Origin of the sequence: Burkholderia sp. AU16482 (genome assembly GCF_002223285.1) — a bacterium.
Lineage (GTDB): Bacteria > Pseudomonadota > Gammaproteobacteria > Burkholderiales > Burkholderiaceae > Burkholderia > Burkholderia semiarida.
In genome coordinates this window covers 173015-228194 of the sequence record NZ_NKEY01000009.1, presented here as the reverse complement: position 1 = coordinate 228194, position 55180 = coordinate 173015, and the positions used below count along the sequence as shown (strand labels likewise).

Annotated in this window: 55 protein-coding genes and 1 pseudogene (1 of these 56 only partly in view); 20 read left to right on the top strand and 36 right to left on the bottom strand. The window is 67.9% G+C overall.

Annotated elements, in window-relative coordinates; translation table 11 throughout:
- Nucleotides 1–201: 201 nt before the first annotated feature.
- The 4 genes from CFB35_RS31515 to CFB35_RS31500 all read right to left on the bottom strand — a co-directional run bounded on the left by CFB35_RS31515 (nt 202) and on the right by CFB35_RS31500 (nt 2459).
- Nucleotides 202–648, bottom strand: coding sequence for a hypothetical protein (locus tag CFB35_RS31515; protein WP_059574959.1), 447 nt, complete (start codon nt 646–648; stop codon nt 202–204).
- 204 nt (nt 649–852) lie between these two features.
- Complete coding sequence (locus CFB35_RS31510; protein ID WP_230951133.1) at nt 853–1458, bottom strand: hypothetical protein; 606 nt, start codon at nt 1456–1458, stop codon at nt 853–855.
- A 35-nt stretch (nt 1459–1493) separates the two neighbouring features.
- Entirely contained in the window at nt 1494–1787 is a 294-nt protein-coding gene (locus CFB35_RS31505; protein ID WP_059574955.1) for a RebB family R body protein, read from the bottom strand.
- Between the two features lie 114 nt (nt 1788–1901).
- Nucleotides 1902–2459, bottom strand: coding sequence for an RNA polymerase sigma factor (locus tag CFB35_RS31500; protein WP_059574953.1), 558 nt, complete (start codon nt 2457–2459; stop codon nt 1902–1904).
- Nucleotides 2460–2703: 244 nt separating this feature from the next.
- Here CFB35_RS31500 and CFB35_RS31495 point away from each other — a divergent pair, with 244 nt between their 5' ends.
- Complete coding sequence (locus CFB35_RS31495) at nt 2704–3543, top strand: Crp/Fnr family transcriptional regulator (RefSeq protein WP_256940251.1); 840 nt, start codon at nt 2704–2706, stop codon at nt 3541–3543.
- Between the two features lie 78 nt (nt 3544–3621).
- Here CFB35_RS31495 and CFB35_RS31490 read toward each other — a convergent pair whose 3' ends face one another.
- The 5 genes from CFB35_RS31490 to CFB35_RS31470 form a co-directional block, all read right to left on the bottom strand.
- Nucleotides 3622–3921 carry a RebB family R body protein gene (locus CFB35_RS31490; protein ID WP_226093981.1) on the bottom strand — a complete coding sequence of 100 codons (300 nt, stop codon included), beginning with the start codon at nt 3919–3921 and terminating at the stop codon, nt 3622–3624.
- A gap of 220 nt (nt 3922–4141) precedes the next feature.
- Nucleotides 4142–4498, bottom strand: a complete 357-nt coding sequence (locus CFB35_RS31485) for a RebB family R body protein (RefSeq protein WP_059574947.1) — start codon at nt 4496–4498, stop codon at nt 4142–4144.
- Nucleotides 4499–4688: 190 nt separating this feature from the next.
- On the bottom strand, nt 4689–5021 hold the full coding sequence (locus CFB35_RS31480; protein ID WP_059574945.1) for a RebB family R body protein: 333 nt from the start codon (nt 5019–5021) through the stop codon (nt 4689–4691).
- A gap of 80 nt (nt 5022–5101) precedes the next feature.
- Complete coding sequence (locus tag CFB35_RS31475) at nt 5102–5752, bottom strand: hypothetical protein (protein ID WP_089466104.1); 651 nt, start codon at nt 5750–5752, stop codon at nt 5102–5104.
- 224 nt (nt 5753–5976) lie between these two features.
- Complete coding sequence (locus tag CFB35_RS31470; protein WP_226093980.1) at nt 5977–7143, bottom strand: DUF6396 domain-containing protein; 1167 nt, start codon at nt 7141–7143, stop codon at nt 5977–5979.
- Between the two features lie 420 nt (nt 7144–7563).
- Between CFB35_RS31470 and CFB35_RS35175 the strand changes: the two genes are divergently transcribed.
- Nucleotides 7564–7719, top strand: a complete 156-nt coding sequence (locus CFB35_RS35175; protein WP_179231821.1) for a hypothetical protein — start codon at nt 7564–7566, stop codon at nt 7717–7719.
- Between the two features lie 209 nt (nt 7720–7928).
- Nucleotides 7929–8942 carry a tryptophan--tRNA ligase gene (gene trpS / locus CFB35_RS31465; protein WP_059575188.1) on the top strand — a complete coding sequence of 338 codons (1014 nt, stop codon included), beginning with the start codon at nt 7929–7931 and terminating at the stop codon, nt 8940–8942.
- Between the two features lie 110 nt (nt 8943–9052).
- Here the strand turns inward: trpS and CFB35_RS31460 are convergent, their stop codons facing one another.
- From CFB35_RS31460 to CFB35_RS31445, 4 genes are all read right to left on the bottom strand, one after another.
- The gene (locus tag CFB35_RS31460) at nt 9053–9466 is read right to left on the bottom strand and encodes a VOC family protein (protein WP_089466103.1); all 414 of its coding nucleotides are present in this window, start codon (nt 9464–9466) and stop codon (nt 9053–9055) included.
- Between the two features lie 93 nt (nt 9467–9559).
- Entirely contained in the window at nt 9560–10480 is a 921-nt protein-coding gene (locus CFB35_RS31455) for a bestrophin family protein (protein ID WP_089466102.1), read from the bottom strand.
- A gap of 165 nt (nt 10481–10645) precedes the next feature.
- Nucleotides 10646–11653: a cytochrome d ubiquinol oxidase subunit II gene (gene cydB / locus CFB35_RS31450; RefSeq protein ID WP_059574936.1), complete on the bottom strand. Its 1008-nt coding sequence runs from the start codon at nt 11651–11653 to the stop codon at nt 10646–10648.
- 2 nt (nt 11654–11655) lie between these two features.
- A complete protein-coding gene (locus CFB35_RS31445) occupies nt 11656–13056 on the bottom strand; it encodes a cytochrome ubiquinol oxidase subunit I (RefSeq protein WP_059574934.1) in 1401 nt (466 codons plus the stop codon).
- 424 nt (nt 13057–13480) lie between these two features.
- Between CFB35_RS31445 and fdhD the strand changes: the two genes are divergently transcribed.
- The 5 genes from fdhD to moaD all read left to right on the top strand — a co-directional run bounded on the left by fdhD (nt 13481) and on the right by moaD (nt 17835).
- Entirely contained in the window at nt 13481–14353 is an 873-nt protein-coding gene (fdhD, locus tag CFB35_RS31440; protein WP_059574932.1) for a formate dehydrogenase accessory sulfurtransferase FdhD, read from the top strand.
- Nucleotides 14350–15564, top strand: a complete 1215-nt coding sequence (gene glp, locus CFB35_RS31435) for a gephyrin-like molybdotransferase Glp (RefSeq protein ID WP_059574930.1) — start codon at nt 14350–14352, stop codon at nt 15562–15564. The genes fdhD and glp overlap by 4 nt, the downstream gene beginning before the upstream one ends.
- Nucleotides 15565–15781: 217 nt before the next feature.
- Nucleotides 15782–16906, top strand: a complete 1125-nt coding sequence (moaA, locus tag CFB35_RS31430; RefSeq protein WP_059574928.1) for a GTP 3',8-cyclase MoaA — start codon at nt 15782–15784, stop codon at nt 16904–16906.
- A gap of 47 nt (nt 16907–16953) precedes the next feature.
- Nucleotides 16954–17526 (top strand): molybdenum cofactor biosynthesis protein MoaE, encoded by a 573-nt coding sequence (locus CFB35_RS31425; protein ID WP_059574926.1) that lies wholly within the window; start codon nt 16954–16956, stop codon nt 17524–17526.
- Between the two features lie 51 nt (nt 17527–17577).
- Entirely contained in the window at nt 17578–17835 is a 258-nt protein-coding gene (moaD, locus tag CFB35_RS31420; protein ID WP_059574924.1) for a molybdopterin converting factor subunit 1, read from the top strand.
- 141 nt (nt 17836–17976) lie between these two features.
- On the opposite strand, the gene CFB35_RS31415 is transcribed toward moaD, so the two are convergent.
- The 10 genes from CFB35_RS31415 to CFB35_RS31365 form a co-directional block, all read right to left on the bottom strand.
- Entirely contained in the window at nt 17977–19401 is a 1425-nt protein-coding gene (locus CFB35_RS31415) for a PLP-dependent aminotransferase family protein (protein WP_059574922.1), read from the bottom strand.
- A 312-nt stretch (nt 19402–19713) separates the two neighbouring features.
- Nucleotides 19714–20151, bottom strand: coding sequence for a hypothetical protein (locus CFB35_RS34790; RefSeq protein ID WP_143328777.1), 438 nt, complete (start codon nt 20149–20151; stop codon nt 19714–19716).
- Between the two features lie 75 nt (nt 20152–20226).
- Complete coding sequence (locus CFB35_RS31405; RefSeq protein ID WP_060009258.1) at nt 20227–21147, bottom strand: hypothetical protein; 921 nt, start codon at nt 21145–21147, stop codon at nt 20227–20229.
- A 312-nt stretch (nt 21148–21459) separates the two neighbouring features.
- The gene (locus CFB35_RS31395) at nt 21460–23196 is read right to left on the bottom strand and encodes a site-specific integrase (RefSeq protein WP_089466101.1); all 1737 of its coding nucleotides are present in this window, start codon (nt 23194–23196) and stop codon (nt 21460–21462) included.
- A gap of 133 nt (nt 23197–23329) precedes the next feature.
- Nucleotides 23330–24598, bottom strand: coding sequence for a nitrate/nitrite transporter (locus CFB35_RS31390; protein ID WP_059574912.1), 1269 nt, complete (start codon nt 24596–24598; stop codon nt 23330–23332).
- A gap of 15 nt (nt 24599–24613) precedes the next feature.
- Nucleotides 24614–25402, bottom strand: coding sequence for a peptidylprolyl isomerase (locus CFB35_RS31385; protein ID WP_089466100.1), 789 nt, complete (start codon nt 25400–25402; stop codon nt 24614–24616).
- A gap of 9 nt (nt 25403–25411) precedes the next feature.
- Nucleotides 25412–26095, bottom strand: coding sequence for a respiratory nitrate reductase subunit gamma (gene narI, locus CFB35_RS31380; protein ID WP_089466099.1), 684 nt, complete (start codon nt 26093–26095; stop codon nt 25412–25414).
- A gap of 24 nt (nt 26096–26119) precedes the next feature.
- Nucleotides 26120–26824: a nitrate reductase molybdenum cofactor assembly chaperone gene (narJ, locus tag CFB35_RS31375; protein ID WP_089466098.1), complete on the bottom strand. Its 705-nt coding sequence runs from the start codon at nt 26822–26824 to the stop codon at nt 26120–26122.
- The gene (gene narH / locus CFB35_RS31370; RefSeq protein WP_059574905.1) at nt 26821–28350 is read right to left on the bottom strand and encodes a nitrate reductase subunit beta; all 1530 of its coding nucleotides are present in this window, start codon (nt 28348–28350) and stop codon (nt 26821–26823) included. Before narH ends, narJ begins: the two co-directional genes overlap by 4 nt.
- Nucleotides 28347–32126, bottom strand: a complete 3780-nt coding sequence (locus CFB35_RS31365; RefSeq protein ID WP_059574902.1) for a nitrate reductase subunit alpha — start codon at nt 32124–32126, stop codon at nt 28347–28349. Before CFB35_RS31365 ends, narH begins: the two co-directional genes overlap by 4 nt.
- Before the next feature lie 250 nt (nt 32127–32376).
- On the opposite strand from CFB35_RS31365, the gene CFB35_RS35555 reads away from it, so the two are divergent.
- Complete coding sequence (locus CFB35_RS35555; RefSeq protein ID WP_059574900.1) at nt 32377–32745, top strand: hypothetical protein; 369 nt, start codon at nt 32377–32379, stop codon at nt 32743–32745.
- The gene (locus tag CFB35_RS35550) at nt 32649–33146 is read left to right on the top strand and encodes a tetratricopeptide repeat protein (RefSeq protein WP_226093979.1); all 498 of its coding nucleotides are present in this window, start codon (nt 32649–32651) and stop codon (nt 33144–33146) included. Before CFB35_RS35555 ends, CFB35_RS35550 begins: the two co-directional genes overlap by 97 nt.
- A gap of 118 nt (nt 33147–33264) precedes the next feature.
- Here CFB35_RS35550 and CFB35_RS31355 read toward each other — a convergent pair whose 3' ends face one another.
- Both CFB35_RS31355 and CFB35_RS31350 read right to left on the bottom strand, forming a co-directional pair.
- The gene (locus tag CFB35_RS31355) at nt 33265–33456 is read right to left on the bottom strand and encodes a DUF2964 family protein (RefSeq protein WP_089466097.1); all 192 of its coding nucleotides are present in this window, start codon (nt 33454–33456) and stop codon (nt 33265–33267) included.
- Between the two features lie 13 nt (nt 33457–33469).
- Entirely contained in the window at nt 33470–33949 is a 480-nt protein-coding gene (locus tag CFB35_RS31350) for a universal stress protein (protein WP_089466096.1), read from the bottom strand.
- Between the two features lie 364 nt (nt 33950–34313).
- Here CFB35_RS31350 and CFB35_RS31345 point away from each other — a divergent pair, with 364 nt between their 5' ends.
- The 4 genes from CFB35_RS31345 to CFB35_RS31330 all read left to right on the top strand — a co-directional run bounded on the left by CFB35_RS31345 (nt 34314) and on the right by CFB35_RS31330 (nt 39548).
- The gene (locus CFB35_RS31345; protein ID WP_089466095.1) at nt 34314–35075 is read left to right on the top strand and encodes a 2-keto-4-pentenoate hydratase; all 762 of its coding nucleotides are present in this window, start codon (nt 34314–34316) and stop codon (nt 35073–35075) included.
- Between the two features lie 31 nt (nt 35076–35106).
- Nucleotides 35107–36519, top strand: coding sequence for a 3-deoxy-D-arabino-heptulosonate 7-phosphate synthase (locus tag CFB35_RS31340; RefSeq protein ID WP_089466094.1), 1413 nt, complete (start codon nt 35107–35109; stop codon nt 36517–36519).
- Between the two features lie 147 nt (nt 36520–36666).
- A complete protein-coding gene (locus tag CFB35_RS31335) occupies nt 36667–38835 on the top strand; it encodes a hypothetical protein (protein ID WP_089466093.1) in 2169 nt (722 codons plus the stop codon).
- 5 nt (nt 38836–38840) lie between these two features.
- Nucleotides 38841–39548, top strand: coding sequence for a DUF3142 domain-containing protein (locus CFB35_RS31330; protein WP_060967369.1), 708 nt, complete (start codon nt 38841–38843; stop codon nt 39546–39548).
- A gap of 81 nt (nt 39549–39629) precedes the next feature.
- On the opposite strand, the gene CFB35_RS31325 is transcribed toward CFB35_RS31330, so the two are convergent.
- Nucleotides 39630–40466, bottom strand: a complete 837-nt coding sequence (locus tag CFB35_RS31325; protein WP_089466092.1) for an alpha/beta fold hydrolase — start codon at nt 40464–40466, stop codon at nt 39630–39632.
- 135 nt (nt 40467–40601) lie between these two features.
- Entirely contained in the window at nt 40602–41435 is an 834-nt protein-coding gene (locus tag CFB35_RS31320; RefSeq protein WP_089466091.1) for an oxidoreductase, read from the bottom strand.
- A gap of 94 nt (nt 41436–41529) precedes the next feature.
- On the opposite strand from CFB35_RS31320, the gene CFB35_RS31315 reads away from it, so the two are divergent.
- The 3 genes and pseudogenes from CFB35_RS31315 (at nt 41530) to CFB35_RS31305 (ending at nt 43765) form a co-directional block, all read left to right on the top strand.
- The gene (locus CFB35_RS31315) at nt 41530–42501 is read left to right on the top strand and encodes an AraC family transcriptional regulator (RefSeq protein WP_089466090.1); all 972 of its coding nucleotides are present in this window, start codon (nt 41530–41532) and stop codon (nt 42499–42501) included.
- A 111-nt stretch (nt 42502–42612) separates the two neighbouring features.
- Nucleotides 42613–42888, top strand: a pseudogene (locus tag CFB35_RS31310) (TrmB family transcriptional regulator); the annotation flags it as partial.
- A gap of 16 nt (nt 42889–42904) precedes the next feature.
- Nucleotides 42905–43765 carry a PhzF family phenazine biosynthesis protein gene (locus CFB35_RS31305; protein WP_059574872.1) on the top strand — a complete coding sequence of 287 codons (861 nt, stop codon included), beginning with the start codon at nt 42905–42907 and terminating at the stop codon, nt 43763–43765.
- Nucleotides 43766–43798: 33 nt separating this feature from the next.
- Here the strand turns inward: CFB35_RS31305 and CFB35_RS31300 are convergent, their stop codons facing one another.
- A complete protein-coding gene (locus CFB35_RS31300) occupies nt 43799–44962 on the bottom strand; it encodes an aldose epimerase family protein (RefSeq protein ID WP_059575186.1) in 1164 nt (387 codons plus the stop codon).
- On the opposite strand from CFB35_RS31300, the gene CFB35_RS34785 reads away from it, so the two are divergent.
- Nucleotides 44897–45604: a hypothetical protein gene (locus tag CFB35_RS34785; protein ID WP_179231817.1), complete on the top strand. Its 708-nt coding sequence runs from the start codon at nt 44897–44899 to the stop codon at nt 45602–45604. The genes CFB35_RS31300 and CFB35_RS34785 overlap by 66 nt on opposite strands.
- On the opposite strand, the gene CFB35_RS31295 is transcribed toward CFB35_RS34785, so the two are convergent.
- On the bottom strand, nt 45529–46434 hold the full coding sequence (locus CFB35_RS31295; protein WP_059574870.1) for an AraC family transcriptional regulator: 906 nt from the start codon (nt 46432–46434) through the stop codon (nt 45529–45531). The two genes, CFB35_RS34785 and CFB35_RS31295, sit on opposite strands and share 76 nt — an antisense overlap.
- Nucleotides 46435–46554: 120 nt before the next feature.
- Here CFB35_RS31295 and CFB35_RS31290 point away from each other — a divergent pair, with 120 nt between their 5' ends.
- Nucleotides 46555–47463: a LysR family transcriptional regulator gene (locus CFB35_RS31290; protein WP_059574869.1), complete on the top strand. Its 909-nt coding sequence runs from the start codon at nt 46555–46557 to the stop codon at nt 47461–47463.
- 182 nt (nt 47464–47645) lie between these two features.
- On the opposite strand, the gene CFB35_RS31285 is transcribed toward CFB35_RS31290, so the two are convergent.
- From CFB35_RS31285 to CFB35_RS31265, 6 genes are all read right to left on the bottom strand, one after another.
- Complete coding sequence (locus tag CFB35_RS31285) at nt 47646–49133, bottom strand: mechanosensitive ion channel family protein (protein ID WP_089466089.1); 1488 nt, start codon at nt 49131–49133, stop codon at nt 47646–47648.
- A 111-nt stretch (nt 49134–49244) separates the two neighbouring features.
- A complete protein-coding gene (locus CFB35_RS31280) occupies nt 49245–49664 on the bottom strand; it encodes a DoxX family protein (RefSeq protein ID WP_059574865.1) in 420 nt (139 codons plus the stop codon).
- A gap of 192 nt (nt 49665–49856) precedes the next feature.
- The gene (locus tag CFB35_RS31275) at nt 49857–51662 is read right to left on the bottom strand and encodes a winged helix-turn-helix domain-containing protein (protein ID WP_089466088.1); all 1806 of its coding nucleotides are present in this window, start codon (nt 51660–51662) and stop codon (nt 49857–49859) included.
- Nucleotides 51663–51754: 92 nt separating this feature from the next.
- A complete protein-coding gene (locus tag CFB35_RS35170) occupies nt 51755–52003 on the bottom strand; it encodes a hypothetical protein (RefSeq protein ID WP_179231820.1) in 249 nt (82 codons plus the stop codon).
- A gap of 70 nt (nt 52004–52073) precedes the next feature.
- The gene (locus CFB35_RS31270; RefSeq protein WP_089466087.1) at nt 52074–52895 is read right to left on the bottom strand and encodes an alpha/beta fold hydrolase; all 822 of its coding nucleotides are present in this window, start codon (nt 52893–52895) and stop codon (nt 52074–52076) included.
- 70 nt (nt 52896–52965) lie between these two features.
- Nucleotides 52966–53391: a DUF3331 domain-containing protein gene (locus CFB35_RS31265; RefSeq protein WP_059574860.1), complete on the bottom strand. Its 426-nt coding sequence runs from the start codon at nt 53389–53391 to the stop codon at nt 52966–52968.
- A 366-nt stretch (nt 53392–53757) separates the two neighbouring features.
- On the opposite strand from CFB35_RS31265, the gene CFB35_RS31260 reads away from it, so the two are divergent.
- Entirely contained in the window at nt 53758–54738 is a 981-nt protein-coding gene (locus tag CFB35_RS31260; RefSeq protein ID WP_089466086.1) for an alpha/beta fold hydrolase, read from the top strand.
- 98 nt (nt 54739–54836) lie between these two features.
- On the opposite strand, the gene CFB35_RS31255 is transcribed toward CFB35_RS31260, so the two are convergent.
- Nucleotides 54837–55180: the 3' portion of an MFS transporter gene (locus CFB35_RS31255; RefSeq protein ID WP_089466237.1), read on the bottom strand. It continues 1237 nt past the right edge of the window; the window shows 344 of its 1581 coding nt (coding positions 1238–1581); its start codon lies beyond the right edge, outside the window; its stop codon occupies nt 54837–54839.

Genomic DNA, 55180 nt, shown 5'->3' with positions numbered 1-55180 from the left:
GCTGTCGCGTGAGCTGGAATGGAGACATTCTGCTGACACGCCGCCGGGGGCGAAATGATGATTTTTGTTGGTGTTGACGAGAAAAAAGCTGGGGACGGCCTGGACGGCCGGCCGTACCGGCGCGCAGCGCCGATACCGTCGAACGACACTGCACCGGCGCCTACCTGCATGGCGGGCGCCGGCTTCAGCCGATCGTTTCGGCTACACGTTGGTCCATGCGCCAGTGCCGTGCTGATACTGCATCACGCCGCCGTGGAGCCGCACCCGCAGGTTGCCGTCCGGCACCTGCACCCATTCGGTCATGTCGAGACTCATCATCAACGCGACGAAGAAATCCTGCAGCTCTTGCGACGTGCTGGCCTGCCAGAGATCGATGCGCCCGAGGCACGCGCGCATGTTGCCCTGCTGCTGCATGATTGTCTCGACCTGTCCGGCAACGTCCGCCGCCGGATCGTAGACATTCGTGCCGTCGGGGCTCACGATCGACAGATGAATGCCGCGCACCAACGTCGGTTGACCCGGCGTTTGCTCGACGAGCGCGATGCAGCTCGTCATCGCGCCGAAATCGATTTCCGCCGCATCTCCCCATTTGCGCTCGCCAACCCCCAGCGGCGCGGGACCGTTTACGTTCTGAATGATGTAGGACATGGATTCCTCGCATGACTGGACAACACTGCCGGTAGCAGGCCGCGACGTATTCGACGAAGAACGCGCGTCGCGCCTGCCGCTCACATCCCGTCCGGCCCGACGGCCCGGCGGGTCGTGTCGATCGATGCCGGTCGAGCACGCCGCACCGTCGTCGGCGTGCTGGGCGCGGCCTGCGATGGCATCGTCATGCGCCGCTGGCGCGCCCTACGTGCCCTTCTTGTCCAGCAGCGCCTGATACCTCTGCAGGCTCTCGTCGATCTTGTCGAGCGCGACGCTCGCGGCTTCTCCTTCGATCGCCTCCGCGGCGCCGGCGACGATCGCCGCGGTCGCGACGAACAAGTCCGTCAACAGCAGGCCCACCGCATCCATCGCCATGCCTTTCACGTTCTCGTCGATGGTCTTCTGCGCCAGGTCCTTCATCAACACGCTCTTGCCCGCGATCGCCAGCGACGTCGTCGCCTCGAAGTAGTTGGCCGCCGCCTGCGCGACCATGCCGCCCGCCTGCGTGATCATCATGTTCGGGCCGACGGCGATCTGCGTCGTCGCGTAGGACGCCGCCTCCGCGTTGATCGCCTGCACGGTCTGCAGCGCCGACGAGGCGGCCCCGGTGGCCCCCGCGATCTGGTCCGGCGCCTTCAGCGCGTCGGTGAACCTGCGCTGCCGGTTGACCGGCCACGTGCGCGTGCCGGCTGTCGAAGCCGTGGCTTGCGATGCGACATCGGCCGCCGTCGTTGCTTCGGCCGCGGCGGCCGCGCCATCGTCCGGCGCCGGCGTCGCGCCGTCGCCGCGTCCGCCCAAAAGACCTTTCATGTTCATGATTCAGGTATCCCGAGAGTCATCGCGTACTAATGCGTGGAACCCGTCTTCGGCGCGCCCGCCTCCGGCTGCGACGCGCCGCCCGAGGCCGGCTTCGGCGACGCTTCGACGGACAGGATCATGGCCACGGCCTTCGACACCACGGCGTTCGAAATCTGGTTCAGCGCGGCCTGCTGCTGCGTCATGTTCTGCGCCGAGATGCCGACGGCCTGGCTGAACATCTGGTAAAGCATGCCCAGCGCCTGGGCCGGCGATCCCGCCACGACGTTGACGTTGGTCTGCGTCACCGCGTCGGTAATCTGCTCATTGACTGTGTCTGCCACGAGGCCTCCTCGGATCTCGGCTCCGGCATGCGGTTGAAGGAACGGGCGGGCCGGCAGGCCATCGACGCCGCGCATGCCGTTAGGAACGCTGCGTGCCGGCATTCGTGAACGCGCTCACGCGAGTTCCTCGCGCAACTTCTTGCGCAGCAGCTCGACGCGTTTTCTGGCGAGCGGCTCGTTGATCCCGAGCGTCGCGGCGATGTGCAGATAGGGCCGGTCCTCCTCGAACTTCAGCGTGAACAGCATCTGCTGCTGCGGGGAAAGCATCGACAGCGCCTGTTCGAGACGCAGCAGCTGTTGCCGCAGCAGCAGTTGCTGCTCCACCGACGGCGCGTGGCCGGCGAGCTCGACGGCGTGATCGTCGTCCCAGCCCGAGTCGAATTCGAGCATGCCGCTTTCGCGCACACGGCGGCGCGCGCCATCGAGGAACGCGTGATTCAGCGCCAGAAAGAGAAAGCCCGTCAGATTCCGCACGCGCTCGGGCGAGCGCTGCAGGTAAATGTGGACCTTGAGCGCGGTATCGGAAAGCAGTTCGTCGGCGCGGTGAATATCACCCTTGCACAACAGGCGCGCACGGCGCCGCAATTTCCCCTGCATTTCCCGCCATGCGCGGTCGAGCTGCTGCGCCGGAGACTCGGGCGCCGAGGCAGCGTGCTGGTTCGAGGTTGTCATCCCGTGTCTTCCTTTTTTTATGGAAAACACAGAATCGATTCGACGCCGGGAATGGCGCTGTTACCCGCGTAACACCGATATAACGATAATCGGGCGCAGTAAATTATCTTGATTATTATGAACGGAAATTTTAATTAGCCGGCATAGCCCGATCCGTCGTTTCAGGTGCGCCGCCGGACCTGACTGAATAACGGCATTGCGATGAACAAGAACGACTACCGCCGCGATGCGTCCTTGCGTCGGCATGCTGCTTCCCGTGTCGGTCGATCGAGCGCGCTTGCCGCCGGAGCGCCGCCCTGTCCGGACTGCTTGCCGATTATTTCAATACTTTCATTATTCATTTTTCACGCAATGCCGAAGGCAGCGTTTTTCGCTAGGTGGCCGCATCGTCAAACAACCTCGCGCGGAAACCATGCCTGCCCTTGCTAACGCTCAAACGCGCAATATACCGATACTCGCCGGCCTCCCGGAAAGCCTGATCGCCCACATCGAGCGGCACGTGACGCCCTGGCCCGAACACGGCAATCGCCTGTTGTTCTTCAAGGGCGATCCGGGGGATTTCGTCGCGTTCGTGCACAGCGGCCGCGTCTACAAGACACTGCACGAACCCGGCGGGCGCGAGATCATTCTCGGCCACTCGATGCCCGGCGAACTCATCGGCGAAAACACGTTGATTCGCGCGCACCGGCGCAGTTTCACCGCCCAGTTGAGCGCCGACTGCCGCATTTCGCTGCTGTATCGCCAGTACTTCGCGCCGCTGCTGGCGAACGCGGAATTCATGGGGCGCATCCATGAGCAGCTGTGCCGGCACCTTCACCAGTTGAGCGACTTCGTCGAGTCGGCATGCCTGTACCGGGTCGAAGCACGGCTCGCGCGCCATCTGCTGAACCGCATGCAAGGGAACGATCTCGAGGTGCCGCTGCCGGAGAACCAGAGCATCCTCGCCGCGATGCTCAACGTCAGCCGGCCGCGACTGAACAGCAGCCTGCGGAAGATGCAGCGCGACGGCCTGATCCGGCTACACGAACACGGCGTGACGATTCAGAAACCGGAGCAGCTCCGGACCATCGTCGACGCCAATTGATGCCGCGGCAAGCGCGTGCGTCGGGCAGCGCCGCCGGGCGGGCGGATGCGCGCCGGGTCATGCGGCGCGCGGTGAAGGTCAGCCGCGCCCGTGACCGAGGGCGTTCATCAACTGCGCGACGGCGGCGAGTTGCGATACGAAGCTGTCGTTCGCCGAGCGCGCCGCGCCGGCCGCCGCCGCCGGCGACCCGGCATAGAGCTGCATGACGCCGACGGTCGTGGCGGCAAGGTTGGACATCGCCTGGTTCGCCTGCATCTGCACCGCGTTGTGAAGCAGGATCGCGGACGCATGGCTGTTCGACTGCATGAGCGTGCCCAACGCCACGGCGGGCGCTTCGCCCACCACCTTCACGTTGGCTTGCGTGACCGCATCGGTCATCGCGGGAGAAACCTGTTCCGGCATGTCGTTGCTCCTGGTTGGTTCGCCGCTGACGCGCTGTCACGGCGAAAGCATGAGTGGGTCGGTCGCTGCCGCGCGCGGCACGGCGCCGCCGATGCGCCCGCTGGGGCCCGCGTGCGCGGGCGTGTCGACACGGCGTCCGACGCCGGGCGGCAGCACCCGATGGGAGCCGCCGCCCGGCGTCCGCGCCAGCGATGCGTCAGGCAAGCGCCTTGCCGAGCGCGAGCACGTCGGCCAGCACGGAAAGCACGCCGTTCGAGCCGATTTCCGTCGCGGATGCGCCGGCGCTCGCCGGCCCGAGCGTGTACAGCTGCATCGTGCCCACGTTCGTCGAGGTCGGCAGTTGCACCGCGGACTGCGACTGCTGCTGCACCGCGTTCTCGAACAACACGCTCAGCGAGTGGCTCTGCGCCTGGTACAGCGAGCCCGTTGCCATCGCGGGCGCTTCGCCGACCACCTTGACGTTGGTCTGCGTGACCGCGTCGGTGATCGCGGCGTTGACCGCGCACGTCGTGCAGTTGCAGGGGTCTTTCGGATCGTCTACGTCGTTTGCCATCGTATTTCTCCTGATTGGCGAACGGGCGCCGCATCGAATCGGTGCTGCCCGTTCTGTCGATTGCTCCGGAACATCGCGCGGCACCGCTGTTCAGGCGCCGGCGGCCATGCTGCCGACTCGCGGCACGGCGGTGGCATGGGCGGCTCACGCCGCTTGCGCCGCCGCTCGACCACGGCGTTGCGATGGCGCGTCAGCCCTTGACTGCCTTCCCGATCGCGATCACGTCGGCCAGAATCGAAATGATCCCGTTCGCGCCGATTTCGGTGGCGGCCGCGCCCGCGCTTTCCGGCCCGATCGTGTAGAGCTGCATCGTCCCCACGTTCGTCGACGTTTGCGACTGGATCGCGGCCTGCGACTGCTGCTGCACCGCGTTCTCGAACAGGATGCTGAGCGAATGGCTCTGGGCCTGGTACAGCGAGCCCATCGCCATTGCCGGCGCTTCCGCGACCACCTTGACGTTGACCTGTGTGACCGCATCGGTAATCGCGGGATTGACCTGGCACACTTGACACGTATCAGCCATTTGTTGCTCCTTGGTTCACGTAGTTGAGAGGTCGCACTTCGGGGCCGGCCGGTTTCGCGTTCGGCCGCATGACCCGCGTGCTACTCCATGGACGCTGCGCCGGGCGTATCGTGAACGGCAGCGGTGGGTTCGGCCGGGCCGGCCGGGCCGGCGCCGATGCTCCGCAACCGGTCCTCCATCGCGTCGAGCCTGACGGCGAGCCCTCCGGCGAGCCGTTCGGCGAGCCGTTCCGCGAGCGCATCGCCGTATTGCCGGAAGCATGCTTCGATTTCCTGCCGGATCAGCCCCGTCAGTTGTTCCCCGATCATCGTCAGCGCCTCGCGGGTGCTGTCCTGAATCTCGACCGCGCCGGACGCCTGCGCGTCGGCCGCCGGCTCGTGCGCGTCGAGTACGCCCGATACTTTCCGCTGCTCCGACGCGAGCATGCCGAGGGTCGTCTCGTTCTGCGTATCGATCGTCTGCAGGATCCCGCGCATCTTCTCGTACGCCTTTTGCTGGTTGAGCTGCAGGAAATGCTTGATCTGTTCGCGCGCCTCTTGCCGCGTTTTGAATTGCGGCAATGGCGGCTTCGCGGCGCCCGCCTGCACGGCCGGGCCGCCGGCGGGCGGCGGCGGGTTCCCCTGCCGGCTCGGCAGCCGCTCGAGCAACGCCTGTTCTTCGGGCTCGAGAGGCCGTCCGAGTCGCTTCTCCGCAAGCTGCCGCAGCAGCGGGGTCAGTGCTTCAGTGCTCATGGCTTACCCCTCCTCGCCGGTCGCTCGCGGCGCGAGTACGTGCGGTTCGGGTTCGGATGGGCGCCGCGTCACGGCGGCCTGGTCGGCGTGCTGCAATGGATATCGCATGGTGTTCTCCGGGAAAGGGACGTGCGACGGCCTTGCCGGAAATGTCGGCAGGACTGTTGCAAGGACGAACCGTGCGACGGGGATGTGAAGTCGGGAGGCGGGGCGGGCGGTGTGTGTCAGGTGAGCCGGTAACCACCGACAGGAGCGGCCGTCGTTTCCGCTCGGGGAGGATCGGCGGCTTGCGGCTTCTCCGGCGGCATGTAGCCATCGGGCACATGCACGCGGCCCGTACGCGACGACGCGGGATGCGCCGCGGGCTTGACCGGCGACACCGGCGCGGACGTCTCCGTCTCCGCCTTCGCCGCGTCGATCAACGTCTCCTTCTTTCCGTCCCACCTGGGCAGCTTGGCGGGCGGCAGCGGCACGACCTTGTCCAGATTCGGCAGACGCAGGCCGGGGTCGCGCTCGAGGCGATCGGCAAGGACACTGTAGCGCTCGGCGCGGGCTTCATCCTTGACATGGCCGACCAGAGCGTCCCCCTTGCCAAACGACGCACTCAACCACCCCGCACTCTCGGCATTACCGAATTTCACACCCGTATGCAGCGTCTGGAGTGCGCGTTCGTTGTTCTCGCTCAACTCGGCTCGATCGCCGGCAATCGTCGTTCCCAATTCATATGCGGCAAGTCCGTTGCCCTGCGCAACCGCACATTCAAGCATCTGGAGTGCGATCTTGCGGTTCCCCCAGAAGCCCGCCTTCGGGTCGTCATAGAGCGCGTCCATCTTGCCGCCCAGATACGCCATCGCACTCGGGCTGCCCATATCGGCGGCCAGTTGCCAGAATGCATAGGCGCGGCTGGCATCCTGCCTAACGCCCATCCCGTTCATGTGGTACGTGCCCATCAGGTCGTAGGCTGCCGGAATGCCGAGTTTCATCGCCTGTTCGGTGATCTGAACGGCATGTTCCGCATCACGTTCCACACCCTGGCCCTGAGCGTAGGCATTCGCCAGATTCAACATGGCTTTCCAGTGCTTGCGCTCGGCCGCCTTCGTCCACAAGTCGACAGCGCCCTTGTAATCGCGCTGGTTCGGCCACAACAGCGAACTGGTCAGCGCCATTGCTTCCTGATTCCAGCGATCGGCCTCTGGCTCGACAGGCGGCGCGACGGAAGATTCGTGCTTGCACGCAAATGCCCCGCGATGCGGATTGAAGGCAGTCAGCGACATATTCCGAGGGAGAACATCGTTCCTCGAACAGGCTGTACACGCGAAGAACAGGAAAACAGAAACCAATTGCATGAAGCCAATACGGTTGGCAGCAGTCGGACGTAATTGATTTCGCACGATTTCGAATACCCACGCAAGAAAAGCGAACCCATTATCGCCCCGCTCATTATGGTGCCCACGCGCGCGACCAGCGGGTCCATCCGGTTTTTTCCGGGTGATATCATTGGCCCCCGGCAGTCGCACCCGACCGAGAAATACCGCGGCCTCGGCTTGGCTCGCCGACCGAACGCGACGCGATCCATTCGGGCCATTGCCCTACAATTCCTGACTGTGCGTACCGCCCCGAACTGGTAGCATGCGCACCGCTTCGCACGAAACGATGCGTTCGCGGAACACATGATCGTTCCCCTTTAAATGCCCGCGCGTGCCCCGCCGCACGGGAAGCCAGATTGAGCCCCATTTCCCCGCAACACCCCGGCCTCGCCCCGCGCGACCCGTTGCAGTAACGTTGGAGTGGCGCACCTCGCGCCTGCAAGCATGAAGAAATCGAAGCAGCCCATCCATTCCCCACGCGACAAGGACCGCACGGCGCTCGTACGCGCCGGCGCGTGGCTGCTGATGGCCGGCCTGCTGTATCTGCTGTGGCCGTCCGCCGAAACCGCCTACCTCGCGATGGAGTCGGTGATCCGCTGACGCGCACGTCCCCCGACGCACTACGCTATACTGCCGCGATGGAAACCCGACCCGCCTCGCCGATCGTGCATTGCTGGTGGCGCGCCTGACCCAGGCGGCCCGTTTCCTTTTGCATGTCCCAAACGTGATGCCGCCAGCGATGGCGGCATTCGCGTTTCTGCGCCGACATCATGGCTGGCGGCCTCGACAACCCGGAGCCAACGACGACCATGACTCACCCCGCCCGCCCGACCATTCTCACCGGCGACCGCACGACCGGCCCGCTGCATCTCGGCCACTACATCGGCTCGCTACGCGCACGCGTGCAGATGCAGCACGAAGCGCGGCAATTCCTGCTGCTCGCCGACACGCAGGCGCTGACCGACAACATGGGCCGCCGCCAGCGCGTCACCGAGAACGTGATCGAGGTCGCGCTCGACTACCTCGCCGTCGGCATCGATCCGGCGATCTCGACGATCGTCGTGCAATCGCAGGTGCCCGAACTCGCCGAGCTGTCGCAATACCTGCTCAATCTCGTCACGGTCGCGCGCCTCGAACGCAATCCGACCATCAAGGAAGAAATCCGCCTGCGCGGGTTCGAGCGCGACATCCCGGCCGGCTTCCTCACCTATCCGGTGAGCCAGGCGGCCGACATCACCGCGTTCAAGGCGACCCACGTGCCGGTCGGCGACGATCAACTGCCGATGATCGAGCAAACCAACGAACTCGTGCGCCGCTTCAACGCGACCGTCGAGCAGCCGGTGCTGGTCGAATGCGAGGCCGTGCTGTCGTCGGTCACGCGGCTGCCGGGCATCGACGGCAAGGCGAAGATGAGCAAGTCGCTCGGCAACGCGATCACGCTCGGCTCGACGCCGGACGAGATCGCGCAAGCCGTGAAGGACATGTACACGGACCCCAACCACCTGCGCGTGAGCGACCCGGGCCAGGTCGAGGGTAACGTCGTGTTCACGTTCCTCGATGCGTTCGAGCCCGACGTCGCGAAGGTCGACGAACTGAAGGCCCACTATCGCCGCGGCGGCCTCGGCGATAGCGTGGTCAAGCGCGTGCTCAACGAGCGGCTGCAGGCGCTGATCGAGCCGATCCGCGCGCGCCGCCGCGAATTCGAGGCCGACAAGGCGGAAGTGATGGCGATCCTGAAGCGCGGCACGCTGCATGCACGGGAAGTGGCAGGCGCGACGCTCGCGGAGGTGAAGGGTGCGATGGGGTTGACGTATTTCGACTGATACGTTCCGGCGGCATGCGTTGACCGTCGGCATGCCGAGTAAAGCGATATCGCTCGGGACGTGGGACTCCCACGCAGTCGAAAACTAGCGGCCGCCGGGCCTCACCTCCGTCACGTCCGCTCGCGCCCCGCCCCCGCCGCATGACACACGGCCTCGATCCGGTTGCCGGCCGGATCGACCAGGAAAGCCGCGTAGTAGTCGCCGTGGTACTGCGGCCGCAAGCCGGGGGCGCCGTCGGACTGGCCGCCCGTCGCGAGTCCTGCGTCGAAGAACGCATGCACCTGCTCGCGGGAAGCAGCCTTGAAACACCAGTGCCGCTTGCTCGCCCCGATTTCGGCGGGGTCCAGATACACCGCCAGAAAAGTCGACTCCGGGTCATTCGCGCTGCAACGTTCGCCATAGCCGAGCGCGTTGGGCCGGTCATAGACCTTGGTCGCGCCCAGCGCAGCCATGACGGCATCGTAGAAGGGGCGTGCCAGGTCGATGTCCGGAACACTGATCGACACGTGATCGAGAAGTTGCATGGTATGGGCTCCATTGAACGAGCCAGAGTCTACACAACCGTTCCCGGCCCGGCCGATCAACCTTACCGACGACTGCACTACCGACCGCGCCGCCTACGTGATCTGATACGTCGACGCCGGCACGAACTCCTCCGGCATCGGCCGATCGCCGAGTTCGAGCACCGACCGCTCGATCGTGCGCGTGATCGCATCGAGCGCGAGCGCATTCGGCGCGAGCCCGAACGGTTCGGCCACTTCGTTCGCGATCGCTTCGAGCGCGATCAGCGTGTACGAGATGAACACGCAGATCAGCGGCGTGAAGAACTCCGTCGAATCGACGAGCCCGAACGGCAGCAGCACGCAATACGCATACACGGTGCGATGGAGCAGCACGCTGTACGAAAACGGGATCGGCGTCGACAGGATGCGCTCGCAACCACCGATCGACTTGCCGAGCTCGTCGAGTTGCGTCTCGAACATCCAGCAGGCCGTGTCGCTGCCGGGCGCGCGGCCTAGCGCACGGACGATCCCGCCGCGCAGTTCGTCGAGGATCGCGACCGGCTTGTAGCATTTGCCGCCAAGCGCCGCCGCGCGTTCCGCCCCGAGAATGCGCTGCAGATCCGCGGTCGGATCGGTATGACGCAACTGATGCTTCAACGCATACGCGAGCGCGATCAGCAGATCGGTGAGCCGGTTGCGCTCGGCGTCGCTCACGCTGTCGGGCAGGTAGCGATGCAGTTGCGACGTCACCGCGCGTGCGACGATCAGCAGGTTGCCCCACAGATGCCGCGCTTCCTTGAAGCGCTCGAAGCTCGCGTTGTTGCGAAACCCGAGGAAGATCGCGAGCGCGAGCCCGAACAGCGTGAACGGCGCGGTGTTGAGCGGAATCTTCTCGCCGAAGATGCGCCCGTTCGTGAAGACCGCCAGCGTGCTGACGATCGCCATGAACACGAGCTGCGGAATGATCGATTGCAGCACGGAGCCGTTCCATACGAACAGCATCCTGAGCCAGTTCTGTCGCGGTCTGACGATCATGATGTTTTCTCGACTGCCAAAGGAATGCGCAACGCAGCCCGTTGCGCCCGCACCCGATGCGCAACGGCCCGCGCGTGGCGGGCCGCTTTCTGTCGGGCACCGTGCCGGGCACCGCGCCGCGCGTGATGATACGCGAGCGCCGCGCCCTGTCACCTCGCGTGCCGCTCAGTGATAGCCGATGTCGCCCTCGCGCACCTTGCCGCGAAACACGCGATACTGCATCGCGTTGTACACGAGGATGATCGGCAGCACGATGACGGTGCCGACCAGCGCGAACAACTGGCTCGAATGGCTCGACGACGCGTCCCAGATCGTCAGCGACGGCGGCACGATGTTCGGCCAGATGCTGATCACGAGCCCCGTGTAGCCGAGGAACACGAGCGCGAGCGTCAGCAGGAACGGCGTGGCCTCGTGCGCACGCTTCACCGCGTGGAAGATGCCCCACACGCATGCGACGACGAGGACCGGCACCGGCAGGAACCAGCCGAGGTTGCCGCTGCCGAACCAGCGGTGCGCGACGGCCGGCAGCCCGATCACGGTCCACAGGCTCACGACGCCCATCACCGCGAGCAGCACGCCCGTGAGCGGCTTCATCAGCAACCGCATCTTGCGCTGGAGTTCGCCGTCGACCTTCAGGATCAGCCAGCCGCAGCCGAGCGTCGCATAGGTGACGAGCACGCCGATCCCGCACAGCATGCTGAACGGCGACAGCCAGTCGAACGGCCCGCCCACGAAATGGTTGTTCTCGATCTTGATGCCCTGCAGCAGCGAACCGAGCACGATCCCCTGGCAGAACGCGGCGAGCGCCGAGCCGCCGATGAACGCCAGATCCCACATGTGCTGCGTGCGGGTGGCTTTCGCGCGCAGCTCGAACGCCGCGCCGCGGAAGATCAGCCCGACCAGCATCAGCACCAGCGGCAGGTAGTTGGCCGGCAGCAGCGTCGAATACACGACCGGAAACGCGCCATAGAGGCCCGCGCCGCCGAGCACGAGGAACGTCTCGTTGCCGTCCCACACCGGCGCGACGGTGTCGAGCATCACCTGGCGCTCGGCCTTCGCATCGAAAAACGGAAACAGCAGCCCGATGCCGAGGTCGAAGCCGTCCAGCATCACGTAGATGAACACGCCGAGGCCGATGATCGCGGCCCAGACGACAGGAAGATCGATGTGCATGGTTACTCCGCCTCGGTGACGTTCAGCGGCGTGGACAGCGCGCTCTTGCGCAGCCCCGGATGCCGGTGCAGCTCGATGTACCCGGCCTGGGCGGCCGGCCCGCGCTTCATCAGTTTCATCATGTAGTAGATACCCGTTCCGAATACCAGGAAGTACACGACCACGAAAATCAGCAGCGATACGCCGACCTGCTGCGCGGTGAGCGGCGCGACCGAATCGATGGTGCGCAGCACGCCGTACACGGTCCACGGCTGGCGCCCGACCTCGGTCGTGATCCAGCCGGCCAGCAGCGCGACGATGCCCGACGGCCCCATGCACACGACGAGCCACTGGAACCAGCGCGTCTCGTACAGGCGCCCGCCCTTTCTCAGCAGCAGCCCGAGCAGCGCGGTCAGCAGCATCAGCATCCCCAGGCCGGCCATGATCCGGAACGTCCAGAAGATGATCGGAGAATACGGGCGATCCTGCGGCGCGAATTCCTTCAGCCCGCGGATCTCGCCGTCCCAGCTGTGCGTGAGGATCAGGCTGCCGAGGTGCGGCACCTGGATCGCATAGCGCGTGGTTTCGGCCTGCATGTCGGGCAGCCCGACGAGGTTCAGCGCGGTGCCGCCCTTCTCGGTTTCCCACAGCCCCTCGATCGCCGCGATCTTCGCCGGCTGGTATTCGCGCGTGTTCAGCCCGTGCGCGTCGCCGACGAAGATCTGGATCGGCGCGAGCACCAGCAGCATCCACAGCGCCATCGAGAAGCTGCGCTTCACCGGCTCGTCGCGGCGGCCCTTCAGCAGGTGCCACGCGCCGCACGCGGCGACGATGAAGCCCGCGACGATGAACGCCGCGATCGTCATGTGCGCGAGCCGGTACGGAAACGACGGGTTGAAGATCACCTTGAACCAGTCGACCGGCACGACGAGGCCGTTTTCGATCTTGTAGCCTTGCGGCGTCTGCATGAAGCTGTTCGACGCGAGAATCCAGAACGTCGAGATCAGCGTGCCGACCGCGACCATCAGCGTCGCGAAGAAGTGCGCGCGCGGGCTGACGCGCTGCCAGCCGAACAGCATCACGCCGAGGAAGCCGGCTTCGAGGAAGAACGCCGTCAGCACTTCGTACGTGAGCAGCGGCCCCGTGATGTTGCCCGCGACGCGCGAGAACCCGGACCAGTTGGTGCCGAACTCGTACGCCATCACGACGCCGGAGACCACGCCCATCCCGAAGCCGATCGCGAAGATCTTCGACCAGAACTGAAACATGGATTTGTAGGCGGCGTCGCCGGTGACGAGATAGCGCCATTCCAGCACTGCCAGAAAGCTCGCCATGCCGATGCTGATCGCGGGGAACACGATGTGGAACGACACCGTGAATGCGAATTGCAATCGGGCGAGATGGAACGCATCGAAGATTTCCATGACCGTAATTTGCTCGTGGTTTGTGAGGACGTACGCTCGAAGCAGGAAATCGCGCGACGGCTTGGCGGCGACACATGCGAACGCAACCGGTCGCTCGCACGGCATCGAAGCGTGAATGACGATATCGCGTTTGCAACGATACTCGCAATCATTCGGACGTGCGCTGAAACTGTGATGCCCGCTCCGCCAAAGATGTGTGCACGGAAAACACTTTCCGTGCCGGCGGGACGCTCAGCTGTACTGCTTTCCCCGTTGCGGCGCTGTACCTGCGGTGCGCTGTTCGCTCCACTTAACATGTGATGCAACGCCAGCCCGCGGCGGTCGCGCGCCCTTCGGCGCCCCGCCCGGCGGCATCGATTCCCGTCGTTCGGCGCATGCGCCGAGCCCGGCCGGCCCGCCGGCCGCCCCGCCTGGAGAAACCTGCATGGAGTCCTGCATCCGCCGCGACGATCCGACCGGCAGTACCGCGTGTCGGGTGACGCGCCATCGTGCCGGCGACGCGCGCGACACCGTCGATCGCGTCGTCGACGAGACGCCGGTTGCACTCGTGTTCAACGGCATCTCGCACACGGTCATGATGGCGACGCCGATCGACCTCGACGCGTTCGGCCTCGGCTTCGCACTGAGCGAAGGCATCGTCGAGCGCGCGTCGGACGTCTTCGATATCGAGAGCGAATGCCGGCCCGGTGGCGCCGAAGTGCGGCTGACCGTGTCGCAGCAGGCGTTCATGGCGCTGAAGGCGCACCGCCGCGCGCTGGCCGGCCGCACGGGCTGCGGCGTGTGCGGCATCGAAAGCATCGCGCAACTCGACCTGCAGCCGCCGCGCATCGCCGCCGCCGGCGCGGCCGCGGGCATCGGCGCCGACGCGATCGCACGCGCCGCTCGTGCATTGCCGGCCCGGCAGACGCTGATGCGCGAGACGGGCGGCATCCACGCGGCCGCGTGGTGCGACCGCGACGGCGCCGTGCTCGACGTGTTCGAGGACGTCGGTCGCCACAACGCGCTCGACAAGCTGATCGGGCAGCTCGCGCGCCGCCGCGCCGACTGGAGCGCGGGCTTCGTGTTCCTGTCAAGCCGCGCAAGCTACGAACTGGTGCGCAAGGCCGCGCGGGTCGGCATCCCGATGGTCGCGACGATCTCGGCGCCGACGTCGCTCGCGATCGACGTCGCCCGCGAAGCCGGCGTGCGGCTGCTCGGCTTTTGCCGCAACGACGGCTTCGTCGAATACGTGTCGCCCGCTGTCGCGCCCTTCCACTCAACGGCGCCCGCACCGGCGCACCCGGCCCATTCGTCATGAAACACCTGCTCGATTTCGATACCGCGCAGCAGCAATTCGCCGGCGCGTTCGCGCCGCTCGACAGCACCCGGTCCGTGCCGATCGCGCAGGCAGCCGGCCACGTGCTGGCCGCGCCGCTGACCGCGGTGCTCGACCAGCCGCCGGCCGACCAGAGCGCGATGGACGGCTATGCCGTGCGGCACGTCGACCTCGCGCACGGCGAGCCGCTGCGCGTCGCACAGTGCTGCTATGCCGGCGACACGCCCGCGCCGCTCGCACCGCGCACGGCCGCACGCCTCTTCACCGGCAGCCTGATTCCGCCCGGCGCCGACACCGTCGTGATGCAGGAGCATGCGCGCGAACAAGCGGGCGACGTCACGTTCGACGCGCCCCAACGCAGCGGGTCGCACATCCGCCGCCGCGGCGAGGAAGTGCGCGCCGGCGATCGGCTCGTGCCGGCCGGCGTGCGGATGGGCGCGATGCACGTTGGCGTCGCCGCCGCGCAAGGGTTCGCGCGCATCGACGTGCGTGCGGCGCTGCGCGTCGGTATCCTGACGACCGGCGACGAGTTGATCGCGTGCGGCCAGCCGCGCGCGCCGCAGCAAATCTACAACAGCAACGCGCCGATGCTCGGCGCGCTGGTGGCGGGCACCGGCGCCGACGTCGCGATGAGCGTGCACGCGGCCGATACGGCGGCCGCCGTCGATCGGGCGCTGCGCGACCTGCACGCGCAGTGCGACCTCGTGATCTGCGTCGGCGGCGCGTCGGTCGGCGACAAGGACCTGCTGCGCCCCGCGCTGGCCGCACTCGGCGCGTCGCTCCTCGTCGCCGGCGTGCGCATGAAACCCGGCAAGCCGGTCGCGCTCGCACGCCTCGATGCGCGGCCCGTGGTGCTGCTGCCCGGCAATCCGGGCGCCGCGATGACGGCGTTCGCGCTGTTCGTCGCGCCGCTGATCCGCCGCCTGCAAGGGCGCGACACGTGCCTGCCGGCCGTGCCGTCGCTGCCGATCGACACCGGCTTCGAGCCGGATGCGCAGCGCGATCGGTTCGTGCGCGTGTGCTGTACGGTGGGCGCCGACGGCGCGCCGGTGCTCGACACGTTGCGCCAGCAAGGCGCCGGCACGCTGCAGTCGCTGGTGCAGGCCAGCGGGCTCGCGCGGCTGCCGGCCGGGAGCAGCATCGCGCGCGGCGACGCGGTACCGTATTACGAATTCGCGCGCTGGCTCGCATGAGCACGACGCCGAATACCCGCCCCATGCGGCGCCTTCGGCCGATTCGCCGTGCGTGCCGAACCTCCCGCGCGGCGAACTGTATTCCTGCCATTCGGGCGCGATTGTGTCTCTGCCGACGAAACCCGGCGGACTATGCTCACGATGAGGCTCGTCACGACCTGTGCGCCGACACGTCGGCACCCGCACGGCCGGGCGGCGACGCCCCTCCGCTTACTTCATGCAGGCCGACGACCCGATCGTGAATGCCATCGTTTCCGCCGCGCCGGCCGCCGCCGCTTTATCCGGCGGCGCGTCACCCGGCGCTTCTCCCCGCCCGTTCGACACGCTCGGCCGCCCGCTGCGCGACATGCGCCTGTCCGTCATCGACCAGTGCAATTTCCGCTGCGGCTACTGCATGCCGCGCGAGAGCTTCGGCGCCGACTACGCGTTCATGCCGTCGTCCGAGCGATTGTCGTTCGCGCAACTGGAAAAGATCGCGCGCGCCTTCACGTCGCTCGGCGTCGAGAAGATCCGCATCACGGGCGGCGAGCCGCTGCTGCGCCGCCACCTCGAAGCGCTGATCGAACGGCTTGCCGCGCTGACGACCGTCGACGGCAAGCCCGTCGAAATCGCACTGACGACCAACGGCTCGCTGCTCGCCGCGAAGGCACGCACGTTGCGCGACGCGGGACTGACGCGCGTGACCGTGAGCCTCGATGCGCTCGACGACACGGTGTTTCGCAGGATGAGCGACGCCGACGTGCCCGTCGCGCGCGTGCTGGCCGGCATCGAGGCCGCGCAGGCGGCCGGGCTCGCGCCGGTCAAGGTCAACGCGGTGATCGAGCGCGGCGTGAACGACGACCAGATCGTGCCGCTCGTGCGGCACTTCCGGCATACGGGCGTGGCCGTGCGTTTCATCGAATACATGGACGTCGGCGGCGCCAGCTTCTGGTCCGGCGACAAGGTGGTGCCGGCCGCGCGGATGCGCGAGCTGATCGACGAGCACTATCCACTCGTGCTCGTCGGCGAACCGGGGCACGACGCCACCGCGATCCGTTGCGCGCACATCGACGGCGCCGGCGAAGTCGGCTTCATCGCGAGCGTGTCGCATCCGTTTTGCGGCACCTGTTCGCGCGCCCGCGTGTCGGCTGACGGCCAGCTCTATACGTGCCTGTTCGCGACGCAGGGCACCGACCTGCGGCCGTGGCTCGACGAAGCGACGTCGACCGCCGACCTCGCCGCCGCCGTGCGCGAACGCTGGACGCGACGCGACGACCGCTATTCCGAGCGCCGGGCCCTACGGCCGGCCCGCGCGCCGGGCAAGACCTATCCGACCGTGCGCATGTCGCTCGTCGGCGGCTGACGGGCCGCCGCGCGATACAGGATGCGCCGCCCACTGGAGAACCTGTCATGACCACTTTCACCGAATCCCGCGCCGGGCTGCCGGACGATCCGCTGCGCGCCGGCAGCTCCGCGCCGCCCGTCGACCCGACCGAACCCTACCCCGAAGCGGCGCCCGCGATTGCCGCCGGCTTCGAGGTGCGCGTGCAGCATGCGCCGATCGACGCGGGCGCGGAACTCGCGCCGATCGTTCGTAATCCGAATGTCGGTGCGGTCGTGAATTTTCTCGGGGTCGTGCGCAAGGAAGGCGATGTGGACGACGTCGTCGCACTGGAAGTCGAGCACTATCCGACGATGACCGAACAGGCGCTGTGGAGCATCGTCGAGGAAGCGACCGCGCGCTGGCGGCTCGAAGCGGTCAGGATCGTGCACCGCGTCGGCCGCATTCCGCTCGGCCAGCCGGTCGTGCTGGTCGTGGTGGCCGCCGCGCATCGCGCGTCCGCGTTCGACGCGTGCGAATTCCTGATGGATTTCCTGAAGACCCATGCGCCGTTCTGGAAGAAGGAGATCCGGCACGACGGCGAATCCGGCTGGGTCGAGGCGAAGGCGCGTGACGACCAGGCGATGCGACGCTGGGGCTGATTGCGTTCGCTTCGCGTTTCCGATTCCGCCGCTCCTGCTCGAGACATCCCAATGAAACTGACGATCAAATACTTCGCAAGCATTCGCGAACGACTGGCAATCGACGAAGAAACCGTCGAGATCGATGCCCGCGAACTCACCGTCGACGCGCTGCGCGGCACGCTAGCCGCGCGTGACGCGCGCAGCGCCGAAGCACTGCGGATGGACCGCCCCGTACGCGCGGCCGTGAACCTCGAAATGGTGACGGGGGAATTCGTCGTGCGGGAGGATAGCGAGGTTGCGTTCTTTCCGCCGGTGACGGGGGGATGACGGGACGCGCGGGGACGCGGGCTCGCATGCAGTCGTTTCGACGCGACGACCGCGAACGCGGTCGTCGGCGCCGGCCGGGAAAAACAAAGCCGGCACGAGGCCGGCTGTGTCATCGAAGCGCGGCGTACCGCGCGCGTCCATTCACCGCATGCATGCCGTGGCCAGCTTCCCGACCGTGATCACCGCCTGCTCGATCTCCGGCGACCACGGGCTACTGTAGTTCAGCCGGATGAAGTTCCGGTAATTGTCCGTGATCGAGAACATGTAGCCGGGCCCGATCGTGATCCCCTGCTCCAGCGCGAGCTGATACAGTCGCATCGCATCGACCTGCGCGGGCAGCTCGACCCACAGCACGTACCCGCCCGCCGGGCTCGAAATGCGCGTGCCCTCCGGAAAGAACCGCGACACCATCGCGCGCATCAGGTTCGCCTGCTGCGCATACGCCTTCCGGATCCGCCGCAGGTGATGCTCGTAGCCGTCGCGTTCGAGAAACTCCGCGATCGCCAGTTGCGGCAACGACGGCGTCGCCAGCGTATTCAGGAATTTCAGCTTCTCGACCTGATCTCGGTAGCGGCCCGGCAGCGCCCAGCCGATCCGGTACGCGGCCGTCAGGCTCTTCGAGAACGACGAGCAATGCAGCACGATCCCGGTCCGGTCGTAGGATTTCAGCGAACTCGGATGCGTATCGCCGAAATACAGTTCGTTGTACACGCCGTTCTCGATGATCGGCATGCCAGCCTTCGTTGCGAACTCAACCAGTTCGCGTTTTCGCTCGTCCGGCATCTGGAAGCCCAGCGGATTCTGGAAATTCGGCATCACCATGCACGCAGCGATCGGCTGCGACTTCGCGATCGCGGCCAGTGCCGCGATGTCGATCCCGTATTCCGGATGCGTGGCCACCTCGATCGCCTTCATCCCCATCCGCTCGATCGCGTGCAGCATCGCGTAGAACGTCGGTGATTCCACCGCGATCGTGTCGCCCGGCTTCGCCACCGCCTGCAGGCACAGGTTGATCGCCTCCGTCGCGCCGACCGTCACGATGATCTCGTTCGGGTCCACCGACATCCCGTTTTCCAGGTAGCGGCGTGCGATCTGCCGGATCAGCCGCGGATGGCCCGGCGGTAGCCCGTCGGTCACGCCCCACAGCGACTTGTCGCGACCGGCCGCGTACGCATAGCGGTTCAGTTTCTCGAACGGGAACAAGCTCGGGTCCGGATACGGCGAACCCAGCGGCACCGCGTCGTCCGTGCCGATCGAGCGCAGCGTCGACAGCACGAGCCGGCTCACGTCGACCGACGACGAGATCGCGATCGGCTTCGACGGCCGCAGCTCGCGCACCGGCGCATGGCCGTCGTCGCGCCGCAGGTTCACGAAATAGCCGGACTGCGGCCGGCTTTCGAGCAGCCCGCGGCTTTCCAGCAGCAGATACGCGTGCAGCACGGTCGTGATGCTGATCCGGTGTTGCTGGCTCGCCTGCCGCACCGACGGAATCCGATCGCCGTGCCGGTACACGCCCTGGCGGATCAGGCGCTCGATATCGTCCGCGAGTTTTTCATAGAGTTTCATCGTGCGTCTCCTGCCGGCACGCGCCATCGCACCGCTTCGCCGTGTGCGTCCCATACGCACGTGTTGCAGATGTTTCGCCCGCCGACCGGGCCGCCGTGATTCCTGATCTTTCCCTCCGGTTTTGCCTTTTCCATCGCACTGGCTCTCTCTTGAAGATGCGCCGGCAGGGTTCCGATACGGCTGGATCTGCAGCACTGTGCACTTGATGGTGGAATCTTAAGAGAAGAACAGTTGGCGGCGAGTACACACATCGAGCGCGCGAACAAGAGTACAGTTCGGCGCGAATCGCGCATCGCGGGGGAACTGTACGTCTTATGAAATGGCCGGACGGCCGGTTGGCCAGCACCGCGCGGCCGAATCGGCCCGGGATGCCCGCCCACGCTTCACCGGCACGGCGCGCGCCGGGGCGCCGTTGCCGATCGGCGGGCGCCATTCGGTGGTGTTTTCGGAAGTCGCGCGTGCGGTCGACCTGCTCGTCAGCGTGTCCGTGTCCACGTTCGCGCTCGACGACGATGCGCCCCGTACGGCGGCCGGTGCCCGCGCGACGAATCCGGTCCGCCAGCGCGATATCGGGACGCAACGCTGGCGCCGCCTGAACCGCTTGTAGGATTTACCACCGGGTGTGATGGCGCGACAGCGCAGGCAGGTGCTGTCGTCGTATTCGTCGAATCGGTTGCGCACGGCAAGATCTCGTTCGACGAGCGCGGCGACCTGATCAAGCCGCCGTACACGCTGTTCCGTGTCGAACAAGGACAGTGGCGCAGCATTCGCACGGTCGGCGGCGCGTCGAACTGATCGACGCCGAGCGGCAGGCGGCAGGCGGCGTCATCGCGCCGTCTGCTGCCGCTGCACCTCCTGCGCTTTCATCTGCAGATACGCGCCGCGCTCCACTTCATGCAGTTGCTGCGGATACTGCTCGGTCGCGTCGAACCAGCGCGCGAGGCGCTGGTCGAGCGGCTTGTCGAGCGTCGCGAGGTAGGTGTCGATCGCGAGGTAGTAGCGCATCGTGTTGCGCTCCAGCAGCCCGCGCACGCCGCCGATGTACTGCGGCTGCGCGGCCGACGCGCCGCTGGCGGGCGTGAACCCGACCTTGTCGCTGCCGACCGTCGCGAGGTAGGTCTTCATCGCCATCCGGCCGACCGTGCCGAAACCATACGAATACGTGAGGTGCAGGAACGTGCGCGACGCGCCGACCGGCACGGCTTCGAGCGCAATCCGGTAATCCTTCGTGCCCATCGGGCCGCTGTCGGCGGTCAGGTCGACCTGGAAATAGTCGGGCGTCGCGGCCGCCACGCGATAGCGGAACTGCACGCGATAGGTATCCGACAGCTTTTGCTCGACCTTGCGGCCGAGGTTCACGTCGAGCACCGGGCCGTTGCCGCCGCTCGACGCACGACAGTACTTCGTGTTCAGGTGCAGGATCAGCACCGCGCACCAGTTCGCGGGGCCTTGCGCGGGATCGTTGAGCTGGCCGTTCACCACCGCGAACGGATAATCGACGACCGCATAGATGTCGCCCTTCAGCGAAGACGACGCTTCCGACGATTCGAGCACCACCGGCCGGTGAAACGCGTTGTCCTTCAGTTGCGCGCCGAGGCTGCGATAGCGCTCGAGCAGCGCGGCCGCGCCGTTCGCGCCCTCCGCGCCGAACGACAGCGCGCTCCATCCCACGCACACGGTCACGACGAGCGCGCGCCAGGCGCGGCGCGCCAGCCGCGTGCCGCGCGAAGCTCCGGATGTCTCCATGTTGGTACTCCCTGGCGCACGATGGTCGCGCGCATGTGTCACAGAATACGCCTGCCTGCTATGCGGTGCGGCATGCGGCGCGTTCGTCATCGGCCGCGCTTCACCGGCAGCGGCAAGCGCGCGGCGGTGATCCGGATCGGCGTCGCCAGCCATGCGCGATCGTCCCGGCGATCGCCGAACAGCTTGCGCGCCGATACCGTACCGGCCGCCGCGATCTGCTCGACGATGAAATCGACGTACCCTGGCTCGATGCCATAGCGATCTCCGGAATCGAAAATTCGTCTGACCTGCGTCGATGCCGCGCCGTTCCACTCATTTGTCGATGCCGAACGCGCTCGACATCTGCCGTGCCCGCTTCACGTCGTCGCCATGCAGATAGATCGACGTCGTCGAGATCGACGCGTGCCGCAGGTTGTCGCGCACCGTCGTCAGCTCCGCGCCGCGCGCCAGCGCGTGCGTCGCATGCGTATGCCGCATCCAGTGCGGGCTCGCCTGGCGCAGCTTGTGCGCGAGCGCCGGGTTGTCGGCTTCGACGGCATCGGCCGTCTGCGCGAAGAAGCGCTGCATCACCTTCCACAGCCGCACGCTCGTGATCGCGGCCGCGTCGTCTTCGGCGAGGCTCGGAATCAGCGGCGTATCGGGCCGCCAGCGCGCCGGCGTGACCGGCAACCGGCGCGCGACCAGATAGCGATCGAGCGCCGTGCGCGCGAGCGGCGGCAGCGCGACGCGGGCGGCCTTGCTGCCCTTGCCGACGACCTTCAGCCACGCGTCGCCGTGCGCGTCCGTCTCGATGTCGCCGAGCGTCGCGCCGACCAGTTCGCTCGCGCGCAGCCCGGTCGCATAGCCGAAATCGAGAATGAAGCGCAGCCGTTGCGCGGCGGCCGGCGTCCAGCCCGACCGCGGCGCACCGTCGGCCGTACGCTTGCCGAATTCGAGCCCGTCGGCGATCGTGCGGACCAGCAGCCACTCGCCTTCGGTGAACGCATGCGACGTATCGAGTGCGGTCACGCCGCGCGTGTCGCGCACCTTCACGCCCGCGAACGGATTCGCGAGCAGGTAGCGCTGCTCGATCAGCCAGCGGAACAGCGCGCCGAGCACCGACAGCGTGTACGCCGCCGACCGCGCGGACAACGCACCCGAGAACGGCCGCCAGTCGGGCGCGCCGCGCGGCCGCACGGGCCCGACCCAGCGTTCGTGCGGCGTCGGGCGGCGGATGAACGCGCGATAGGCGAGCGCGTCCTCGGTCGTCAGCGACGACAGCGCGCGGCCGCGCTCGACGATCGCCCAGAGGATCAGCCGCTCGGCCTCCTTGCGGTACGCGCGCCGCGTCGCCTCCGATTCGTGCAGCGACAGCCACGCGTGCACGGCCGCGTAATCGTTGTCCGCGTCGAGCGTGCAGGTCGCGCGCGGCGCGCGGAACGTGCCGGCCGAGCCGTCGACTTCGTGCGGCAGCTTCAATTGCTCCCACGGCACGATGCTGCCGCGCGGCGTCGCGACGATCAGCGCACGCGCCCGTTCGGTCAGGTCCGGATGCGCGGCGAAGAATGCCTCGATGCGCCGCGCGCCGGCCATGCCGAGGCCCGCGATCGCGCGCCACCACTGGCGCCGGCGCGGAATCCGCACCGTCAGGTCGGCGAGCGTCGCGATGCCGTGCGCACGCAACGCAACGACCGCGCGTGCCGGCAGCCACAGGCCGACGTCGTCGCCCATCTGCGGGACCGGCGCGCGCGCATGACGCAACTGGCCGATCGCGTCGGTGGCCGCTTTCGCCTCCCGCAAACGCTCACCGTCCGGATGGCCGAGCCGTTCCGCGAGATCGGGGCGGCCGACCTGCCGCGCGACGCGCACGAGGCGGCGGCGAATCGCGCCGATCACGCCGCGCGCCGAACGCCCGTCGCCGAGCCGGTCGGGCAGATAGCGCTCGACGGCCTGGCGCACGGCCATGGCCGCGTACCACGCGCGCAGTGCAGCCAGTTCGTCGGCATCGGGAAAGCCTGCGGGCGCAGGCGTGGAATCGGGGGAAAGCTGTGCAGTGAGGCGCGGTTTCATGGGCGCCAGTTTGACAGAAGCACGGGCGGCCGGGTACGTCGCGCGCGAACCTCCAGAACGCAACGATGCGCGTGCGCGACCCCGAACCCTCCTCCGGGCATCACGCGAGCGCATCGGACCGTTCGAACCGACCTCAACCCGTGACGACAGGCGTGCGGCGCACTTCGGACAGGTAGATGAGAATCAGCGACACCCACACGATTCCGTACAAAAACATGAAGCAGGTCGTGCGCACGCGCAGCAGGTCGAGCAACATGCCGAACAGGATCGGCAGCAGGAAACCGCCGAGCCCGCCCGCGAGCCCGACGATGCCGGTGACGACGCCCATATTGTCCGCGAAATCGTCGGCGACGTACTTGAACGTCGAGGCCATCCCGAGCGCGAACACCGCACCGAGCACGAAGGTCAGCGCGACGAAGCCGGCCACCGGCATCGCGACGTTCAGCGTCGCGGTGCCGTCGATCGTGTGGATCACGAAATCGGTCGCCGGATACGACAGCAGGAACAGCGCGATCCACGCGACCCACAGCCCCCACCACGTGACCGCATGCGCGCCGAAGCGATCGGACAGCGCGCCGCCGAGCGCGCGCAGCACGGAGCCCGGCAGCGAAAAGCCGGCCGCAAACGCGGACGCCATCACCAGCGACATCCCGTATTCGCTCTTCAGGTACTGCGGGATCCACAGCGACAGCGCGGTGAAGCCGCCGAACGTGATCGAATAGTACTGGCAGAGCCGCCACACGCGCGGGTCGCGCAGCACCTTGAACGAATCGAGCATCGATCCGCCGCGCTTGCCCGCGCCCGGATCGGGCGCCGACGCGAACCAGAAGATCAGCGCCGTGACGAGCAGCGCGACCGCGTAGATGCGCGGCACGACGCGCCAGCCGTACGCGTCGAGCAGCACCGGCGTGACGAACAGGTTGACCGCCGCGCCGCACGTCCCCGCGCCGAACACGCCCATCGCAAGCCCGCGCCGCTGCGGCGGGAAAAAGCGCGCGACATACGGCGTGCCGACCGCGAACGACGCACCGACGCAGCCGAGGAACAGCCCGATCAGCAGGAACTGCCACAGCTGCGTCGCGTAGCTGACGACATAGACGGGCACCGCGCACACGACGAGCAGCACCGTCATCACGATGCGACCGCCGAAGCGGTCGGTCCAGGTGCCGAGCGGCAAACGCATCAGCGCGCCGGTCAGCACCGGCGTCGACGTGAGCATCCCGAACTCGGTGCTGTTCAGGCCGAGATCGGCGCGCAGTTGCACGCCGAGCACGCCGAACATCATCCACACGACGAAACACACCATGAACGCGAGCGTGCTCGCGGCCAGCACCGACCACGCGCGCAGCGGGACGGCCGGCGCGCTCACGACCGGCCCGGCGTTACCTTGTTGAGTTGCCATACGTCAACCTCGTTTTCATTGGACCAGCGGCCCGTTCGCACCGTCGAAGGTCACGCCTTCGACCCGTGCGCCGCCCGCGAGAATCGCCACGTACTGCCGCATCGCCTGCTGCCGTACGCGCGCGGCCAGGTGCGCGGCGATCTGATCGGCTGCTTCGTCGAACGGCACCGCATCGCCCGGCACGCGGCGCTCGATGCGCACGATGTGGAAGCCGAAGCGCGTGTTGACGAGTTTCGGCAGCACGCCGATGCTGTCGGTGTCGAACAGCGCGGCCTCGAATTCCGGCACCGTGTCGCCGCGCAGCAGTTGCCCGAGGCTACCGCCGACTTCGGCCGACGGACAGTTCGACGATGCGCGCGCGACCGTCTCGAACGTATCGGGCGCGGCCACGATGCCGGCGAGCGCCCGTTCCGCGCGCTGCCGCAGCGGCGCGAGCGGCACGCGGTCCGTCATCGCGAACAGCACGTGGCTCGCATAGACGATGTCGTTGCGGCGAAAGCGCGCCGGATGCCGCGCGTAATAGCGCTCGCACGCCTCGCGGTCGGGGTCGGGCACGTGTGTGAGTTCGCGTTCGAGCAATGCGTCGACCGCCGCGTCGTCGAGCGCCGCGCTTTCGTCGAGCAGCGCGAGCGACACCGCGCGCTGCCGCAGCAATTCGCGCACCGCGAGCGCGCGCCGCGCCGCATCGAGCGGATCGGGCGCATCGCCGTGATGCGCGGCTTCGGCCGCGATCGCGTCGTTGCCGATCGCTACGCCGTTGACCGTGAGCGGCGCCGTGACGACTTCGGAGAGAACGTCGTTCATGCAGCCTCCTCAGCGCTTGCGCACGAGCTGGTACGGGCGGATCAGGTACGCGACCGACGCGATCCCGCTCCAGACGTGCACCATCCGCGTGAACGGCGATACGAGGAAGATCGTGAAGCCGAGCAGGATGTGCAGCCGGTACGTGAGCGGCACGCCGACGAGCAGGCTCGCGATGTCCGGACGGAACGTGACGACGCCCTTCACGTAATCGGTGAGCTGTTCGAACATCACGCCGTCCATGTGGCGCGTCGACAGCACGACGGTGCCGAGCCCGAGCGCGAGCTGCACCCACAGCATCAACACGATCAGGATGTCCGACCGGCGGCTGTTGCGGCGGATGCGCGCATCACCGAGGCGCCGCCGGATCAGGATCGTGAGCCCGACGATCGCCGCGACGCCGGCCGCGCCGCCCGCCACCATCGCGACCAACTGGTGTGCGGATGCCGACAGAAACGGCGACACGAGCCAGTGCGGCGCAAGGAAGCCGCCGAAGTGCCCGAGCACGACGACCAGCACGCCCCAGTGGAACAGGTTGCTGCCGAGCCGCAGCATGCCGTGGCGCAGCAGTTGCGACGAATCGCTTTTCCACGTGTACTGCTCGCGGTCGAAGCGGATCAGGCTGCCCACCAGCAAGACGGCGAGGCAGATGTACGGGTAGATCCCGAACAGGAACTGATGCAGGTAAGCGTTCATGTGTTTCCCCAGTTGGACCGGCGCTCATGCACGGCGGGCCGGCCGCTTGTCGTGGAATCGCACCGTCTGCGCGGCCGACGCTGGCGTCGCCGCCCCGACGAAGCGCACGGCCTCGTCCGCATACGACGCGTCGAGCGCGCGGTAGTCGTCGACGCTCGGCCGCTCGGCGGCCACGTCGTCGTCGGCCGCGTCGGGCGCGTCAACCGGTGCGAGGCCGGCCATCGGCAGCAGCGCGCCGACGACGAAGCTGTAGTGGCTGTCGCGCTGCGCGAGGTGCCCTGCCAGCGCGCGCAGGATCTCGCCGGTTTCGGCGAGCAGCTTGCGGGCATCGGGCGCCGGCAGCCGCGACAGGTATTCGAGAAACACGGGCAGGTAGTCGGGCAGCTCGCCCGGGTTCAGGAACAGCCCGTGCCGCTCGTACATCTGCAGCAGGTCGACCATCGCCTGCCCGCGGTCGCGCGATTCGCCGTGCACGTGCTCGAACAGGTACAGCGACGTCGCGCGGCCACGGTCGAACAGCCCGACGTAGTTCTCCTGCAGCGTCAGCAGATCGCGCTCGCGCACGTACGCAAAAAACCGGTCGAGGCCCGCGCGCACCGCTTTCGGCAAACGCGTGCGCTCGCGCAGGTGCGCGTCGATCGAATCGAGCGCGGCGACCAGCGATTCGTCGGGATAGTCGAGCAGCGCCGCGAGCGCCGCATAGGTCGGATCGGGTGCGGTGCTCGTCATCGGGCAGCCTCGTGAATCGGAATCGTCTTGTTGCCCTTCCTCGGGCTGAACAGGCTCGTCTCGGAACGGCCGTCCGAGCAGCCGTTGCCGAACGAAAAGCCGCACGACGCGCGCAGGTCGTACGCGTTCTCCGCGTATTCGCGGTGGGTGGTCGGGATCACGAAGCGATCCTCGTAGTTCGCGATCGCCAGATAGCGATACATCTCCTCGACCTGCGCGAGCGACAGCCCGACCTGATCGAGCACGCCGCGCGCATCGATGCCGTCCACGTGGCGCGCGCGCATGAACGCGCGCATCGCCAGCAGCCGTTCGAGCGCGCGCTTCACGGGCGCCTCGTCACCGGCCGTCAGCAGATTGGCCAGATAGCGCAGCGGAATGCGCAGCGATTCGACGTCCGGCAGGTAGCCGTTCATCCCCAGGTCGCCGCTATTGGCGGCCGCGTTGATCGGCGACAGCGGCGGCACGTACCACACCATCGGCAGCGTCCGGTATTCCGGATGCAGCGGGAACGCGATCTTCCAGTCGATCGCCATCTTGTAGGTCGGCGAACGCCGCGCGGCGTCGATCCACGCGGCCGGCACGCCGTCGCGCTCGGCCTGCGCGATCACGGCCGGATCGTCCGGATCGACGAACAGCGACAGTTGCGCTTCGTACAGATCCTTCTCGTTCGCGGCACTGGCCGCCTCGCCGATCCGGTCGGCGTCGTACAGCAGCACGCCGAGGTAGCGGATGCGGCCCACGCAGGTTTCCGAGCACACGGTCGGCTGGCCGGCCTCGATGCGCGGATAGCAGAAGATGCACTTCTCGGCCTTGCCGCTCTGCCAGTTGTAGTAGATCTTCTTGTACGGGCAGCCCGACACGCACATGCGCCAGCCGCGGCACTTGTCCTGGTCGATCAGCACGATGCCGTCTTCCTCGCGCTTGTAGATCGAGCCCGACGGGCACGACGCGACGCACGCCGGGTTCAGGCAGTGCTCGCACAGGCGCGGCAGGTACATCATGAAGGTGTTCTCGAACTGCCCGTAGATGTCCTTCTGCACGTTCTCGAAGTTGATGTCCTTCGCGCGCTTCTCGAACTCGCCGCCGAGGATTTCCTCCCAGTTCGGCCCCCACTCGATCTTCTCGAGCCGCTGGCCGCTGATCACCGAACGCGGCCGCGCGACCGGCATCGCGCGCGTGTTGCCGGCTTCCTGCAGGTGCGCGTAATCGAATGTGAACGGCTCGTAGTAATCGTCTATCTCGGGCAGGTGCGGGTTCGCGAAGATCTGCGCGAGCAGCCGCCACTTGCCGCCGAGGCGCGGCTCGATCCTGCCGTCCGCGCGCCGCTGCCAGCCGCCGCGCCAGCGATCCTGGTTCTCCCAGTCCTTCGGATAGCCGATGCCCGGCTTCGTCTCGACGTTGTTGAACCACGCGTATTCCATTCCTTCGCGGCTCGTCCACACGTTCTTGCAGGTCACCGAGCAGGTATGGCAGCCGATGCACTTGTCGAGGTTCAGCACCATCGCGATCTGTGCGCGGATTTTCATGACGTTTCTCCGATGCGAACGGCCTGCGTTGTCGGGTCGCTCGCGGCGTCTTCCCCGTCGAGCCAGTCGATCCTGTTCATCCTGCGCACGATCAGGAACTCGTCGCGATTCGAGCCGACCGTGCCGTAGTAGTTGAAGCCGTACGACAGTTGCGCATAGCCGCCGATCATGTGAGTCGGCTTCAGCGCGATGCGCGTGACCGAGTTGTGAATGCCGCCGCGCGTGCCGGTGATCTCGGATCCCGGCGTGTTCACGATCTTTTCCTGCGCGTGGTACATCATCACCATCCCGGACGGAATCCGCTGGCTCACGACGGCCCGCGCGCACAACGCGCCGTTCGAGTTGTAGCACTCGATCCAGTCGTTGTCGGCCGCGCCGATCGCCTTCGCGTCGTCCTCCGACATCCATACGATCGGGCCGCCGCGCGACAGCGTCAGCATCAGCAGGTTGTCGGTGTACGTGCTGTGGATCCCCCACTTCTGATGCGGCGTCAGGAAATTCAGCACGCGCTCCGGGTTGCCGTTCGAACGCTTGCCGACCATGTGCGCGTAGCTGCCGGTGTCGATCGGCGGCTTGTATGCGCACAGCGATTCGCCGAACGCGCGCATCCACGGGTGATCCTGGTACAACTGCTGACGGCCGGTCAGCGTGCGCCACGGCACCAGCTCGTGCACGTTCACGTAGCCCGCGTTGTACGACACGTGCTCCGATTCAATCCCGCTCCACGTCGGCGACGAGATGATCTTGCGCGGCTGCGCCTGGATGTCGCGAAAGCGGATCTTCTCGTCCGCGCGCGCGGCGGCCAGGTGCGTGTGGTCGATACCGGTGATGCCGGACAGCGCGCGCCATGCCTTCACCGCCACTTCCCCGTTGGTCTCCGGCGCGAGCGCGAGAATCACCTCGGCCGCGTCGAGCGCGGTGTCGATGCGCGGGCGGCCTTGTGCAGCGCCTTGAGCGACCGTGTAGTTGAGCTCGCCGAGCAGCTTCACTTCATCCCGCGTATCCCACCCGATGCCCTTGCCCGCGTTGCCGAGCTTGTCCATCAGGGGCCCGAGCGACGTGAAGCGCGCATACGTGTTCGGGTAGTCGCGCTCGACCGCGATCACGTTCGGCATCGTGCGACCCGGCACCGGTTCGCATTCGCCGCGCTTCCAGTCCTGCACGTCGAACGGCTGCGCGAGCTCGCCCGGCGTGTCGTGCGCGATCGGCGCGAGCACGACGTCGCGCTCGACGCCGAGATGCCCGTCGCACAGCTCGGAGAAGCGCTTCGCGATCCCCTTGAAGATCTCCCAGTCGCTCTTCGATTCCCATGCAGGATCGACCGCCGCCGACAGCGGATGAATGAACGGATGCATGTCGGACGTGTTCATGTCGTCCTTCTCGTACCACGTCGCGGTCGGCAGCACGATGTCCGAATACATGCAGGTCGTCGACATCCGGAAGTCGAGCGTGACGAGCAGGTCGAGCTTGCCGCGCGGCGCGTCGTCGCGCCAATTCACTTCCTCGGGGCGCGCGCCGCCCGTCGCGCCGAGGTCCTCCCCTTGCACACCGTTGGTGGTGCCGAGCAGATGCTTCAGGAAATACTCGTGGCCCTTGCCCGACGAGCCGAGCAGGTTCGAGCGCCACACGAACAGGTTGCGCGGGAAGTTGCCGGGTGCGTCCGGGTCCTCGCACGCCATCCGCAGCGTGCCGGCCTTCAACCGTTGCGCGATGTCCGCACCGGCCCGCGACGGGTCGTCCAGGCTCGCGCCGACCTTCAGCGGATTCGCCGCGAGCTGCGGCGCGGACGGCAGCCAGCCCATCCGTTCCGCACGCACGTTGTAGTCGATCGGCGAGCCGTGGAACTGCGCCCTGTCCGCGAGCGGCGACAGCAGCGCGCCCGGGTCCATCGTGTCGTAGCGCCACTGGTCGGTGTGCGCGTAGAAGAACGAGGTCGCATTCATGTGCCGCGGCGGCCGGCTCCAGTCGAGCGCGAACGCGAGCGCGGTCCAGCCGGTCTGCGGGCGCAGTTTCTCCTGGCCGACGTAATGCGACCAGCCGCCGCCCGGCTTGCCGATGCAGCCGCACATGATCAGCATGTTGATGATCGCGCGGTACGACATGTCCATGTGGAACCAGTGGTTGATCCCCGCGCCGATGATCACCATCGACTTGCCCTGCGTCTTGTGCGCGTTCTCCGCGAACTGCCGCGCGACCGAGATCACGTCCGCGCGCTTCACGCCGGTGATTGCCTCCTGCCATGCGGGCGTGTAGGGCAGGTCGTCGTCGTAGCTCGCGGCCACGTCGCGCCCGCCCAGCCCCTGGTCGAGCCCGTAGTTCGCGACGAACAGGTCGTAGACGGTCGCGACCAGCATGTCGCCGTCGCGGTTCGCCACGCGCCGCACGCCGATCCGGCGCGACAGCTCGGATGCGTGCTGCGTCGAATTGAAGTGCGCATGCGGCTGGTTGCCGAAGTACGGGAACAGCACGTCGACCACGTCGTCGTGCGCGGTCGTGCACGACAGCCGCGGCGACAGCGCCGCGCCCTTCGACGTCTCGCCGCGCAGGTTCCACTTGCCCTTGTCGCTCGATCCGTCCTTGCCCTGCTGGCCCCAGCGGAAGCCGATCGAGCCGACCGGCACGACGAATTCACCGGTCGCGTCGTCGATCATCACGGTCTTCCACTCCGGATGCGCGGCTTCGTCGAGCGCGTCGTCGAAGTCGGACGCGCGCACGAGGCGCTCGGGCACGTAGCCGTCGCCGTGCGGCACGAGGCGCACGAGCGCCGGCATGTCGGTGTAGCGCTTGCAGTAGTCGATGAAGTAGTCGCTCTTGCGCGCTAAATGGAACTCCTTCAGGATCACGTGCCCCATCGCGAGCGCGAGCGCCGCGTCGGTGCCCTGCTTCGGATGCAGCCACAGGTCGCCGAATTTCGCGCCTTCCGAGTAGTCGGGGAACACCGACACGACCTTGGTGCCGCGATAGCGCGCCTCGACGAGGAAGTGCGCGTCGGGCGTGCGCGTCTGCGGGACATTGGAGCCCCACATCATGATGAACGTCGAGTTGTACCAGTCGGCCGATTCCGGCACGTCGGTCTGCTCGCCCCAGGTCTGCGGCGACGCGGGCGGCAGGTCGCAATACCAGTCGTAGAAGCTCAGGCACACGCCGCCGATCAGCGACAGGTAGCGCGAGCCGGCGGCGTACGACACCATCGACATCGCCGGGATCGGCGAGAAGCCGACCACGCGATCGGGGCCATGACGCTCGACCGTGTAGACGTTTGCGGCCGCAACGAGCTCGTTGACCTCGTCCCAGCTCGCGCGCACGAACCCGCCGAGCCCGCGCCGGCTCTGGTACGACCGGCGTGCTTCGTCGTCCTCGACGATCGAGCGCCACGCGTCGACGGCGCCCAGCGTGCGGCGGCGTTCACGCCACAGCTTCACGAGCGCGCTGCGCACCATCGGGTGCTTGAGACGGTTCGCGCTGTACAGATACCACGAGTACGATGCGCCGCGCGAGCAGCCGCGCGGCTCGTGGTTCGGCATGTCCGGGCGCGTGCGCGGATAGTCGGTCTGCTGGGTTTCCCACGTGACGATCCCACCTTTCACGTAGACCTTCCACGAGCACGAACCCGTGCAGTTCACACCGTGGGTCGAACGGACGATCTTGTCGTGCTGCCAGCGCATCCGGTAACCGTCTTCCCACTTGCGGTCTTCGTCTGTGACGGCGCCGTGTCCATCGGAAAAGCGTGGCCTCGTGGTGGAGAAATAACGCAATCTATCCAGGAAATGGCTCATGGGGATCTCGTTTTTCCGGTCTTTTTGCAGACCCTGATTATTTAAGGAGGTGAAATGCCGGTTGTAAAGGACGATCGGATTTCGATCATTTCGCCCTGCTCACCGTGGTCGAACCCATTGTCAGACGGATCCAAATATCACAAGTTGATACAAATCACGGAATCGTTCATCTGCCCGCAACAATGAGGGCAAAGGGAGAGCGCTCGAATCGCGCCGCCTGCTATGCTGCGCGCAACAACCGCGGCCGAACGTGCGCGACCGGCTGTTTCTGCCCGGCCAGGTCATTGCGGGGGCGCCCGTCAAGCCGGACCAGCACGACAGCGTGATCTTCGGCACGACGGACGCGGCCGGCCGCACGGCGAGGATTCGCCTGCCGAAATGGCATCCGCAAAAGAAGTGGGTGTTCAACGCGGTCGTCGGCGACGGCGACCTCGGCGAGTCGTTCCATCTGATCGACCCGGGCGGCCAAAAGGTGCACGCCGGCGTCCCGTATCTGCTAGACGTGGAGAACGGATATCTGCCGTGCGGCCATTCGGATGCGAACGGCTACCCCGACTACGCGCAGTCGCGCACGCCGAGCAACGTCGATCTTTCGACAGGATTCCGGACGATCTGCTGAACGACGTCGGCTATCGGCTCGCCGATGCGGGCGTCGCGGTCGAGCGCGGGCTCGCGATGATCGACACGCATCTCGCGCAATCGCCGGACGTGGCGTATGCGCTCGACAGCAAGGGCTGGGCGCTGTATCGCCTCGGCCGCAACGACGACGCGCTCGCATGGTTCGACCGCGCGATCGCAATCCTCGCGAAGGACGACGACGCGCGCGAAGCCCTGGCGATCGGGCTCGAGCGCAAGGGCGAAGTGCTGTGGAAGCTGGGCCACCGGGATGAAGCGCGCAACGCGTTCGCGCAGGCGGAGAAAATTCAGCCGGCGAACGACGCGCTGGCGGAAACGTTGAAGCGGTTGAACGTGCAGGCGCGCTCGGCCGGTGCGACGGCGCCCGGTACGAGCCGCACGTGACGACACGCGCGGCAAGCCGTGATCGTCGGGAAACCCCACATCACGGCTGGCGCGGATCGTCGCGGGACAGCATGTCGACGTGTGCGGATGCGTTCGCCATCGCGCGCGACGCGACGCATCACTCCTCGCCTTTCGGCCCCGGGTTCAACATCACGACGAAGCCGGCCACGCCGACGATCAACGCGAGGGCGCCGCCGCGCAGCACCGTCGCGGCATCGAGCAGCAGGCCCGTCACGACGGCCATCATTCCGGCGAGCGACATGAACACGGCGATCGCCACGACGACGATGCGGGACTGGCGGCGTATCATCGCGCGCGCCGCGTCATGCCGCGGCCGAGGCGGCCTTCACGTCGGCGTCGTCGCCGCGAATCAGCAGCACCGGGCACTTCGAGCCGCGCACGAAGCGCTCGGCGACGCTGCCGAGCAGCACGCGCCGGATGCCGCGCCGCCCGTGCGTGCCGACCACCGCGAGATCGATCCCGCGCTCCTTCACGTAGCGTTGCAGGCGTTCCGCGATGTCCTCGCCGATGCTCTCGGTCTCGACCAGTTCGGCTTCGCCCTTCGCGCCGGCCAGCGCGATGACCTGTTCGGCTTCGCGCAGCACCTTGCGCCCGTCGTCGCGGATTTCCTCGACGAGCGCATGCGGATCGAGACGGCCCGCATACGTGAACAGCACTGACTTGTCGACCACATACACGACGCTGACGTGCGCGTCGCCCGCCAGCGCCACCTTCACGGCCTCGGCAAGCGCCTGTTTCGACGAAGCGCTGCCGTCGACGGCCACCATGATTTTCTCGTACATGCGAACCTCGCTGGGGTGAACTGCCGTGCGCCCTGTCGCGCGGCCATGTCACCATCATCGGCCGACAGCGGGTTCCAGTCTTGACGACGATCAAGCCGGCAGACGTCCGGCCTGCGACCGGAGGACGCGGTCGCCCGGACAAGCGGCGAAGCGGAACCGGAAGTGCGAACCACGTCGTCGATCAGGCCGCCGATCCGCATGTCGGTCGGAGCGTCCGGGCGGATTCCGCCGGCTTCCGTGCTCGCGTTGCCGCTGTCGATCCCGACACGACCGAACAGCCATCGCGCCGAAGGCGCTATCATCAACCATGCGACTTTCGTCCGGCCCTTTTTTTCCGGCCCCACTTTCAACTCGCTCAACCGACATGACAACGACTATCGAACGCGTGGACGGCGCCGCCCAGCATCTCGTCGCCGCCCGCCATGCCGGCTCGCCCGGCCCGCTGTTGCCCGATGCACTGCGTCCCGACGACATCGAGACCGCGCTCGCGATCCAGCAGCGCGTGGCCGATTTGCTCGGCGAACCCGTCGGCGGATGGAAATGCGCGCTGCCGCCGCCCGATCGCGTGATCCTCGCGCCGATCTTCGCGTCGACGATCCGCGAAGCCGACGCACCGTACCGCGTCGTCGGCGGACCGATCGTGCGGATCGAACCGGAAATCGCATTCGTGCTCGATCGCGACCTGCCCGCGCGCGAGCACCCGTACGACGAAGGCGACGTGCGCGCGGCGATCCGCGAGGTGCGCATCGTGCTCGAGGTGCTCGGCTGCCGCTTTGCGGAGCCCGCGCGCGCGTCGAAGTTCGAGCTGCTGGCCGACGGGCAATTCAACCAGGGCCTGTGCGTCGGCCCGGTCGTGCCCGATGGGTTGAACGTGCCGCTCGCGACGCTGGCGCTGTCGTTCGAAGGCGCGCTGAACCGCACGATCGACGGCAGCCATCCGGACGGCGATCCGCTCAAGCCACTGGTGTGGCTCGTCAATTTCCTCGCGTCGCGCGGCGACGCGGTGCGCGCCGGCCAGATCGTGACGACAGGCTCGTACGGGGGCGCGATCGACGTGCCGCTCGGCGATGTGCTGACGGTCCGCTTCGGCGAGCTCGGCAGCCTGTCGGTGACGTTGACCGCGTGACGGTTCGGTCGCTTTCACGCCCCCGTCCGCCATGCCGCTGACACCGCTTCCCGCCCTGCTCGACGCCACGCTGCGCACCGTCGCGCGCCGTTACCGGCTGCCGCCGCTCGACCGCGCGTCGGCGCTGACCGACGCGACGAATCCGGCCACCGCGCTGGCGATCGTGATCGAGGAAGCGCGCAGCATGCGGGCGGACGGCCACGCGCCCGGCGCGGACTTGCGGCAGCGCTTCATCGACGCGCTCGGGCGGATGATCCGCGATGCGATGGATCCGTCGTCCGGCGATCCGTCGTTTCAGGCATCGGTGCTGCGCCACGATGCGCCGAGCGTGCGCGAATACGCGTCGTTGTCCGCGCACGCGGAGCAGGACCGGCGCGCGCTGCACTCGGCCGTCAATGCGATCGCGCACCCGGCCAAGCTCGAGCGCAGCGCCCACGCATGGCAACGCGACGGCCTCGCGCGCCTGCACGCGGCCGCGGCCGCGGCGTCGTGGGCCGAACTGCACGCGGCGCTCGCGCACCTGCTCGCGCGGCCCGAGACGGCGACCGACACGGCATTCGAGCAGGACATCGTCAGGCTCAAGGACAGCCCCGCGCTCGAACGCATGCTGCGGCTCGATGCGCTCGCCGCGGACGAGGACGTTCGTCGCTACCGCGCGTTGTGGGTCCGGCAGGGGCCGCTCGTCGGCAGCACGGTGGCCGTCGCGCAAGGCGCCGCGTCCCAGCGGCGCGGCGCGGCCGTCGAAGCGCTGGCGGCACAGGCGCTCGACGCATTGGCGCGCCGGCTCGACGCGGCGGACGAGCAGCGTACCTACCGCGTGGTCACGTCGATGCGCGTGCCGTCGTCGATCCCGGGCCGGCACGACCGCGCGAAAACCGAATGGGACGCGATCCTGCTCGAACGTGCGCGCGGCAGCGACCCGGCGCCTGCGTGGAACGTGCGCTTCCTCGTCGAGGCGAAGGCCTCCGCGGATGCCGCGACGACCGATCTGCCGCGGCTGCTGCGCGGCCTGAACCTGCTCGCGCAGGCGGATCCCGACACGGTCTATGCATTCGAGACGCACCAGGGCACGGTGCGCGTGCATGGCGCATCGCTGCACGCATTGACGACCGACGAAGCGGCGCTGCCGCGCGAAGTACTGTATTGCTGCGACGCGTCCGCGGACGCGACGCCGCGCCTGCTCGGCGCCGCGAGCCGGATGCAGTTGCTGTCCGCGCAGGCGAGCCTCGAATACGCGAGCGCGCTCGCGCGGCGGCCGGACGCCGATCCGGACGGCCTCGGCGTCATCTGGCATGCCCTGCTGACGCTGCCGCAATGGCAAGCCGTGCTGCATCAGTACCCGTCGTTGCGGCAAGTGCGCGAGCTGATGGTGGCCATCGACGATTTGCGCGCCACGCTCGACGAAATGGACGACGGAGGCATCGCCAGCAGCGTGTGCGCGTGAGGCGCGGGCACGGCGCGCGACGCTCGCGCGCGCCTGGCTCGGTTGGCGCCCCGCCGGCCGTCACGCGGCGTGAGGTACGATACGCGCCGGGGCAGCGCGCCCCCCTGAGAGACCCGGCCGTCGCGGCCCCTAACCAGCACAAGAAAAATGCGAAAAACACCGACGCTGCACCGCCACCTGTTCGCCGCGCTGGCGGCCAGCCTGCTCTGGATGCCGGCCGCCCATGCCAGCGGCGACGACGGCTGCTACGTGCCGACCACGCTCCGGCAGGCTTCATACTCGTGCGGCAACGTGCCGATGCTGACGCCCGCCAACGACACGCGCATCAACGCGATGCTGATGATGGCCGACAGCGCCAAGGTCGCGCAGGTGTTCCCGGACCCGAAGACCATCCCGGCGAAAGAGCGGATCAACCAGATCGTCGTGCCGTTCCCGATGGATTTCTCCGGATGGATCTACATCGGCCAGAAGGAGCCCGACAAGACCGGTAGCGCGGCGGACGCCGATGCGTCGTCGAACCGGTACGCGGACGGCGAAGGCAGCATCTGCCGCAGCATGAGCGCCGGCGTGGACGCGTTCAACGAAGCACTCGGCGGCGCCGGCGGCCTGCCCGCCGACGAAGCCGCCCGCCTGCGCGCGGCGCGCGCCGACATCGCGCAGAAAACCTGTGGCGCGGGCGCCGCGAGCGCCGCATGGGCGAAGCCGCCGGTCAAGTCGCCGCTCGGCCAGCAGTTCGCCGCGTACCTCGACGGCACGAACGCGTTCTATCGCGCCGACTTCCTCACCGCGACCCGCGCCTTCGCGAACGCATCGCACAGCGCGGACCCGTGGCTGAAGGAAACCGGCCTCTACATGGCCGGGCGCGCGCAGTTGAACGCCGCGCAAGCCAACGTATTCGACCACGACAGCCCGACGCCGACGCGCGCGCGCGTGACGAAGGTGTCGCTCGACGCGGCGAACACCGTGTTCCGAACCTACCTGAAGGTGTATCCGAAGGGACGCTATGCGGTGTCCGCGGCCGGGCTGTTGCGACGGGTCGCGTGGCTCGGCGGCAACGTCACGCAGCAGGCCGACCTGTACAGCCATGCACTCGCGCGCTGGTCGCCAGCGACGTCGAACGTGCCGCTGATGCAACTGGCGAACGAACTCGACAGCAAGCTGCTGTTCGGCCCGGAATTCGACGCCGGCCAGATCCAGTCGCCGACCGTGCTCGCCACCGTCGACCTGCTGCGCATGCGCGCGTCGGACAGCAGCGATGCGAGCCGCAAGCCGATGACCCTCGACGAACTGCAGGCGCAGAAGCCGCGCTTCGCGAACGCGCCCGCGCTGTACGACTACCTGCTCGCGACCTGGTACGTGCAGATCGGGCACAAGCCGGACGCCGCCCTCGATCTGCTGCCGCGGACGCCCGCCGCGCCGCTCGACTACTTCGGCCTCAGCCAGCAGGCGCTGCGCGGGTTCGCGCTGGAGGACAGCGGCCAGAACGACACGGCCCGCCAGCTATGGCGCGACCTGATCCCGCTCGCGAAATTCCGCTTCCAGCGCGAAATGCTGGAACTCGCGCTCGCGATCAACCTGGAACAGGCCGGGCTCGTCAACGACGCGTTCGCCGACGATTCGCTCGTGCAGAACGCCGCGATCCGTGCGGTGCTGCTGCAGCGCGCGGCCAATGCCGACCTGTTGCGCGCGCAGGCGCAGAATCAGGCGACGAGCGGCGCGCTGCGCGACACCGCGCTGTATACGCTGCTGTACAAGGAACTCACGCGTTCGCACTACGCGGACTTCCTCGCCGATACCGCGCTGGTGTCGGGCACGCCCGCCGATCCGTTGAAGCCGTTCATCGCCGCCGGCGCGAAAAACGACGACGGCTACACGTGCCCGTCGGCGCGCGACGTCGCCGCGACGCTGCAGCAGAATCCGGCCGATCCGAAAGGGCTGAACTGCCTCGCCGATTTCGTGCGCGTGCATCCGCCGGCGTCGGGCCTCGAAATCGATCCGGTGCCCGCGTGGGTCCGCAACGGATCGAGCGCGGCCGCCACGCGCGTGCCGCCGACACTCGGCGCGGCGCCGTCGCAGTTCGCCGGCAAGCCGTACGAGCGGATGTCGAGCTACGTGACGGTGATGGCCGATACGCAGGCGAACCCGAACGATCGCGCGTACGCGTTCTACCGTGCGATCAGGTGCTATGCACCGGCCGGCGCCAACGAATGCGGCGGCAAGGAGGTGTCGAAGAGCACGCGCAAGCGCTGGTTCGACACGCTGAAGACGGCCTATCCGGGCAGCCCGTGGGCGCAGAAGCTCCGCTACTACTGGTAGGCCGCATGAAGCGCATCGCGTGCGTCGCGCTGCTGCTGGCCGCGCGCGTCGCGCTGGCCGGCACCGTCGACGCCGCGCGGTACGACGCGTTCTGGCTGTGGGCCGGCGTGAAGCCGCAGGCGGTCGTGCGCGACGCGCGCATCGTCTACGTGCTGCAAGGACAGATCGAGGCGTCGCCGCGGGACGAGTCGCAGGTGCGCGTGATCGCACAGGGCGTTGCGCTGCCGCCCGCGCCCCACGCGCGCGTGTGGCTCGTCTATCGTGCGCATACGCTGCGCTGGACGCCGCGCGTCACGCGGATCATGCTCGCGCAGCTCGCGCGCTGGCGTGCATCGGGCCGCACGATCGCCGGCATCCAGATCGATTTCGATGCGGGCACGCGCCACCTGCAGGATTACCTCGCGTTCCTGCGCACGCTGCGCGAGACCTTGCCCGCCGATTGCCGGCTCAGCATCACGGGGCTGCTCGACTGGAGCAGCCGCATCGATACCGACCAGGTCAACGCGCTCAAGGGCATCGTCGACGAGGTGGTCGTGCAGACCTACCAGGGCCGCCGCACGATCCCCGACTATGCGGCGTACCTGCCGCGCGTCGCGCGGCTGCAACTGCCGTTTCGCATCGGCGTGATCCAGGGCGGCGACTGGGACGCGCCGCCGTATCTCGCGACGAACCCGTGGTTCCGCGGCTACGTCGTGTTCCTGCGCAACGGTTAGTGTGGCGGACGTTCGATGGGCGTCGGATCGCCGGTTTTCAATCGCGGCGCCGCCCGCCGCGGCGGGCCGGCGCCGCCACCGTCATGCCCGCACGAACGCCAGCAGATCGGCGTTCAGCACGTCCGCATTGACCGTCAGCATGCCGTGCGAATAGCCCGGGTACGTCTTCAGCGTGCCGTTCTTCAGCAGCTTGATCGACTTCAGCGCGGCATCCGCGATCGGCACGATCTGATCGTCCTCGCCGTGCAGCACGAGCGTCGGGACGGAGATCGACTTCAGGTCGTCGGTCTGGTCCGTTTCCGAAAACGCCTTGATGCCGTCGTAATGCGCCTTCGCGCCGCCTTCCATCCCCTGCCGCCACCAGTTGCGGATCACGCCCTGGTGCACGGTCGCGCCTTCGCGATTGAACCCGTAGAACGGACCGCTCGCCACGTCGAGGAAGAACTGCGCGCGATTGTCGGCGAGCGCTTTCCGGAAGCCGTCGAACACCTCCAGCGGCAGGCCTTCGGGGTTCGATTCGGTTTTTAGCATCAGCGGCGGCACCGCGCTGACCAGCACGGCCTTCGCGACGCGGCCGGCCGGCTCGCCGTGCTTCGCGACGTAGCGCGCCACTTCGCCGCCGCCCGTCGAATGGCCGACATGCACCGCATTGCGCAGGTCGAGCGCCTCGACGACCGCGAACGCGTCCGCCGCGTAATGGTCCATGTCGTGGCCGTCCCAGACCTGCGCCGAGCGGCCGTGCCCGCGGCGGTCGTGCGCGATCACGCGATAGCCGTGCTGGACGAAGAACAGCAGTTGCGCATCCCAGTCGTCGCTGGACAGCGGCCAGCCGTGGTGGAACATGATGGGCTGCGCGTCTTTCGGGCCCCAATCCTTGTAGAAAATCTCGACGTTGTCCTTCGTGGTGACGTACGGCATCGCGGTACTCCTGTGAGGTGGATGAACGTGGCGAACGGGCCGCTGCCATTATCGGCTTTATTGTGAAACCACGACGCCATCGTGCAATGCGATGGCCGATCCTCCACCGGCAGGAAACGGACGAGGCGGCGCGCGTCAGCCGTCCGTCGACACCGTCAGCGCCTCCCACGCGCGGATTTCGTCGTCCAGCGCCGCCAGCTTGCTCCGCACGAGCCGCAGCGCGTCGCTGCCGAGCAGCAGATGCGCGGGCGGATGGTCCGCCGCGATGACGGCGAGCATCGCCCGCGCGGCCTTCGCGGGGTCGCCCGGCTGCTTGCCGCTTTTTTCCTCGCGTGCGCGGCGGATCGGGTCGAACAGCGCGTCGTAGTCGGCGATCGAGCGCGGCGTGCGCGCCATCGAGCGGCCGGCCCAGTCGGTGCGGAACGAACCCGGCGCGACGGCCGTCACCGCGATGCCGAACGGCTCGAGTTCCTTGCCGAGGGTCTCGGAAATGCCCTCCAGCGCGAACTTGCTGCCGCAGTAATACGCGATGCCCGGCATCGTGATGTGCCCGCCCATCGACGTGATGTTCAGGATGCGTCCGCGCCGGCGTTCGCGCATGAACGGCACGACGGCCTTCATCATCGCGACCGCGCCGAACACGTTCACGTCGAACTGCCGGCGCATCTCGTCGAGCGGCGACTCCTCCATGATCCCTTCGTGCCCGTAACCCGCGTTGTTCACCAGCACGTCGACGGGCCCGACGTTCGCCTCGATGTCCGCGACGACGCCGTCGATCCGCTCGAAATCGGTCACGTCGAGCACGCGTGCGACGGCCGCCTGCGCGGACAGCGCCTCGAAGTCGCGCGCCGCCTGCGCGCTGCGCACCGTGCCGACCACCGTGTGGCCGGCGGCCAGCGCTTCGTGGGCCAGCGCGCGGCCGAAACCGCTGCTGACGCCGGTAATGAGCATGATGTTGCCGGATGCCATGTGAGCTTCTCCCGAATGTCGATTCAAGCGTGCATACTAGTGTGACGAACGACGCCGAATAAGCCCGATTCCGCTGATTTTCTTGCACAAAACTATGAGCACCGTGCCCGTCTCCGCCCGATCTCCAGCGCTGTCGCCGCGCGACCGGAAGCGCCTGGTGGCGCTGCTGCGCGCGCTGGCGCCGAACGAGGGCTACAACCTGACCGCGCTGCCGAGCGTGCGCATCCTGCGCTCGAACCGCGCGCTGTCGCGCACGCCGGTGCTGTACGACCCGGGCATCGTGATCGTGTGCCAGGGGTCGAAGCGCGGCTACTTCGGCGGCGAGTGCTATCTGTACGACGAACACCATTACCTGGCCGTCTCCGTGCCGGTCCCGTTCAGCATGGAAACCGACGCGACGCCGGAGCGCCCGCTGCTCGCGCTGTACCTGCACCTCGATTTCACGCTGGCCGCCGAACTCGCCGCGCAGATCGACCGCGTGGGCGTCGCGGAAACGGTGCAGGCGCCGAAGAGCATGATGTCGACGCCGATGGACGAAGCGATGCACGCGTCGGTGCTGCGTTTCGTCGACGCGATGCAGCGGCCGCTCGACGCCGCCGTGCTCGGCCCGGCGCTGCTGCGCGAGCTGTATTTCCGCGTGCTGACCGGCGCGCAGGGCCATGCGATGCGCAGCGCGCTGGCGATGCGCGGGCAATACGGCCGGATCGGGCGATCGCTGCGCATGATCCACGCCGATTACGCGCGGCCGCTCGACGTGTCGCAACTGGCCGACGAAGCCGGCATGAGCGTGCCGAGCTTTCACAGTCACTTCAAGGCGATCACGCAGGTGTCGCCGATGCAGTACCTGAAATCGACGCGGCTGCATCAGGCGCGGCTGTTGATGGTGCGCCAGGACCTGACGGCGGAGGCGGCCGGCTATGCGGTCGGCTATACGAGCCCGTCGCAGTTCAGCCGGGAATTCAAGCGCCTGTTCGGCTTGACGCCGGCGAAGGAAGCGCGGCGCATGCGCGCGAGCTTCGCGATTCCGGAGGCGTTCGACGATGCGGTGTTCGTGTCGTCGCATTGACGTCGTTGACGTGCGCCGCCCCCCCGCCGCGACGCGCGCGTTCATCGCGCCGCATCGAGCGCGCGGCCGGGCGGCGACTTCAGGATGAACGCGGTCACGCCCCGGATGCCCTGCGGCGCCAGCGCGAGACTTCGGCTCTCGGGCCGGCCGCTGGCCGTCGCGGTCGCGGACAATACCGAGGCAGTGATGGCGGAATTCGGCGACCCGTCGCCCGACCACGCGACGCTGACGACCCATCCGGTCATCGCGCTGCTCGCGGTCGAGTCCATCAAGGCCGACGTGAGCGGCCGCGTCTTGATCGACGCGATGAGTCCGGCAGAATACCGGAAAGTGCTGAAGCATCCCGACATGCAGGCGATGCTCGCACCGCTCGACAAACAGGGCTGACCCACACGAGATACCGATGACCCAGTACACCTTCCGCCTGCTGAACGTCTTCGCCGAATCGACGTTCGGCGGCAACCCGCTGTGCGTGTTCGACGATGCGCGCGGCATGGACGACGCGACCATGCAGGCGCTGGCCGTGCAGTTCAATCTGTCGGAGACGACCTTCGTGCTGCCGTCCGAGCGCGCGCATGCACGCGTGCGCATCTTCACGCCCGGCTACGAGATGGCTTTCGCGGGCCATCCGACGCTCGGCACCGCGCACGTCGTGCGGGACCTGCTCGAGGCAGGCGATGCGCTGTCGCTCGAATTCAAGGCCGGCGTCGTCGACGTCGCCGCGCGCGGCGACGTGTGGACCTTCATCGCGCCGCACGCCGGCATGCCGAACACGGCGCCGTGCGCGTTGCCGAATGCGCAGGTCGCGGCGCTGCTCGGAATCGCGGAAAGCGACCTGCTCGCGCCGCCGCTGTGGGTCGACACCGGTGCCGACCAGTTGCTGGTCGCGCTCAAGGACCCGGCCGCCGTGCGGCGCGCGCAGCCCGATAGCGCGCACCTCGACGTCTGGCCGCGAAGCAGCCTCGGCCGCAAGACCGCCTATGTGTTCGCGTTCGATGCCGCGCGCCCGGGGACGGTCGTGTCCCGCTACTTCTTCGTGAAGCAAGGCGGCGGCGTGTCGGAAGACCCAGGCACCGGATCGGCCTGCGCGAATCTGGGCGGCTGGCTGCTCGCCGCCGGACACGATCTGCCGGCCGCGTTTCGGGTCGAGCAAGGCGAAGCCGTCGGCCGGCCCTGCCTGCTGCGCTTGTCGGTCGATGCCGCGGGCGAAATCGGCGTCGGCGGGCGCGTGATCGAAATCGGGCGCGGCGTGATCAACGTGTGACCGACGCACGCCCGCCGATGCCGACGCCGACGCTCATCGCGCGCCTACCCGCCACACCGTCACTTCGTGCAGCGTCTCGCCCGGCTTGAGCGCCGTCGACGGGAAGGCCGGATGATTCGGCGAATCGGGAAAATGCTCGGCCTCCAGCGCGAACGCATCGGTTTGCCGGTAGGCCGTCCCGCCCTTGCCCGCGACACTGCCGTTCAACCCGTTGGCCGTATAGAACTGCAGCCCCGGCTGCGTCGTGTACAGCTCGAGGAACCGCCCGGACGCCGGGTCGTAAGCACGCGCGGCAAACGCCGGCGCCGTCTGGCCGCCCTGGTCGAGCACCCAGTTCTGGTCGTAGCCATGCGCGATCGCAAGCTGCGGATACGCATCGCGCAAATGCGCGCCGATCGGCGTCAACTGGCGCAGATCCATCGGCGTGCCCGCGACGCTCGCCAGTTGCCCGGTCGGAATCGACGTGCCGTCGGTCGGCGTGAAACGCGATGCGGCGATCTCGATCAGTTGCCGCTCGACGCTACCGGCTGCCTGCCCCGCCAGATTGAAGTAGCTGTGGTTGGTCAGGTTGACGACCGTGTCCCGGTCGGTCGTCGCGCGGTAGTCGATGCGGATCTCGTCGTCGCGGGTCAGCGTGTAGGTGACGTCCGTCGTCAGCGTGCCGGGGAAGCCGTTCTCGCCGTCGGGGCTCACGTAGCGCAGCGTGACGCTCGAACCGGCCGCGTCGCTGTGCGTACCGGTGACCTTCCACACCTTCGCGTCGAAACTGTCCGGGCCGCCGTGCAGCGTGTTCGGCCCGTCGTTGACCGGCAGCGTCCACGTCTTGCCGCCGAGCGTGAAACGCCCGCCCGCGATGCGGTTCGCATACCGGCCGATCAGCGCGCCAAAATGGATGTTGCCGTTGTGCGCTTCGTAGTCGCGCAGCGAATCGAAGCCGAGCACGATGTCGGCAACGTGGCCGGTGCGGTCGGGCACGTCGAGCGCGGTCACGATGCCGCCGTACGTGATGACTTTCAGCGTCACGCCGTGCCGGTTCGCGAGCGTGTACTGGCTCACCGCCTGCCCGCTCGCGGTCGTCCCGTAATCGGCGCGGCTGATCGACACGTCGGGCGCCGCCGATGCGGCGGCTGCATGCAGCGCGAACGTTGCGAACACACCTATCGCGAGCATCGGTTGTCGCGGCCAGCGTCGTTTCATGAAAATCTCCAAGGTGGTGCGGCCCGTGCAGGCGCGCAAGTTGCATGCCCGCACGGCGCCACGTTTGCCATGCTGCGCGCATCGTCCGCCCGAGCGATCGCCGTCATGAACGCCGTCTCCGCCGATATCGCACGCACGCTGCGCGCCGCCCGCGATGCCTGCTTCGGCGCGGCGGCCGTGTGGCCGCTCGTCGAGCGCGCATACGGCGAGCTGCGGCGCTTCGATCACACGCTCGCGCATCTGGCGGAATTGTTCGCGCACCTCGCGCCGTATCGTACGGAACCGCCGTGGCCGGCCATCGAGCTCGCGGCTTGGGCCCATGATGTCGTCTACGCGACGACGCTGCAGGACGACGCGGACAACGAAGCGCGCAGCGCTCGTGCGGGTCGCGAACACGCACTGTACCGCGTCATGGTTGCACGCGCACGCATCGCATCCGTCCATGGGCCGCGATCTCGTGCTGGCCACGCAGTTGCACCGGCTGCCCGAAACATACGCCGCCGATCCGCCATGGCAGCGCGCGGGGCGGACCGGCGCACCCCGCCTTCGCATCGTGACGATCACGATCACGTATGGTCCGCGCGCCACCGGCGAGGCGTGACACCGGTCAAGCGCGTGAAGGTTCGCGAGAAATGGCTCTGATCGGCGAAGCCGCACGCGGCGGCGATCAGGCTCAACGGCACGTCCGGGTTGCGCATCCATTCCTTCGCCCGTTCGACGCGCTGCACGATGAGCCAGCGATGCGGCGGCAGCCCGGTCGTCCGATGAAACGCCTTGACGAAATGACTGCGAGACAGCCCGCACGCGCTCGCCACGTCGGCCAGCCCGATGTTGCCGTCGAGATGCGCGAGCAGCAGTTCTTTCGCACGGCGCGCCTGCGACGGCGTGAGCTTGCCGTCCGACTTTTCCCGCCGTTCGCCGATGCCGCCGTACCGGCACGCGACGTGCGCCTGAAACGCCAGCCCCACGTGATCGATGAAGATCTGCGACGCCTCGCCAGGCCGGGCCAGCGCGGGCAGCAGCGCGCGTCCGAGCGCATGGATGACCGAATCGTGGGTGCTCAGATGCGGCGGCAGATAAAGCTGCGGCCGCCGCCGGCCGCCGAGGTCGTCGACCGTTTCCTCGAGCATGGGGCGCGGCAGGTGGAAATGCAGGCAATCGAACGCGCCCTTCAGGTCGGCCACCCAGCGACGGTCGAGATCGTAGATCGACACGGTTCCCGCGTCGTACGGAACGAACGGCGCGGGGCGGCCATCGAGCCACAGATCCTGTTCGCCGAACGCATGCAACTGCAAGACGATCAGATCCGTATTCTCCAGTTCATAGGGCGCGGTCAGCCCCATGTTCCGGCGCAAGGTCTTGAGTCGGACGATACCGATTTGCCCCTTCGGCAACGCCTGCGTGACGATGGTCTGCCTGACGTCGGCCGGGATGAAATCGGAGGATGCGGTGTCCGGCTGAGCGGTGGTCATGGGACGATGCGAAGAGACGAATGACAGGAGTGGCCACTCTAGCAAATCACGGTGACGCGCGCCGCTCGCGCCGCGGCGGCACTGGTATGATGCGCCAGCCACCCCCTACCGGAATTTGCGATGAAGCTGTCATTCGAAGCGCTCGAAGCCCTGGACGCGATCGACCGCACCGGAACCTTTGCCGAAGCCGCGGAACTGCTGCATCGCGTGCCGTCCGCGCTGACCTACCTCGTGCAGAAACTTGAAAGCGATCTCGGCGTGGCGCTGTTCGACCGCAGCGGCCGGCGCGCGAAGCTCACGCATGCGGGACGCATCGTCGTCGAGGAAGGCCGCCGCCTGCTGCGCGCGGCCGAGCAACTCGAGCTGAAGGCGCTGCGTGCGCAACAGGGCTGGGAAACGGAAGTGCGCGTCTGTATCGACGAAATTCTGCCGTTCGGCGCGCTGTGGCCGTACGTCCACCGCTTCTACGCGCTCGGAATGGACACGCGGCTGCGCCTGTCGACCGAAGTGCTCGGCGGCGCGTGGGATGCGCTGATTTCGCGGCGGGCCGATCTCGTCGTCGGCGCGGCGGGCGAACCGCCGGAATTGCCGGGCATCGTCGCGCGGCCGATCGGCTCGCTCAGGCACGTGTTCGCGGTCGCGCCGTCCCATCCGCTCGCGGCGTTGCCCGAACCGCTCGCGATGGCGTCGGTCGTCCAGTATCGCGGCGCGGTGATCAGCGATACGTCGCGCGAATTGCAGCCGCAGTCCGTCGCGATCGATGCGGGCCAGCCTTACCTCGCGGTACCGACGCTGGCCGCGAAACTGGAAGCGCAATGCGAAGGGCTCGCGGTCGGCACGCTGCCGGAATGCATCGCGGCGCGCGCGATCGCCGACGGCAAGCTCGTCGCGCGCCAGGTGACGGGCATGCGCGACACCACGCACTGCTATCTCGCGTGGCGCGGCGACGAGGCGGGCCGCGCGCTGCACTGGTGGGTCGAGCAACTCGACCAGCCGGATCTCGTCGAGCGTTTCACGACACCCGACTGACGCACCCGTTCCCCGCCCGCCGGCACGCCGGGGCCGCACGCGCTGCCGCCCGGCCGCCCGCCGATGACTGACGGCCCGGCATCGCACGCGTCACGCAGCGCCCCGGCACGGCGCCACGCGCCGCGACGGCAAGCGCACGTCCATCCCGTCCCGCCGGCGACCCTCGCCATCCGCGCCGCGCGTCAGCCGAGCGAATCGTGCAGCCGCTTCATTTCCTTCTCGAGCCATCCGATCAGGCTGAACCCCGCGTGCGCCTGCTCGACCGGCGGAATCATCATCCTTTCCTCGGTCGCGACATGTTCGGTGAGCGACTCGCACATCAGCCTGCCGAGCGCCGGCTTCCTGCCGATCAGCGCCGCCAGATCCTCGCTGCGAAGCTGATGCACGGTCATCGCGGTCACCGCGTGGACGGTCGCATGAAGCCGCGTGCCGGCGAGCACGACCGACTGCCCGATCGCATCGCCGGGCGCCATCCGACGGACTTCGACGTCGCCCGCCGCGCCCGGCACGAACACCGCCGCGACACCCGATTCGACGATCGTCAGCACGCGCGACTCGGCATTCGACGCATAGATCACGTCGCCCTTGCCGAACGAACGCGATACCAGCGCATCGGCCAGCACGGCCAGATCGTCGTCGTCGACGCATGCGAACAATTCGACCGCCCGCAACAGCAGCAGCCGGCGCGATACCGGATGCGCTTGCGATGTCGATGGCGACGCACACGCCGGCGCGGCGCCCGCGAGCGGCCGCCACGCGACGCCCGCCGCGGCCAGGTGCCGATGCGCGAGATCGTAGAGCGCGTTGCGCACGGTGGTTTTCTTCTGCAGTGCGTCGACGTAACAGACGAGTTCGTACTGGATCGCGTTCGCGCGGAACGCCTTCACGACGGCGATCGGCGCGGGGCGCGCGAGCACGTCGAGCGAACTCGCCGCGGCCCGCTCCAGTGCGCCGACGGCGACGGCCGGCCGCACCGCGGGATCGAGGTCGAGCGCGAGCGTGACGCCGTGCAGGCCGGCCGGCTCGCTGAGGTTCACGATCGTGGCGCGCGCCGCCGCGCTGTTCGGCACGACGACCAGGTTGCCGAGGCTGTCGATCAGCTTCGTCGCGCGCCAGTTGCTCTCGACGATCCGCCCTTCGAGCTCGCCGATCGACACCGTATCGTCGAGCCGGAACGGTTGCGTGGTATTCAGCACGAGCCCGGAGAACACGTCGTTCAGCGTGTTCTGGAGCGCGAGACCGAGTATCACCGCGACGGCGCCGGAGGTCGCGACGAGGCCGCTCAACGGCAGGCCGAGCACGTAGCCCAGCGCGGCCACCGCGGCCGCGCCGAACACGATGCCCGCGGCGATGTCGTGAAAGAGCCGCTGGCTGTGCCATGCACGCGGCAGCAGCAGATGATTGAGCAGCAGGCTGAACACGATCGCGCACTGGAGCCACCATGCGATGCAGATCGCCTGGACCGCGATCCGGTCGAGCCCGCCGATTGATGCGGGCACCGCGAGCGGGCTCACGCCGGTCGCGAACAGCACGGCGCTCAGCGCGGCGAACGCCGCACAGCGCCGGATCGCGCGCGTCACGGGGCCCGCGCGCCCGAACAGCCGCCACGCGGCGAGATCGGCCAGCACGATCGGCGCGCCGTAGATCGCCGTATCGGAGAAATTCAACATGTCGGATCGCCAGCGCGGCGCGCGAAAGGGTCAAGGCGGCAAGACGAACGTCGCCGCGGGAACGGAATCATCGGACGCATCGCGTGCCGACCGCCGTCGCGCCGGTCGCGGCTAGTCCCGCCGGCGCGCGACGCCCGGCAACGGCAACACGTAGCGGCCGGCGCCGGCGATCGCGATCGTGCCGAACAGGATCAGCAGCATCCATGCGAACTGCGCATCGCGCAGCGGCCAGTCCGGGTGCACGAACACCAGCGCGACGAGCGTGACGATCATCACCGGCAGCGCCGCGAGCCTCGGGTACAGGCCGACGATCATGAAGATCGGGCACACGACCTCCGCGAAGATCGCGAACACGATCGACAGCGTGCGGCCGAGATGGAACGGATCCTCGATGGCGGCGGCTTCGGCCGTGTAATGCAGGATCTTCGGCAGGCCGTGAACCACGAGCAGCAGCACGCTGGCGGATACACGCAGGAACAGCAGGCCGAGATCGGTCGCGTGGCTGGAAAGGTCGGAGTGGGCAGGATTCATACGGCGTTTCGTCGATTGAGCGGGATGCACGGCGGCGTGCGCCGCGTGGCATGCCGCGCGGGCATGCCGTGGCGGCGCGCGCCGACGGCATGCCGGCGCCCGCCGTCCAGGCAATCTACGCGTGCCGCCTGCCGCTGTCCTGTATCCGGGCTGAATCGTTCTGAAACAGGCGAGCGGCGCGCGAACCCGGCGTCACGACTCGCGCGACGGCAACTCGGCCTCGGCCGCATCGAATCCGAGCGCGTGCACTTCCGACCACGCATCATGCGCAGCCTGCGTCGACTCCGCCGTATGCGCGAGCGCAGCCGCATACGCGGCCAGCAAGCGCACGCGCGCATCGTCGGACACCAGGGCGGCATCCGCGTCGCGCATCGCATCGAGCGCGACGCGCGCGCGCTCCCGACATTCGTCGACGAGCGACAGATCGAACAGGCAAGGCACCGCGACGGCCGCGAGCGCGATGCCGAGCGCCGCGTCGCCGCGCGCCGAAAATGCCCAGTCGAGCGCGGCACGCAGATTGCCGAGTTCGCACCGGACCGCGTCGAGCCGGGTCGTGCCGCCCGGCTCGCCGCCCGGCTGCTCGCCGCCGTGGGTCGCGCTCCGGAACAGCGCGAGGAAGTAGGCCGCATGCGCGCGGGCGGCAGCCTCGCCCTCGCCGTGACTGTCGAGCTGCTGTTGCGCGTAGGCCCGCGTGGTCGTCAGCAGCCGGTAGCGCGGCGCGCCGTGCGCGGTCTCGAGGATCAGCAGCGACTTGGACACGAGGCCGGCGATCGTATCGAGCAGGTCGGCGCCGGCCAGCCCGTTGGCGCCGACGACCTCGCGCACGGCCTCGATCGCGAAGCTGTCGCGGAACACGCCGAGCCATCGCAGCAGCAGGCGCTCGGACTCCCCGAGCAACCGGTAGCTCCAGTCGTACATCGCCTGCAGCGTCTGATGGCGCGGCAACGCGGTGCGGAAACCGCCGGTCAGCAGCCGGAAGTGATCGTCGAGATGGGCGGCCAGCACGTCGATGCCGAGCACGGCGGCGCGTGCCGCGGCCAGCTCGATCGCGAGCGGCAGGCCGTCGAGGCGGCGGCAGACCGACGCCATCAACGACAGGCTGCGCGCATCGAGCGGAAAGCGCGGATCGGCCGCACGTGCGCGCGCCGCGAACAACTGCACCGCGCTCGCGCTCATCGCCTCGTGATCGCCGGCGTCTTCGCCCGGTATGTCGAGCGGCGGCACCGGGCACACGCGCTCGCCGTGGATGCGCAGCGATTCCCGGCTCGTCGCGAGGACGCACAGCCCGTCGTCCGCATCGGTGAGCGCGCTCGCGATCCGCGCGGCGGCATCGAGCAGGTGCTCGCAGTTGTCGAGCACGAGCAGCATCCGGCGCCGCGCGACGCTGGCGAGCACCGCTTCGAGCGTCAGCGAGCCGGTCGGCTGCGTGATGCCGAACGCGCCGGCGAGCGCGTCCGGCACGAAGCGCGGACACGCGACGGTGGCGAGCGAAACGAATACGGTGCCTTCCGGAAATCGCGCGTCGGCGCGCGCCGCCGCTTCGATCGCGACGCGCGTCTTGCCGATGCCGCCCGCGCCGACGAGCGTCACGATGCGCGCCGTGCGCAGTGCGTCCAGCACGTCGGCGACCGTCTGTTCGCGGCCGAACAACGCGCCCGGCGCGGCGGACGGCCGCCACGTGGCCGGGCGCACGGGCGCGGCGCCCGCGTCCTGCCCGGAAACCAGCCGATAGCCGCGACCGGGTACCGTCACGATCAGGTTCCGGTCGCCGGCCAGCGCCTTGCGCAGCGATGCGATGTGCACCTGCAGGTTGTTTTCCTCCACCACGGTGTGCGGCCACACGCGCTGCATGATTTCATCTTTCGATACCAGCGCACCGTTCGCCCGAATCAACAGTTCGAGAATTTCGAATGCGCGGCTGCCGATGCGCAGCAGCTTGCCGTTCGAACGAATTTCACGTCTGTCGAGAAAAACGTGAAGTGTTCCAATCCGGATCATGGGAATTTCTTGAGGGTGACATTCAACGGCGCCCGGCTGAAATCGGGTGCCGGTTCGCCATCAATGCTACGGTATTTGCATGATCGAATGATTCAAATTATCAGAATGGACGGCTCGAATTTTTTGAAATGACGAAATGCCGCGGCGGGCGCGGCGCCCGACACGTCCGCATGCACCGGCATGCGGCACGACGATGCCCGTTTCATGTGCAAATCATGGATGCGCCCATGAACGCGATTTCGATATATCAGACGAAATTGCCGAGCGCGGAAATGCCGCGCATTTTCCTTTTCGATTCGCCCGGCCGATTCCCGATTCATTTTCCGCTCGATCCGTTGCACCGGCCGAATATCCGCGGGATTATCGGCATCCGCCTCGAATCGATTCGCCGCGCGGCGCCGCGGCGCGCGCTCAGGACCGCGCGAACGCCAGCAGCTCGTCGTTCAGCCGCGTCGCGTGCGTCAGGTAAAGCGCATGCGGACCGCCTTCATAGACGCTCAGCGTCGCATGCGGGACAAGCTTCGCCGTCGCGGCGCCGGTCAGCGCGAGCGGAACCGTCTGGTCGTCGTCGCCGTGAATCACGCGCGTCGGCACGTCGAATCGTTGCAGGTCGGCCCGAAAATCGGTCTCGGAAAACGCGCGAACGCAATCGAGCGTGCCCTTCAGCCCGGCCTGCCACGCCATGAACGACGTCCAGTCGAGCGCGGCGCGCGAAACCGTCGAACCGTCGCGGTTCGACCCGGTAAAGAGGGGCCAGAAGCTGTCGAAAAAGGCGGCGCGATCGGCCGCGATGCCCGCGCGAATGCCGTCGAAGAGCGCGACGTCCACGCCTTCCGGATGATCGTCGCGGCGCGCGATGAGCGGCGTCACCGAGCCGATCAGCACCGCCTTCGACACGCGCTTCGTGCCATGCCGGCCGATGTAGCGGGCCACCTCGCCGCCGCCCATCGAAAAGCCGACGAGCGTCACGTCATGCAGGTCGAGCGTGTCGAGCAGCGTCGCGAGATCGTCGGCCAGCGTATCGTAGTCGTAACCGCCCCACGGCTGGCCGGAGCGGCCGAAGCCGCGCCGGTCGTATGCGACGCAGCGCAGGCCGTGCGACGCGAGATGGTGCATCTGCACGTCCCACATGTCGGCATTCAGCGGCCAGCCGTGAATGAACACGACGGGGCGGCCGCTGCCCCAGTCCTTGTAGTGAATCGACACGCCGTCGCGGGTGGTGAACGTGCTCATGAGGGTTCCTTCCGAATAGGGAAGCCGCGCCCGCGGATGTGGGCGCGGCCGAAGCGTGCGGCGCGGCGCGTCATGCGCGGGACTGCCGGGCGGCGAACTGCTCGAGCGCCGCCGCGAGAATCATCTCGCGGCAGTTCGCGGGGCGTCTCTCGCCGCGCCATTGGGGTTTGTAGATCACGTCGCCCACCCGGATCGGTTGCCCGGTGAGCGCGCAGCGCGCCAGCCTGCGCGCCTTCGCGCAGATCCAGCGTTGCTCGTCGTAGCGGCAGCGCGTCGGATCGCTCCACGACACCAGCATCGACGAATCGGTCTGCCGCTCGACGGCGACGATCGCGCTGCGGCGGCGCACGTCGCCGCTCGATGGCGTCGGCGCGTCGTCCCGATGCGGGCGACAGGAGCCGTCCGCCGTCCGCTCGCGCGGCATCATCCGGAGGCTCGCGGCGGGCGACGGCCTGAGCGACGTGATCATGTGCTCCCAACGATTGAAGGCGTCCATGGCGGCTTATCCAGGCAAGTGACGGGCGGTGCGGGCGTGGCGGGCCCGCTCGCGTCGCGGCAAACGCACGGCGGGTGACCCGATGCTGACGATAGTCGCCATGCGCTGAAGAGTCCCGGTCGCGCGCTTAATTTTTCTGCAGTGCGGCAATGCCGCTCGCGGCGCCGCGGCGTTCAAGAAAATTCAGCCGGATTTCAGTACGGCGCGCACCGCGCCGGGATACGCTCCTGACGGCATCCGATCGTCCGCGCGCACCAGCCGACGCGACGGCGCACGCCGGACGGCCGCCGGGCGGGATGGCCGCGGCCGGCCGCCACCGATCCACCATCCCGCGCGGCCTCGCCGCCGCACACCTCAGGAGTCCAGATGCATCCCGAACAGACCGACGCCGTTTCGTCGGCTCGCCGCCGCGACATGCTGCTCGCCGGCGCGACCGCCGTCGCGGCCGCCGCGCTGCCCGCGATGGCGGCCGCGGCCGGCACGCCCTCCCGCCACCCCTCTTCCGCGCATTCAGGAGCGCACACGATGAACACGATCACCACGAAGGACGGCACGCAGATCTACTTCAAGGACTGGGGCAGCGGCCGCCCGGTCGTGTTCTCGCACGGCTGGCCGCTGTGCGCGGACGCGTGGGACGCGCAGATGCTGTTTCTCGTGCAGCACGGCTATCGCGTGATCGCGCACGACCGCCGCGGCCACGGCCGTTCGAGCCAGCCGTCGAACGGCAACGACATGAACACGTACGCGGACGATCTCGCCGCGCTGCTCGACGCGCTCGACGTGCGCGAAGCGACGCTCGTCGGCCACTCCACCGGCGGCGGCGAAGTCGCGCGCTACATCGGCCGCCATGGCACGAAACGCGTGTCGAAGGCGGTGCTGATCGGCGCGGTGCCGCCGCAGATGGTGAAATCGGCGACCAATCCGGGCGGCCTGCCGATGGAGGTATTCGACGGCATCCGCAAGAACGTCGCGGAAAACCGTTCGCAGTTCTACAAGGATCTGGCCGTGCCGTTCTTCGGTTTCAATCGCCCGAACGCGAAGGTGTCGCAGGGGACGATCGACGCATTCTGGTCGCAGGGGATGATGGGCGGCATCCATGGCCAGTACCTGTGCGTGAAGGAGTTTTCCGAAGTCGACTACACGGAGGACCTGAAGAAGATCGACGTGCCGACGCTCGTGCTGCACGGCGACGACGACCAGATCGTGCCGATCGACGATTCGGCCCGGCTGTCGTCGAAGATCGTGAAGCACGCGGTGCTGAAGGTGATCGAAGGCGGCTCGCACGGGATGTGCGTGGTGAGCGCCGACCGCATCAACGCCGAGTTGCTGGCGTTCCTGCAGGCGTAAGCCTGCCGTCCGTCACGGCGGCGCGCATGCCGCCGCGACGGACGCCGCAGGTGCCGTTCAGGACTTTTCAGGACATTTCAGCCCGCGCGGCGCCGCATTCACGGCGCCCGCACCGGGCGCAACAGGATGCCGAGCAGTGCGCCGGCGAGCGCGAACGCCATCGCCACGCGAAAGTTGTCGGCCAGCGCGAGCGTCGTGGCCTGCACGCGCACCGCACGATCGACGAGCGCATAGGCCGCCTCGTTGCCCGTCGCGAACGTGGCGCCGTGCGCCACCAGCGACGCCGCGCCGGCCCGTAGCCGCTCGAGCGTTTCCGGATCCGACAGCGACACATGCAGACCGACGAGATTCGAATGGGTAGCCTCCCTGATCCGCTGAATCACCGCGATCGACGTCGTGCCGAGCTGCCCGCTCAGCAGGCGCGTCGTCTGCACGACCGCGC

What these genes read in the sequence shown, in the direction of transcription:
- CFB35_RS31475 (WP_089466104.1), bottom strand. Translation starts at nt 5,752, where the DNA reads ATGAGCACTGAAGCACTGACCCCGCTGCTGCGGCAGCTTGCGGAGAAG.
- trpS (WP_059575188.1), top strand. Translation starts at nt 7,929, where the DNA reads ATGACTCACCCCGCCCGCCCGACCATTCTCACCGGCGACCGCACGACC.
- CFB35_RS31340 (WP_089466094.1), top strand. Translation starts at nt 35,107, where the DNA reads ATGCCGCTGACACCGCTTCCCGCCCTGCTCGACGCCACGCTGCGCACC.
- CFB35_RS31365 (WP_059574902.1), bottom strand. Translation starts at nt 32,126, where the DNA reads ATGAGCCATTTCCTGGATAGATTGCGTTATTTCTCCACCACGAGGCCA.
- narI (WP_089466099.1), bottom strand. Translation starts at nt 26,095, where the DNA reads ATGAACGCTTACCTGCATCAGTTCCTGTTCGGGATCTACCCGTACATC.
- CFB35_RS31405 (WP_060009258.1), bottom strand. Translation starts at nt 21,147, where the DNA reads ATGGAGACATCCGGAGCTTCGCGCGGCACGCGGCTGGCGCGCCGCGCC.
- fdhD (WP_059574932.1), top strand. Translation starts at nt 13,481, where the DNA reads ATGGAGTCCTGCATCCGCCGCGACGATCCGACCGGCAGTACCGCGTGT.
- CFB35_RS31265 (WP_059574860.1), bottom strand. Translation starts at nt 53,391, where the DNA reads ATGGACGCCTTCAATCGTTGGGAGCACATGATCACGTCGCTCAGGCCG.
- CFB35_RS31425 (WP_059574926.1), top strand. Translation starts at nt 16,954, where the DNA reads ATGACCACTTTCACCGAATCCCGCGCCGGGCTGCCGGACGATCCGCTG.
- CFB35_RS31460 (WP_089466103.1), bottom strand. Translation starts at nt 9,466, where the DNA reads ATGCAACTTCTCGATCACGTGTCGATCAGTGTTCCGGACATCGACCTG.
- CFB35_RS31320 (WP_089466091.1), bottom strand. Translation starts at nt 41,435, where the DNA reads ATGGCATCCGGCAACATCATGCTCATTACCGGCGTCAGCAGCGGTTTC.
- CFB35_RS31345 (WP_089466095.1), top strand. Translation starts at nt 34,314, where the DNA reads ATGACAACGACTATCGAACGCGTGGACGGCGCCGCCCAGCATCTCGTC.
- CFB35_RS34785 (WP_179231817.1), top strand. Translation starts at nt 44,897, where the DNA reads ATGCAGCGCGAACGTTGCGAACACACCTATCGCGAGCATCGGTTGTCG.
- narJ (WP_089466098.1), bottom strand. Translation starts at nt 26,824, where the DNA reads ATGACGAGCACCGCACCCGATCCGACCTATGCGGCGCTCGCGGCGCTG.
- CFB35_RS31515 (WP_059574959.1), bottom strand. Translation starts at nt 648, where the DNA reads ATGTCCTACATCATTCAGAACGTAAACGGTCCCGCGCCGCTGGGGGTT.
- CFB35_RS31495 (WP_256940251.1), top strand. Translation starts at nt 2,704, where the DNA reads ATGCTGCTTCCCGTGTCGGTCGATCGAGCGCGCTTGCCGCCGGAGCGC.
- CFB35_RS31485 (WP_059574947.1), bottom strand. Translation starts at nt 4,498, where the DNA reads ATGGCAAACGACGTAGACGATCCGAAAGACCCCTGCAACTGCACGACG.
- CFB35_RS31500 (WP_059574953.1), bottom strand. Translation starts at nt 2,459, where the DNA reads ATGACAACCTCGAACCAGCACGCTGCCTCGGCGCCCGAGTCTCCGGCG.
- cydB (WP_059574936.1), bottom strand. Translation starts at nt 11,653, where the DNA reads ATGCACATCGATCTTCCTGTCGTCTGGGCCGCGATCATCGGCCTCGGC.
- CFB35_RS31305 (WP_059574872.1), top strand. Translation starts at nt 42,905, where the DNA reads ATGACCCAGTACACCTTCCGCCTGCTGAACGTCTTCGCCGAATCGACG.
- CFB35_RS31290 (WP_059574869.1), top strand. Translation starts at nt 46,555, where the DNA reads ATGAAGCTGTCATTCGAAGCGCTCGAAGCCCTGGACGCGATCGACCGC.
- CFB35_RS31350 (WP_089466096.1), bottom strand. Translation starts at nt 33,949, where the DNA reads ATGTACGAGAAAATCATGGTGGCCGTCGACGGCAGCGCTTCGTCGAAA.
- CFB35_RS31300 (WP_059575186.1), bottom strand. Translation starts at nt 44,962, where the DNA reads ATGAAACGACGCTGGCCGCGACAACCGATGCTCGCGATAGGTGTGTTC.
- CFB35_RS31390 (WP_059574912.1), bottom strand. Translation starts at nt 24,598, where the DNA reads ATGGCAACTCAACAAGGTAACGCCGGGCCGGTCGTGAGCGCGCCGGCC.
- CFB35_RS31275 (WP_089466088.1), bottom strand. Translation starts at nt 51,662, where the DNA reads ATGATCCGGATTGGAACACTTCACGTTTTTCTCGACAGACGTGAAATT.
- CFB35_RS31315 (WP_089466090.1), top strand. Translation starts at nt 41,530, where the DNA reads ATGAGCACCGTGCCCGTCTCCGCCCGATCTCCAGCGCTGTCGCCGCGC.
- narH (WP_059574905.1), bottom strand. Translation starts at nt 28,350, where the DNA reads ATGAAAATCCGCGCACAGATCGCGATGGTGCTGAACCTCGACAAGTGC.
- CFB35_RS31270 (WP_089466087.1), bottom strand. Translation starts at nt 52,895, where the DNA reads ATGAGCACGTTCACCACCCGCGACGGCGTGTCGATTCACTACAAGGAC.
- CFB35_RS31490 (WP_226093981.1), bottom strand. Translation starts at nt 3,921, where the DNA reads ATGACCGATGCGGTCACGCAAGCCAACGTGAAGGTGGTGGGCGAAGCG.
- CFB35_RS31260 (WP_089466086.1), top strand. Translation starts at nt 53,758, where the DNA reads ATGCATCCCGAACAGACCGACGCCGTTTCGTCGGCTCGCCGCCGCGAC.
- CFB35_RS31325 (WP_089466092.1), bottom strand. Translation starts at nt 40,466, where the DNA reads ATGCCGTACGTCACCACGAAGGACAACGTCGAGATTTTCTACAAGGAT.
- CFB35_RS31280 (WP_059574865.1), bottom strand. Translation starts at nt 49,664, where the DNA reads ATGAATCCTGCCCACTCCGACCTTTCCAGCCACGCGACCGATCTCGGC.
- CFB35_RS31395 (WP_089466101.1), bottom strand. Translation starts at nt 23,196, where the DNA reads ATGAAACCGCGCCTCACTGCACAGCTTTCCCCCGATTCCACGCCTGCG.
- glp (WP_059574930.1), top strand. Translation starts at nt 14,350, where the DNA reads ATGAAACACCTGCTCGATTTCGATACCGCGCAGCAGCAATTCGCCGGC.
- CFB35_RS31285 (WP_089466089.1), bottom strand. Translation starts at nt 49,133, where the DNA reads ATGTTGAATTTCTCCGATACGGCGATCTACGGCGCGCCGATCGTGCTG.
- CFB35_RS31330 (WP_060967369.1), top strand. Translation starts at nt 38,841, where the DNA reads ATGAAGCGCATCGCGTGCGTCGCGCTGCTGCTGGCCGCGCGCGTCGCG.
- CFB35_RS31295 (WP_059574870.1), bottom strand. Translation starts at nt 46,434, where the DNA reads ATGACCACCGCTCAGCCGGACACCGCATCCTCCGATTTCATCCCGGCC.
- CFB35_RS31415 (WP_059574922.1), bottom strand. Translation starts at nt 19,401, where the DNA reads ATGAAACTCTATGAAAAACTCGCGGACGATATCGAGCGCCTGATCCGC.
- CFB35_RS31455 (WP_089466102.1), bottom strand. Translation starts at nt 10,480, where the DNA reads ATGATCGTCAGACCGCGACAGAACTGGCTCAGGATGCTGTTCGTATGG.
- moaA (WP_059574928.1), top strand. Translation starts at nt 15,782, where the DNA reads ATGCAGGCCGACGACCCGATCGTGAATGCCATCGTTTCCGCCGCGCCG.
- CFB35_RS31335 (WP_089466093.1), top strand. Translation starts at nt 36,667, where the DNA reads ATGCGAAAAACACCGACGCTGCACCGCCACCTGTTCGCCGCGCTGGCG.
- CFB35_RS31445 (WP_059574934.1), bottom strand. Translation starts at nt 13,056, where the DNA reads ATGGAAATCTTCGATGCGTTCCATCTCGCCCGATTGCAATTCGCATTC.
- CFB35_RS31480 (WP_059574945.1), bottom strand. Translation starts at nt 5,021, where the DNA reads ATGGCTGATACGTGTCAAGTGTGCCAGGTCAATCCCGCGATTACCGAT.
- CFB35_RS31355 (WP_089466097.1), bottom strand. Translation starts at nt 33,456, where the DNA reads ATGATACGCCGCCAGTCCCGCATCGTCGTCGTGGCGATCGCCGTGTTC.
- CFB35_RS31510 (WP_230951133.1), bottom strand. Translation starts at nt 1,458, where the DNA reads ATGAAAGGTCTTTTGGGCGGACGCGGCGACGGCGCGACGCCGGCGCCG.
- CFB35_RS31385 (WP_089466100.1), bottom strand. Translation starts at nt 25,402, where the DNA reads ATGAACGACGTTCTCTCCGAAGTCGTCACGGCGCCGCTCACGGTCAAC.
- moaD (WP_059574924.1), top strand. Translation starts at nt 17,578, where the DNA reads ATGAAACTGACGATCAAATACTTCGCAAGCATTCGCGAACGACTGGCA.
- CFB35_RS35175 (WP_179231821.1), top strand. Translation starts at nt 7,564, where the DNA reads ATGAAGAAATCGAAGCAGCCCATCCATTCCCCACGCGACAAGGACCGC.